A 57,671-nucleotide genomic window follows, 5' to 3' on the forward strand; every position below is an offset into this window, starting at 1 on the left:
TCGTGATGGCCTTTGATGTCGATGAGCGGAAAGTCGGGACGACAGTCGGCGGGGTGCCGGTCTATCATCTCGATGAGTTGGAGGAGCGGCTTCACGAAAACATCCCGGTCGCTATTTTAACCGTGCCGGCCGCTGCGGCTCAGGCGCTGACCGACCGCCTTGTCGCGCAAGGAATTAAAGGCATTTTAAACTTTACTCCGGCGCGGTTGAACGTGCCGAACCATATTCGCGTTCATCATATCGATTTGGCCATTGAGCTGCAGTCGCTCGTCTATTTTTTGAAAAACTATCCAGCGACGTCGGAAAAAGGAGAGAACAACACATGAAATATTTGTTGCTCGTTCTTGTTGTTTTGCTGCTGTTTGGCACGAAAAAGCTGCCGGAATTGGGGCGGTCGTTCGGCCAGTCGCTTCGCGAGTTTAAAGACGCCACAAAAGGGCTCGCTGATGACGAAGAAACGAAAACCGACCGATGACAAGGCAGGATGGGGAAACGATGAATGACAAAGAAATGTCGGTGTATGAGCATCTGGGCGAACTGCGGAAACGGCTCATCGTCGTGCTCGTCTTTTTTGCTGCGGCGCTTGTCGTGAGTTTCTTTTTTGTCGATGATGTCATTTTGTATTTGCAGCACACGGCTGAGGCGAAGCGTTTGACCATGAACGCCTTCCGCCTCACCGATCCGATTAAAGTGTATTTTCAGTTTGCCTTTGTCATCGCAGCTGTGCTGTCGGCTCCGGTGCTGTTGTATCAAATTTGGGCGTTTGTCAGCCCCGGTCTGTATGAAAAAGAGAGGAAAGTGACGTTAAGCTATATCCCGGCGTCGATTGTTCTTTTTTTAGCAGGCGTCAGCTTCGCTTATTTCGTCTTGTTTCCGTTTGTCGTTCGTTTTATGATCCAGCTGGCTGACCAACTAGGGGTCCAACAAATGATCGGCATTAATGAATATTTTCAGTTTTTGCTTCAACTCGTGCTGCCGTTTGGCATCGTATTTCAGCTTCCGATTGTGGTGCTGTTTTTCACCCGCTTAGGGTTGATTACGCCGCAGCTTCTTGTTCGCATCCGCAAGTATGCATATTTAGCACTGCTTATTTTAGCGGCGGTCATTACGCCGCCGGATGTGCTGTCGCAAGTGATCGTCATGATTCCGCTCACCATTTTGTATGAAGGAAGCATTTGGGTGGCGCGCATCGGCTATCGGAAAGCGCAGCGAGCAGCCGAGCAGGAAGGCAATGAGTGAGGCGGGACGAAAAACATGGAGAGGAAAGCGAGCAAGGCCGGGCCAAACGAAGGGGCTGTCTCAAAAGCCGCAAAACATGGCTTTGAGGCCGGCCTTTTGTTTTTTGTTTCCATTTTCACGATATGATCGCCGTCATGAGATTGATGTTCTAGTCCCTTCCCGTGCGAGCCGCGGGAAGGGGGTCAGCGTTTTGAGGCGAAAAGAAGGCGAAGGGCGGTGCCGAAATCAAAGGCAGCGAGCGCCGCTAAAGCGATGGTGGAGACGTTCCAAACCGTTTCATGAGCACTTTCGATGGCCAAATACGTAAACATTGAGCCTAAGACGAAATACAGAAGCGAAAATAGCCAAGGGTTTCGCATCATAGCCAAACCCTCCAAACGGCGAGCGGCAGCTCGGACTGGCGCATCATTTTCTCAAGCTCGTCGGCCAACAGCGTCTGCATGGCGACGACAAACGTATTCATGGCGACATGCGCAAAAATCGGCACGAAAATGCGCCCGGTTTTTGCATATAAAAAAGCAAATACCATCCCCATGGATGTGTACAAAAGCAAATGTTCCGGCTCCATATGGACAACGGCAAACAAAAGCGAACTGACAAGCGCCGCAGGCCAAAAGTTGTATTTTTCATACAACGAGCCGAAAATGATTTTTCGGAAGATGAGCTCTTCCAAAATCGGGCCGATGACGGAGGTGACGACGATCAGCAGCGGCGTTAGGCGGATGATATCGATGATTTGCCTTGTATTTTCCGACCCTGGTTTGATGCCGAGCAGCCGCCATTCGATGTTGGCGGCGATGCTTTGGGCCGCGAGCGCCAAAAAGACGCCCAAGACCGCCCACATCCACGAGGAAGCAAGCGGCAGCCGCCGCATCATTCGTTCGTTGCGGTCACCGCGGAGCAGCCATAGGATTATGACAAAAGCGAGCAGGAAACTAATGATCGCCCAATATCCGGAAGCCAGCTTGGCGGCTTCGAGGCGGTTTTCCGTTCCTTGGCCGACGCCGAGGGCGCGAAGAAGCGGCACGCCGACAAAGGCGGACAGCTGCATGACGATATACGTGATGATGACGTACCAGTGGTTGCGTTTCAAATCCTCTACCCCTTTTATTTCAAAATTATATTCGTATTGTAGCACATGTATGGCGAAAATAGTAAGAAAACTGCGTCCTCGCATCCCATCTCACCGCCGTAAAAAAATGAACCGGAGCCGTTTATTAGTCCGAGGAATGTGAAATAATGAAAACGAGCTCCGCGCGGATGGGGAGTATAGGCAAAACAGCCGGCTCCTTTTGCTCTTTCTTCTTTAGGAGAGAAAAACAGTTATTTTTTTTGCATTTCCTACTTGCAAAATGGAAAGAAGTTCATTAATATTATAAGTGTGTTAGCACTCAATATCGATGAGTGCTAATAAGAACGGTGAAAACTATCGTTAAGGAGGTTGTTCCCCGTGTTGAAGCCATTAGGCGATCGTATTGTCATTGAAGTCGTGGAAACAGAAGAAAAAACGGCTAGCGGCATCGTTCTGCCGGATACGGCGAAAGAAAAACCACAAGAAGGCCGCGTTGTTGCTGTCGGTGCAGGCCGCGTGCTCGATAACGGCCAACGCATTGCGCCGGAAGTCGAAGTCGGCGACCGCATCATCTTCTCAAAATATGCGGGCACAGAAGTGAAATATGACGGCAAAGAATACTTAATTTTGCGCGAAAGTGATATTTTGGCTGTCATCCGCTAATATATGCGTTCATCACATAAACATTCCGAAAACATACTAGGTACTTAATCGGTACTTAACTTGTGGCACGCAGTCCAACAATTTCATAAGGAGGTAACGGGGTATGGCAAAACAAATCAAGTTCAGCGAAGAAGCGCGCCGTGCGATGTTGCGCGGGGTGGACAAACTTGCAGACGCAGTGAAAGTCACATTAGGTCCGAAAGGCCGCAACGTCGTATTGGAGAAAAAATTCGGTTCGCCGCTCATCACGAATGACGGGGTAACAATCGCGAAAGAAATCGAACTCGAAGATCCGTTTGAAAACATGGGCGCGAAACTTGTCGCTGAAGTCGCCAGCAAAACGAACGACATCGCTGGGGACGGTACAACAACCGCTACGGTATTGGCTCAAGCGATGATCCGCGAAGGTTTGAAAAACGTAGCTGCTGGTGCCAACCCGATGGGCATCCGTCGCGGGATTGAAAAAGCGGTTGCGGTTGCGGTTGAAGAATTAAAAGCCATCTCCAAACCGATCAAAGGGAAAGAGTCGATCGCCCAAGTAGCTGCGATTTCGGCTGCTGATGAAGAAGTCGGTCAATTGATCGCTGAAGCGATGGAACGCGTCGGCAATGACGGCGTCATCACGCTTGAAGAATCGAAAGGCTTCACGACGGAACTCGATGTTGTCGAAGGGATGCAATTCGACCGCGGTTACGTTTCGCCGTACATGATTACGGATACGGAAAAAATGGAAGCTGTTCTGGAAAATCCGTACATTTTGATTACGGACAAAAAAGTATCGAGCATCCAAGAGCTGTTGCCTGTTCTTGAGCAAGTAGTGCAACAAGGCCGTCCGCTCTTGATCATTGCTGAAGATGTCGAAGGCGAAGCACTCGCGACGCTTGTTGTTAACAAACTGCGCGGCACGTTCAATGCAGTTGCTGTCAAAGCGCCGGGCTTCGGTGATCGCCGCAAAGCGATGCTCGAAGACATCGCGATTTTAACAGGCGGCGAGGTGATCTCGGAAGAGCTTGGCCGTGAATTGAAATCGACAACGATCGCTTCGCTCGGCCGTGCGTCGAAAGTTGTCGTTACGAAAGAAACGACGACGATCGTCGAAGGCGCTGGCGATTCGGATCGCATCAAAGCGCGCATCAACCAAATCCGTGCGCAGCTTGAAGAAACGACGTCCGAATTCGACCGCGAAAAACTGCAAGAACGCTTGGCGAAATTGGCTGGCGGCGTAGCGGTCATCAAAGTTGGTGCGGCAACAGAAACAGAATTGAAAGAACGCAAACTGCGCATCGAAGACGCGCTCAACTCGACTCGTGCGGCTGTTGAAGAAGGCATTGTCGCCGGCGGTGGTACGGCATTGATGAACATCTACAACAAAGTCGCTGCCATCGAAGCGGAAGGCGATGAAGCAACCGGCGTGAAAATCGTATTGCGCGCGATCGAAGAACCGGTTCGTCAAATCGCGCAAAACGCTGGTCTGGAAGGCTCGATCATCGTTGAGCGCCTGAAAAACGAAAAACCGGGCATTGGTTTCAACGCGGCAACGGGTGAATGGGTCGACATGATCGAAGCTGGCATCGTTGACCCGACGAAAGTCACTCGTTCGGCGCTGCAAAACGCTGCATCTGTCGCCGCAATGGTCTTGACGACAGAAGCGGTCGTTGCCGACAAACCGGAAGAAAACAAAGGCAACAACAACATGCCGGATATGGGCGGCATGATGTAATCTCACTGCCATAGCCTTGGAACACTGGGGTTTTCCCCGGTGTTCTTTTTGTTTTAACTCACATTTCGCACCCTCTCAACGAAAATCGGGAGGATTTTTTCGTTCCGATGTCGAATGAATCCTTGATACACAAGGAACGTAAAGGAATTTTTCTCTCATGGATGTGCAAGTCAAAGGGGTCTATCGCAATTCTTATTTGAATATCATAAGTGCTGTAGTCAAGGAACTGGGCCTTCCCCCATTGATTGACCATCTCGTTCCCGCCCACCCGCAGTGCCAGACTCGAGCCAGCGATGCCGTTCAGGCCATCCTCTACAATATGTTTGACGGCCGGCAAGCCCTCGTTCACCTGGAACGATGGGCTCAGGAGATCGATCTGGAGAAACTCATCCGTTCCGGGCTCCATCCTTCCTGGTTGAATGACGATGCGCTGGCTCGTCACCTCGACCGTCTGTACGAGGCTGGCATTCACAACGTCATCAGCGCTTGCTTGATTCAGATTTACCGGAAAGAAGGCCTTCCTCTCCGAGCCTTTCACGCCGATGCGACGGACAAGACCGTTTACGGCGCCTATGAATCGGCCTCGTTAGAAGCCTTACAGATCACACATGGTTACAACCGCCATCATCGTTGGCAAAAACAGATCGGTTTCGGACTGGTCGGCAACGAGGACGGCATCCCGTTTTACGGCGATGTGCACGACGGCAACCTGCCTGACAAAACGTGGAATCCAGAGGTGCTGTCGCGAGTCCATGAACAGCTCAAACAAGCCAAGATCGAGGACGAATGGATTTATGTGGCGGATTCCGCTGCGATGACGAAAGAGACCTTGGCGCAAACGAAAGCCGCCAACGCCTTTTTGATCACGAGAGGCCCTTCGTCGCTCCGGATCGTGAAACGAGCATTGGCCGAGGCCGATTCGGCCCACATCCCGTGGAGCGATCCCTTTGCGCTGGCGGAGAGAAACGGCGCCAAGTACCGGGTATGGGAAACGACATCAACGTATGAAGGCCATCCGGTTCGGCTGATCGTCGTCGAATCGAGCGCGCTTGACCAGCGAAAAGGAAAGACGCTTGAAAAAGAACGAGCCAAAGAAGCGGAGCTTCTTCGCGAGGAACAAATCCGTTGGGAGCGTCACCCATTCTCCTGCCGCGAAGACGCTGAACAAGCCTTAGCATCCCTGAAGGCCTCCCTCCGTCCCCGGTTCCATCGGGTCGAGGCCGTCGTCGAAGAGATCGTGCGTCCGAAAAAACGGCGCGGACGGCCGAAAAAAGAGGCGGAACCCGAGATGGAGACGCTACATCTCCTGCGCCTTGACGTCGAATTCGACCAAGACGCGTGGGAACAGGCGAAACGGAAAGCGTCTCGGTTTGTCCTCGTCACGACCGTTCCGAAGGAATGGAAGGGCCAACAAATGGATGCCCAAGAGATCTTGAAGCTATATAAAGGGCAGATCTCCGTGGAAATGAACTTCGCTTTTTTGAAAGACCCTTTTTTCACGGATGAGATTGATGTCAAAAAGCCAGAGCGGGTTGCGGTATTGGGTGATTTGTTTCTCTTGGCCTTGGCCATTTACCGCGTTTTTCAGCGCCGAGTGCGTCCGTTCATCACACCGGAACACCCGTTAAAAGGGGCTGGAGGCCGCAAGCTGACCCGTCCAACGGGACAGGCGATTTTTCAGCTGTTTCAATATGTGAACGTCATCTTGTTCCAGCTGCCGGATGGACGCATCCAACGCGCACTGGATCGCTCCCTTACCCCGGATCAGCGAAGGATTCTGCAGGGGTTGGGGCTGAATGAGAGCATTTACGTGTAACGTGATACGGAACGACCAGCGACGGTAAAAAAAGGATTGCCATCGCTCGTCGTGTTGGTCGGAAAGTTATTCTAAAAAACGAAATAAAAAATCCTTTGTTTTGACTTTGTTAGGGTGCGAAATGTGAGACGAAAAGCAAAATCGATGCATATTGCTTTTGAAGTTTGACACGATCTGTTGTAAAATGAAAGTGCTCTTGCATGGGAACTTCTCCTTTTGATGTTTGGTTGCACTAATTCCGTCGTTTTCACATAGGCAATTCCCCCCCCTTTTTTTAGTTTAGGCGTCTTTTCTGCAGATTTGTTGCGTTTATCCGCACGGAAAAGGGAATAAAAACATAATGGAGACGTCTAAACAAAGGAGGACAACACGATGAATGAACGGATTGAACGCGACTCGCTCGGCGAGGTGCGGGTGCCGGCCGATAAATACTGGGGGGCGCAGACGGAGCGAAGCCGGAAAAACTTCCGGATCGGTACGGAAAAAATGCCCTTGGAATTGATTTATGAGTATGCTGAGCTGAAAAAGGCGGCGGCCATCGTCAACCATCGAGCCGGGAAACTGAGCGAAGCGAAGCAGCGGTCGATTGTGGCCGCGTGCGAGGAAATTTTGGCAGGCCAATGGGATGACCATTTTCCGCTCGTCGTCTGGCAGACGGGAAGCGGAACGCAGACGAACATGAACGTCAATGAAGTCGTAGCGAGACGGGCGAGCGAGCTGCTGGATGAGGGGGAAGGGCGCATTCACCCGAACGATGATGTCAACATGTCGCAAAGCTCGAACGACACATTCCCAACTGTGATGCATATCGCTATATACACGAAAATCCAAACGCACCTCCTGCCAGCTCTTGATGGCTTGATCGGGACATTCGCGGCCAAAGAACGCCAATATGGGAAGACGATCAAAATCGGGCGCACCCACTTGCAAGATGCGACGCCGCTCACATTTGGACAAGAGATTTCCGGCTGGCGGGCGATGCTTGACAAAAGCAAGGCGATGATCATGGAGGCGAGTGAGAAGCTGCTTGATTTGGCAATCGGCGGCACGGCGGTCGGCACGGGGTTGAATGCGCCGCCGGCGTTTGGCGAACAAGTCGCCAAACAGCTGCAAGCGCAAACGGGCTACCCGTTCCGCTCAGCGGCAAACAAATTCCACGCGCTGACCAGCCATGACGAGATTGTTTACGTCCACGGAGCGTTGAAAGCGCTGTCAGCCGATTTGATGAAAATCGCCAACGATGTGCGCTGGCTGGCGAGCGGGCCGCGCTCCGGGCTCGGGGAAATCGTAATTCCGGCCAATGAGCCGGGCAGCTCGATCATGCCGGGCAAAGTGAATCCGACGCAAAGCGAAGCGATGACGATGGTTGCGGTGCAAGTGTTCGGCAATGACGCCACGATTGGCTTTGCGGCGAGCCAAGGTAACTTTCAGTTGAACGTGTTCAAGCCGGTCATCGCCTATAACGCCATTCAGTCGGTGCAACTGCTCGGCGATGCCATCCGCTCGTTTGATGAACGGTGCGCCCAAGGGATGGAAGTGAATGAAGCGAAGATGAAAGAATATGTGGAGCGGTCGCTCATGCTCGTGACGGCGTTGAGCCCACATATCGGCTACGACCGGGCGGCGGAAATCGCCAAGCTCGCCCATCGCGAAGGGTTGACGCTCAAGGAAGCGGCGTTAAAAACTGGATATGTCACCGCCGAGCAGTACGAGGAATGGGTAAGGCCGGAGAAGATGATTTAAATGGGAAAGCGCCCGTCCGAAGGCAGGACGAGCGCTTTTTCTTAAACAAACAAATGTCGCAGTTCGTTGACTGCCAATATGGCAAACTCGTTTTTCCGCTTAACAGATGCCAACGACCGCCCCCTTCGTTCAATACAAATTTAAACACGGCTCCAACGATGATCGTCCACATGAACACAAGGCAGTAGTTCGTTCCAGCGACAAGAGCGGCGACCAAGTCCCCGGCGCCGGCCCCGGTGGCAGCGACGATTAGCCTAGGGACGATCATTGTCCATTTTGACTTCCCCATTTTTCTCCTCCCCCTTGTTGCAAATCCATTCCAAAAGTTGTGTATATTCGATATTATATTAATAGTATAAACTAGATAGTGCCTGCTCCTAAAAATCCTATTGATCACTATAAAAGGAGTTTGATGTCATGACGATCAACGAACCGTTGCTTTCCCCGCTTGAGCAAGTCGTCCGCAATATTGAACAAGTCATTGTCGGAAAACGCAATGTCATTGTGCTCAGTTTGACGGCGCTGCTGGCGAAAGGCCACGTGCTGCTTGAAGATGTGCCGGGCGTCGGCAAGACGATGCTTGTGCGCGCGCTGGCGAAATCGTTCAGCGCCGAGCTGAAACGGATTCAATTTACGCCGGATTTGCTGCCAAGCGATGTGATCGGCGTTTCCGTCTATAACCCAAAAGAGCGGCAGTTTGAGTACAAGCCCGGTCCGATTGTCGCCCATATTGTGTTGGCTGATGAGATTAACCGGACGTCGCCGAAAACGCAGTCGGCGCTGCTTGAGGCGATGGAAGAAGGAAGTGTGACGGTGGATGGTGTCACGCGGGCGCTGCCGCAGCCGTTTTTTGTGATGGCGACGCAAAACCCGATTGAATATGAAGGAACCTACCCTCTCCCTGAGGCACAGTTGGATCGGTTTTTACTGAAGCTGAGAATGGGCTATCCTTCCGCCGAGGAAGAAGTCGATATGCTTTCCCGCTTGGAACACTCCTCTCCCCTTGAAGACATCGCCCCAGTCATGACCGTTGAGGAGCTGCGTTCGTTGCAGCGGAAAGCGGGGGATGTGCATGTGAGCGATACGGTGAAGCGGTATATCGTCGAGCTTGTCCAGCAAAGCCGTCAGCACGAAGCGGTCTATTTAGGCGTCAGCCCGCGCGGATCAGTCGCATTGATGAAAGCGGCGCAGGCGTACGCGTTCATCCATGGCCGCGATTTTGTCATCCCCGATGATGTGCAGCAGCTCGCCCCCTATGTGCTCGCCCACCGTCTGCTCGTCCGGCCGGAGGCGAAATGGGACAAGTTTGATGCGGAAACCATTATCGGACAGCTCATTGCCCGCACGCCGGTGCCGGTGCCAGGACGGCGATGAGTATGAGAGGAAAATGGAATGGCCGACGATGGCCCGCTTTTCTTCGCCTGTTGCTTTTGGCGGCTGTTTTGTTTTCGTACGCCATGTTTCAAGGTGGATTTGTCAGCTGGTTTTTGTTTTACAGCTTTTTGCCGTTCGGTTTGTATGCGTTCTTGGTCGCAATGTACCCGCTTCGACGCGCTGTGGTGAGCCGAACGGTGCCGGCGCGGCGTTATCATGCAGGTGAACCGATTCCGGTGACGACACGCATCGAGTTGCCGTGGCCGATTCCGCTCGCCGCGCTCGTTGTTTCTGGGGAAGAACCGCGGCAAGGAGGCGCGATGTTCGCTTGGCCGTTTCGCCGCTGCCTTTCTTGTACATGGCCGCTTTCCTTGCCGCGCGGCCGTCATCAATTGGAAGCTGTTCGCTTGGAAGCGCGCGATGTCTTTGGCTGGGTGAACAAAACGGCATCGTTTTATGCCCCGTGCACGGTCATCGTCTATCCCCGTTATATCGAATGGCCGTCCGAGATGGTGCGCGAATGGTTTGCCCAAGGAAAAGCTGCGCGCACGCTTGCCTATCGCCGCGATATGGCGGTGGCGGCCGGCGCCCGCGAGTACGTGCCTGGGGACAAAATGTCGTGGGTGCATTGGAAGGTGTCAGCGCGCAGACAGGAACTGATGACTAAAGAGTTTGATGAGCAGCGCAATGACGATTGGATCGTTATGCTCGATGGCGCCGCGTCCCCGTGGTTTGAGGAACTTGTCACGCTAGCGGCTTCCGTATCGAAGGCATTGATCGATGAGGAGGTGCCGGTAGGGCTGCTCTTTGCTGGGAAAGAGCGTTCTTTCTTAACGCCGCGCCGCCATGATGAACAGTGGCAGTCGCTTCTTCTCCGCTTGGCGGAAGTGAATGCTGGCGGCGAGGAGCTGCTCGCTCGTGTTCTCGCCGAGGAAACGAACTGGAGAACGGCTGCCGGGTGCATTGTTGTCACATCTATATTGTCTATGCCGCTTGTAGAGCAGCTGCGCGCGATGGCATCTAAACGTCATATTGTGTTGTACGTCGTCAGCGGCGAATGGGGAGACGAACAGAGGAATTGGGCCGACAGGCTTCGCCGCAGCGGGGTGTACGTATCGCGCATTGACCCGCAGGCGTTGCACATCGTCCGGCAAGGAGGAGGAGATGGATGAGGCCGTTAGGGGCAAACTTGTTATCCACCGTGCTGCCTAACGCCCTAGCCGCTTGGCTGCTCACCGAGTGGCTTTGGCCGTTGGAAGATGTCACCGATACCGCGCATATCGGGGTGTTTGTGTCATTTGTTGCCCTTTGTTTCGTACTGTATTTGTTCCGCCTTCCTGTATGGCTTTCCGCGTTGGGGAAAATCGTTTATATATGTTGGGCGCTCTTTCGGCTGTTTCCGTTCGATTCGATCATCGCTTTGCCTCAAGATCTTTGGCGGGACAGCCTCGTCTGGCTGTTGGGCGATCGATCTTCGATGCCGAGCGATGCGCTGCGCACCTTTGTCTTTTTTCTGCTGTTATGGGCCGTTTCGTTCCTGTTGCATTGGCTTATTGTACGGCGGAATCGATGGTTTGTCCCATACGCGTTGACAGTTGGGTATATTGCTGTGCTTGATACGTTTCTTCCATATAGCGGCAACGGGGCGATCCTTCGTCTTGTTGCGCTCGGCTTTTTTGCCTTCGTTTGGCTGCATGGCGAGCGGCTGCGGTCGAACGTGCCGTCTTTTCGCATCAGAAAGTGGCGGGCGGCCGCCCTATTCATTCCCGCCGTCGCTCTTGCGGCTGGGTATGCTGGTCCGAAGCTGCCGCCGCAATGGCCGGATCCGGTGGCGTTTATCCGCAGCTATCATGCCCAGCCGGAAGAAACGAACGATGACGCACCTCCTTCTGGTGTGGCAAAAGTGGGATATGGGCAAAATGATTCCCGACTTGGCGGGCCGTTTATCGCTGATGATACCGTCGTTTTCGTTGCCAAAGACCAAGGTCGTCATTATTGGCGCGTCGAAACGAAAGATATTTACACGGGAAAAGGGTGGGAAGCGTTCCAAAGCGAACAAGTTCAGTCGTTTGGAAACGGTGAGCTGATTAGGTATGAATGGTGGAGCGACAAAGTTAAGACGGTCGAGCAGACGGCAGAAATCAACCGCCAAGACCGGGCGTTTCATCTCATCTATCCGCTTGGTTTGCGGCAGGTGCAAATGTCTGAACCGATCGTTTACCGCATGCATATGGCAACGGAAAAAATTTACACGACCGACAAGGAGGCCAATGCGCTCCCCATCCGCCGGTACACGTTGACGTACTTGGAGCCGGACTTTCCGATTGCGGCGTTGCGCGCCGCGCCTTCTGTCCAAGACCTACCCTTTTTGAAACGTTATACGCAATTGCCAGAGACGCTGCCGCAGCGGGTTCGCGAGTTGGCGAAGCGAATTACCGATGGAAAAGAAACCGTGTACGACAAGGTAAAAGCGATCGAGCAATACTTCCATCTGAACGGATACACGTACGAAACGACGGACGTCGCTGTTCCCGGGCCTGATCAAGATTACGTTGATCAGTTTTTATTTGAGACGAAGCAAGGATATTGCGACAATTTTTCCACCTCAATGGCGGTGCTCGTCCGCACACTGGGCATTCCAGCGCGCTGGGTGAAAGGGTACACATCCGGACGGTTGGTTGGGGAACAAGACGGGCAATCGGTTTATGAAGTGCACAACAACGACGCCCATTCATGGGTCGAAGTGTATTTTGAAGGCGTCGGCTGGGTGCCATTTGAACCGACGCAAGGGTTTGTCAATCCATATGCGTTCTCGCTTGCCGCTTCGAATCCAGAGGAGCCAGAGCCACAGCTGCAACCGGAAGAACGGGAAACGCCGCGTGTGCCGCTCGATCAATTGCTTGAGCAACCTTCGACGGCACAGGGGGAGCATTGGTGGGAGAAGCTGGCGGATGTTTGGTCGTGGAAAATGGGGCTGACCACGCTGGTCGTGTTGGCTATGTTGGGCGGTGCGGCCTATGCGACAAGGCGGAAATGGTGGCCGCGCCTTACGCTCCTTCGATTCCGCCGCCGGAAACTCGATGAGGCCGACTGGCTCGTTTTGGCGTACGGGGCGCTTCTTCGCCATTTGCAAGATTATGGACTGAAGCGTCGGCCGCATGAAACGCTGCGTCAATACGCCGCCGAGGTGGATCGTTTGTTTGAAACAGATGAAATGAATCGGTTGACGAAACTATACGAATGCGCCGTGTACGGAACAGGAGTCAAGGAGGGCAATGTCCGCGAAGCGGTGCAATTGTGGGAAAATTTAATAAAAAGGACGATCTCTTGACCGTCTGCTGGCAAGTTGATAGAATGAACTCAAATTTGCATACGGATAGACGAAAGCCCTTCATATATGCGCGGGGATATGGCCTGCGTGTCTCTACCGGGCCGCCGTAAACGGCCTGACTATGAAGGCAGAAGACGCTGCTATTCTGCCTTCATCAACGTTTTGGGCAATGGCAGCGTTATTTTTTTGACGGGGTGGAGAACATGAATCAAGAAATGATCGTCGTCTTGGACTTTGGGAGTCAATACAACCAGCTGATCACCCGCCGCATTCGCGAATTCGGCGTTTACAGCGAGCTACACCCGCACACAATCCGCGCGGAGGAAATTCACGCATTGAACGCGAAGGGAATCATTTTCTCGGGCGGTCCGAACAGCGTGTATGATGAACAAGCGTTTACGTGCGATCCAGCGATTTTTGAGCTTGGGTTGCCGATTTTAGGGATTTGCTACGGGATGCAGCTCATGGCGCATCATTTAGGAGGAAAAGTGGAAAAAGCGACGCACCGTGAATACGGCAAAGCGCTCATTCAAGTCAAAAACGACTCATTGCTCTTTCATGGGTTGCCGGACGAGCAAGTCGTTTGGATGAGCCACGGTGACTTAGTGACTGCCCCGCCATCCGGCTTTACCGTTGATGCGACGAGTCCTTCCTGCCCGATCGCCGCGATGAGCGACGAACGCCGGAAATGGTACGGGGTGCAATTCCATCCAGAAGTGCGCCATTCGGTATACGGCAATGATCTATTGAAGAAATTTGTCTTTGAGGTATGCGGCTGTCGGGGCGACTGGACGATGGAAAACTTTATTGATGAGCAGGTGCGCCGCATCCGCGAACAAGTGGGCGGAAAAAAAGTGCTGTGCGCTTTAAGCGGCGGAGTCGATTCGTCGGTCGCTGCCGTTTTGGTGCACCGCGCCATTGGCGACCAACTTACTTGTATTTTCGTCGACCATGGCCTTTTGCGCAAAGGTGAAGCCGAAAGTGTCATGAAGACGTTCCGTGAGCAGTTCCAAATGAATGTCATCAAAGTTGATGCGAAAGACCGTTTTTTGGCGAAACTCAAAGGGGTTACGGACCCGGAACAAAAGCGGAAAATCATCGGCAACGAGTTTATTTACGTATTTGACGACGAGGCGGCCAAGCTTGAAGGCATCGAATTTTTAGTGCAAGGCACTCTCTATACCGACATTATCGAAAGCGGCACAGCGACGGCGCAAACGATCAAATCGCATCATAATGTCGGCGGTTTGCCGGAAGATATGAAATTCGAACTGATCGAACCGCTCAATACGCTGTTTAAAGACGAAGTGCGTGCACTCGGCACGCAGCTGGGAATCCCAGACGAAATCGTCTGGCGTCAGCCGTTCCCGGGGCCAGGGCTTGGCATCCGTGTTCTTGGAGAAGTGACGGAAGAAAAATTGGAAATCGTTCGCGAATCAGACGCCATTTTGCGCGAAGAAGTGAAAAAAGCTGGATTGGACCGCGAAATTTGGCAATACTTTACCGTCCTTCCCGACATTCGCAGCGTTGGGGTGATGGGAGATGCCCGCACGTACGATTATACAGTTGCCATTCGTGCAGTGACCTCGATCGATGGGATGACCGCCGATTGGGCGCGCATCCCGTGGGATGTGCTCGAGCGGATTTCAACGCGCATCGTCAATGAGGTGCCGCACGTCAACCGCGTCGTTTACGATATTACGAGCAAACCGCCGGCAACGATCGAGTGGGAATAAAAACGAACAAACCACGAACATTTCCAAAGAAATGTTCGTCTTTTTTCTTGACAAGTCATCTTCAGGCTGATACAATAGCCGTGGAATCATGAATATTGTCGAATTCCGTCGTATAATCCCGGGAATATGGCTCGGGAGTTTCTACCAAGCTACCGTAAATAGCTTGACTACGAGGGATGCGGGATAGGAGAGTGCTTATTTGTCCTCTCTCTCTGTTCGTCATTCCTTCCTAGTCAACGCTTCTGGTAGCTGCTAGAAGCGTTTTTTATTTTATGTATAGGAGGGGGCAGACGTGAGAAAGTACTTCCAGTTTGATGAGCTCGGCACGAACTATCGGACGGAGATGATCGCCGGGCTGACGACGTTTTTGTCGATGGCGTACATTTTGTTCGTCAACCCATTTACCTTGTCGTTAGGGGCTGTGAAAGATTTTCCTGATGAACTGCGCATTGACCAAGGCGCCGTGTTTGTCGCCACGGCTTTGGCAGCGGCGTACGGATCGATTTTGATGGGAGTGTTGGCCCGCTATCCAATCGCCTTGGCGCCGGGGATGGGGCTGAACGCCTTTTTCGCCTTTACGGTTGTGCTGCACATGGGTATTCCGTGGCAAACAGCGCTGGCAGGAGTGTTTGTTTCCGGCATCATTTTTACGATTTTATCGCTCACCGGCATTCGGGAAAAAATTATCGATGCCATCCCGGTTGAACTGAAATATGCAGTCAGCGCCGGAATTGGGCTGTTCATCACGTTCATCGGCTTGCAAAACGCTGGAATTATTGTCGATAACAAAGCAACGCTTGTCGGATTAAGTTCGTTGAAAGACGGCAATACACTGTTGGCCATTTTTGGATTGTTCATTACTGTTGTTTTGATGGTAAGAAAAGTAAACGGCGGCGTCTTTTACGGCATGGTCATTACCGCGATTGTCGGCATGATTTTCGGTTTGATCAAAGTCCCGCATCAAATTGTCGGTGCGATTCCGGACATTTCGCCGACGTTCGGCGTCGCGATCAAACATTTGCCGGACATTTTCTCGTGGAAAATGCTCGGTGTTGTCTTAACGTTCTTTATTGTCGACTTTTTCGATGCGACCGGGACGCTCTTGGCTGTCGCCAACCAAGCTGGGTTGTTGAAAAACAATAAACTGCCGCGCGCCGGCAAAGCGTTGCTCGTTGACGCAACGGCGGTCATGGTTGGGGCGGTGTTTGGAACATCGACGACGACGTCGTATATCGAATCGTCGGCCGGCGTCGCTGCTGGGGGGCGCTCCGGATTTTCCGCGGTCGTGACAGGGATTTTGTTCTTGCTGGCGTTGTTCTTCTCGCCGCTGTTAAGCGTCATTACCGCACCGGTCACCGCGCCAGCGCTGATCATCGTTGGGGTATTAATGGCCTCGTCGATCGGCGAAATTGACTGGAAGAAGTTCGAAGTCGCTGTACCGGCGTTCTTCACGCTCATCACGATGCCGCTTTCCTACAGCATCGCCACTGGGATTGCCGTCGGCTTCATCTTCTACCCGATCACGATGATTTTAAAAGGCCGCGGCAAAGATGTGCATCCGTTGTTGTATGTGCTGTTTGTCGTCTTTATCTGTTACTTCGTCTTTTTGCGAGAATAGGGAGGATAAGAGGACTGTTCCTAAGGCGGGTTTGCCGGTCTTGGGAACAGTCTTTTTTTTATGTCCGTCAAGAAAATTTTTGCGAACGAGAGACACGTTTGGCTTGATGTGCTATAAGTTGAAGGGAGGAGGCGGTTTTGATTTGAAAGAAAAAATCTTGAATGAACAGTTGACACATCAAAACAGAGGTGCTATATTAGTAAAGCCGCTTTGGTGCGGCGAAAAAAAGCAAAAAAAAATGTGTTGACAAAAACAAAAAAGGGTGATATATTGTAAGGGTCGCTTTAGAGGGGGTAAATTCCTCGGGCGAAGAAAGGATAGATCGTTCCTTGAAAACTGAACGAAACGAAGTGCAATAGAAAAGCGGAGGCGAGCGTTTCGCCGCGACGGGCAAATGTTCTTCGCCTGCAGGGATTTCTAATCCCGAAGGCGAAGGTTATTTGACCCCGAGCGGCGGCGAGCCGAAGCTGGATCATGCAGGAAGTAATCCACTTTCTTTGGAGAGTTTGATCCTGGCTCAGGACGAACGCTGGCGGCGTGCCTAATACATGCAAGTCGAGCGGACCGGACTGGAGCTTGCTCTAGTTTGGTCAGCGGCGGACGGGTGAGTAACACGTGGGCAACCTGCCCGCAAGACCGGGATAACTCCGGGAAACCGGAGCTAATACCGGATAACACCGAAGACCGCATGGTCTTCGGTTGAAAGGCGGCGAAAGCTGTCACTTGCGGATGGGCCCGCGGCGCATTAGCTAGTTGGTGAGGTAACGGCTCACCAAGGCGACGATGCGTAGCCGGCCTGAGAGGGTGACCGGCCACACTGGGACTGAGACACGGCCCAGACTCCTACGGGAGGCAGCAGTAGGGAATCTTCCGCAATGGGCGAAAGCCTGACGGAGCGACGCCGCGTGAGCGAAGAAGGCCTTCGGGTCGTAAAGCTCTGTTGTGAGGGACGAAGGAGCGCCGTTCGAAGAGGGCGGCGCGGTGACGGTACCTCACGAGGAAGCCCCGGCTAACTACGTGCCAGCAGCCGCGGTAATACGTAGGGGGCGAGCGTTGTCCGGAATTATTGGGCGTAAAGCGCGCGCAGGCGGTCCCTTAAGTCTGATGTGAAAGCCCACGGCTCAACCGTGGAGGGTCATTGGAAACTGGGGGACTTGAGTGCAGGAGAGGGGAGCGGAATTCCACGTGTAGCGGTGAAATGCGTAGAGATGTGGAGGAACACCAGTGGCGAAGGCGGCTCTCTGGCCTGCAACTGACGCTGAGGCGCGAAAGCGTGGGGAGCAAACAGGATTAGATACCCTGGTAGTCCACGCCGTAAACGATGAGTGCTAAGTGTTAGAGGGGTCACACCCTTTAGTGCTGCAGCTAACGCGATAAGCACTCCGCCTGGGGAGTACGGCCGCAAGGCTGAAACTCAAAGGAATTGACGGGGGCCCGCACAAGCGGTGGAGCATGTGGTTTAATTCGAAGCAACGCGAAGAACCTTACCAGGTCTTGACATCCCCTGACAACCCAAGAGATTGGGCGTTCCCCCTTCGGGGGACAGGGTGACAGGTGGTGCATGGTTGTCGTCAGCTCGTGTCGTGAGATGTTGGGTTAAGTCCCGCAACGAGCGCAACCCTCGCCTCTAGTTGCCAGCATTCGGTTGGGCACTCTAGAGGGACTGCCGGCGACAAGTCGGAGGAAGGTGGGGATGACGTCAAATCATCATGCCCCTTATGACCTGGGCTACACACGTGCTACAATGGGCGGTACAAAGGGCTGCGAACCCGCGAGGGGGAGCGAATCCCAAAAAGCCGCTCTCAGTTCGGATTGCAGGCTGCAACTCGCCTGCATGAAGCCGGAATCGCTAGTAATCGCGGATCAGCATGCCGCGGTGAATACGTTCCCGGGCCTTGTACACACCGCCCGTCACACCACGAGAGCTTGCAACACCCGAAGTCGGTGAGGTAACCCGTTTCGGGAGCCAGCCGCCGAAGGTGGGGCAAGTGATTGGGGTGAAGTCGTAACAAGGTAGCCGTACCGGAAGGTGCGGCTGGATCACCTCCTTTCTAAGGAGAAAAGCGGAGGCTGTTAATAGCCGACTTTACCAATTCATTGCGCTTTCGTTTCGTTCAGTTTTGAGGGAACGAGTCATGTTCTCTCAAATGTTTTGCGTCTGCGTCTACAAGCGGATTCAGAGAAGCCGAATTCCTCGACGCAAACCAGCGGAGAAGCGAATTCAAAGAAGCTACTTCGTTCCTTGAAAACTAGATAACCGATTGACACAAGGAAGAAGCCGAGACGCTTTAGGTTAAGCTAGAAAGGGCGCACGGTGGATGCCTTGGCACTAGGAGCCGATGAAGGACGGGGCAAACGCCGAAACGCTCCGGGGAGCTGTAAGCAAGCGTAGATCCGGAGATGTCCGAATGGGGGAACCCACTGTCCGTAATGGGGCAGTATCCATGCCTGAATCCATAGGGTATGGAGGGCACACCCGGGGAACTGAAACATCTTAGTACCCGGAGGAGAAGAAAGCAAACGCGATTCCCTGAGTAGCGGCGAGCGAAACGGGAACAGCCCAAACCAAGAGGCTTGTCCTCTTGGGGTTGTAGGACCGCTCACGATGGGAGTGAGAAAGGAACGGGGTAGACGAACCGGTCTGGAACGGCCGGCCGGAGAAGGTGAGAGCCCTGTAGTCGAAACTTCGTTCCCTCCCGAGCGGATCCTGAGTACGGCGGGACACGAGGAATCCCGTCGGAAGCAGGGAGGACCATCTCCCAAGGCTAAATACTCCCTAGTGACCGATAGTGCACCAGTACCGTGAGGGAAAGGTGAAAAGCACCCCGGGAGGGGAGTGAAAGAGAACCTGAAACCGTGTGCCTACAAGTAGTCAGAGCCCGTTGATGGGTGATGGCGTGCCTTTTGTAGAATGAACCGGCGAGTGACGATGGCGTGCGAGGTTAAGCCGAAGAGGCGGAGCCGCAGCGAAAGCGAGTCTGAAGAGGGCGTTTAGTACGTCGTCGTCGACCCGAAACCAGGTGATCTACCCATGTCCAGGGTGAAGGCCGGGTAACACCGGCTGGAGGCCCGAACCCACGCACGTTGAAAAGTGCGGGGATGAGGTGTGGGTAGGGGTGAAATGCCAATCGAACTTGGAGATAGCTGGTTCTCCCCGAAATAGCTTTAGGGCTAGCCTCGGGTTTAAGAGTGTTGGAGGTAGAGCACTGATTGGGCTAGGGGCCCAAACCGGGTTACCGAACCCAGTCAAACTCCGAATGCCAACGACTTATGCCCGGGAGTCAGACTGCGAGTGATAAGATCCGTGGTCGAGAGGGGAACAGCCCAGACCGCCAGCTAAGGCCCCGAAGTGCACGTTCAGTGGAAAAGGATGTGGAGTTGCAAAGACAACCAGGATGTTGGCTTAGAAGCAGCCACCATTTAAAGAGTGCGTAATAGCTCACTGGTCGAGTGGCTCTGCGCCGAAAATGTACCGGGGCTAAACGTGCCGCCGAAGCTGCGGGATGACCGTTGGTCATCGGTAGGGGAGCGTTCTAAGGGCAGAGAAGCCAGACCGGAAGGACTGGTGGAGCGCTTAGAAGTGAGAATGCCGGTATGAGTAGCGAAAACAGAGGTGAGAATCCTCTGCGCCGAAAGCCTAAGGGTTCCTGAGGAAGGTTCGTCCGCTCAGGGTTAGTCGGGACCTAAGCCGAGGCCGAAAGGCGTAGGTGATGGACAACAGGTGGAGATTCCTGTACCACCTTCTTCCCGTTTGAGCGATGGGGGGACGCAGGAGGATAGGGCGAGCAGGCGGCTGGAAGAGCCTGTCCAAGCCGTGAGGCTGATCCGCAGGCAAATCCGCGGGTCGCTAAGGCCAAGCGGTGACGGCGACGGAGCATTCCGGAAGTCCCTGATTCCACACTGCCAAGAAAAGCCTCTAGCGAGGGAAGAGGTGCCCGTACCGCAAACCGACACAGGTAGGCGAGGAGAGAATCCTAAGGCGCGCGGGAGAACTCTCGTTAAGGAACTCGGCAAAATGACCCCGTAACTTCGGGAGAAGGGGTGCTCTTTCGGGTGAAGAGCCTGGAAGAGCCGCAGTGAAAAGGCCCAAGCGACTGTTTATCAAAAACACAGGTCTCTGCGAAGCCGAAAGGCGACGTATAGGGGCTGACACCTGCCCGGTGCTGGAAGGTTAAGGGGAGCGCTTAGCGGAAGCGAAGGTGCGAACCGAAGCCCCAGTAAACGGCGGCCGTAACTATAACGGTCCTAAGGTAGCGAAATTCCTTGTCGGGTAAGTTCCGACCCGCACGAAAGGTGTAACGACTTGGGCGCTGTCTCAACGAGAGACCCGGTGAAATTATACTACCTGTGAAGATGCAGGTTACCCGCGACAGGACGGAAAGACCCCGTGGAGCTTTACTGCAGCCTGATATGGAATTTTGGTATCGCTTGTACAGGATAGGTGGGAGCCTGGGAAGCCGGAGCGCCAGCTTCGGTGAAGGCGGCGGTGGGATACCACCCTGGCGGTATTGAAATTCTAACCCGCACCCCTTAGCGGGGTGGGAGACAGTGTCAGGCGGGCAGTTTGACTGGGGCGGTCGCCTCCCAAAAGGTAACGGAGGCGCCCAAAGGTTCCCTCAGAATGGTTGGAAATCATTCGGAGAGTGCAAAGGCACAAGGGAGCTTGACTGCGAGACGGACAGGTCGAGCAGGGACGAAAGTCGGGCTTAGTGATCCGGTGGTTCCGCATGGAAGGGCCATCGCTCAACGGATAAAAGCTACCCCGGGGATAACAGGCTGATCTCCCCCAAGAGTCCACATCGACGGGGAGGTTTGGCACCTCGATGTCGGCTCATCGCATCCTGGGGCTGTAGTCGGTCCCAAGGGTTGGGCTGTTCGCCCATTAAAGCGGTACGCGAGCTGGGTTCAGAACGTCGTGAGACAGTTCGGTCCCTATCCGTCGCGGGCGGAGGAAATTTGAGAGGAGCTGTCCTTAGTACGAGAGGACCGGGATGGACGCACCGCTGGTGTACCAGTTGTCCCGCCAGGGGCACCGCTGGGTAGCTATGTGCGGACGGGATAAGCGCTGAAAGCATCTAAGCGTGAAGCCCCCCTCAAGATGAGATTTCCCACCGCGTGAAGCGGGTAAGATCCCTCGAAGATGACGAGGTCGATAGGTCCGAGGTGGAAGCGTGGCGACACGTGGAGCTGACGGATACTAATCGATCGAGGGCTTGACCTAACGAGAAAAGTGGAAGCGCCGCGGTCAGCTCTCGATGCCAAATGTTCTTCACCCGCAGGGGTGCTTGCACCCCGAGGGGAAGGTTATTTGGCAGAAGAGAGCTAGGCGCTGGAACTGGACAACAAGAAAAGCGGCGGCGAGCCGGAGCTGGACAACGAAAAGCGCAGGCTTGCGGCTTCTTCCGACGGTTATCTAGTTTTGAAGGAATGAATTTCCTTCTTGACATTGTTTATTTTTCAAGTATAATAAATGATGTCAAAATCAAAATGCTTGCCTAGTGGCTATGGCGGAGGGGAAACACCCGTTCCCATCCCGAACACGGAAGTTAAGCCCTCCAGCGCCGATGGTAGTTGGGGCCAGCGCCCCTGCAAGAGTAGGTCGCTGCTAGGCAGGCAAAAATGAGGGAGCTGCATAGGTCTCTCATTTTTTTGCCTATTTCCAATGAGTCATTTTGAATGACGCCATTTTTAATCCTCTCCCCCAAAATGTAAAGCGTGATCATCGTTTCCTAGACCCCCTTTTTCATAAAAGCGATAGGAAACGGAAATTCGCGTAAGGGTGTCCTGTACGGCATGGGACACCCTCTTTTTTTATTTTTTCGGAAAGGCAGGTATCTCCTTTTTTGCACTCGTGGGGAGATTATTCACTTTTTTTGATGACAATTTTCTTTTTCGGCTCGTCAGGGATAAGTCGATGCAGATGGATGAACAACAGGCCGTTATGGTATGTTGCTTCGATGCGGTCCTCTTTGACGGCGAACGGCAGTGGGATTGTTTTTTGGAATGGGCCTTGGAAAATGCCTTCTTCCATTAGCTCAAACCCCTTGAAGTTTAGATTAATGGTTGCTTTCACTTCCAACGTTTTGTATGATACATACACTTCTGCATCTTCGATTTTTTCGAGCCCTGGGAGGCTGATGACAACGAGCAGTTCGTTGTCTTTTTTGTAGATGTTCATACCGGATGATGGCTTGTTCGATGACGGCAGCAACGGCTGGATGCTTCCCCAAAAATCATTTTGGAAAAATTGCTGCCAATGTTTTGTCCAATCGGAAAACGGCGTAAACGGGTTTTCTTTGGCCATCGTGTCTCTCCTCCTCCACTTATTCATCATATGCCGCCTTCTTCGTTTGGTGATTCAAAAAACACGAACATTTAATTTTATGAAATACTAAATGTTCGATTTTTTCCTTGACATACCGAAAAAAAACCTGCTACTATAAAGGTAACTTCATAGTGTATGAGAAAATCCCTCATATAATTTTGGGAATATGGCCCAAAAGTTTCTACCCAATAACCGTAAATTATTGGACTATGAGGGAAAGGATCGGTTTTGGCTTTTTTTTGATCAGCAACTGTCAAAGCCCAGAACGATGCTTTCCCTCGTTTACGGACGGGAATGCATGTTCTGGGTTTTGTTGTGCTAGCAAAAGGAGTGAAACGGTATGAGCCCGCTCGTTGGGGTGATCATGGGAAGCCATTCGGATTGGGAAACGATGAAACATGCTTGCGCCATTTTGGAGGAATTGGGCGTTCCGTTTGAGAAAAAAGTCGTATCGGCGCACCGGACGCCGGATGAGATGTTTCGGTATGCGGAAACGGCTGAAGAGCGCGGCATTCGGGTGATCATTGCCGGAGCTGGCGGGGCGGCTCACTTGCCGGGAATGATCGCGGCGAAAACGACGCTGCCGGTGATTGGAGTGCCGGTGCAGTCAAAAGCATTGAATGGACTTGACTCGTTATTGTCGATTGTGCAAATGCCAGGCGGGGTGCCGGTAGCGACGGTGGCGATCGGCAAGGCGGGGGCGACCAACGCTGGACTGCTCGCCGCATCGATTCTTGGGTTGCTTGAGCCGCGCTATATGGAGGCGCTCAAAGCGCGGCGGGAAGCCATTCGAAAACAAATCGTAGAAAGCAGTGATCAACTTGACTAAGCGGCGGATCGTTCCTGGGCAGACGATCGGCATCATCGGCGGCGGGCAGCTTGGGCGGATGATGGCTTTGGCGGCGCGTGAGATGGGCTTTCGCATTGCCGTGCTCGACCCGACGCCTGATTCCCCGTGCGGGCAAGTGGCTGATATCGAAATGACGGCGGCGTATCATGATTTGGACGCTATGGCGGAACTTTCGCGCGTGAGCGATGTCATTACGTACGAATTTGAAAATATCGATGCACGAGCGCTTAAGTGGCTGGAGGCAAACGCCTATGTCCCGCAAGGAAGCCGCCTGCTTGCGGTGACGCAAGACCGGGCGCTGGAGAAAGCGGCGATCGTTGATGCCGGCTTGCCAGTGGCGCCCTATGTCGAAGTGAATAGAGCGGAGGAGCTTGAACAGGTCGTTCAGACGATCGGGTTCCCGTGCGTCTTGAAAACGCGGCGCGGCGGCTATGATGGCAAAGGGCAATATGTGCTGCGCGGCGAAGGCGATCTAGCCAAAGCGGCTGATTTGCTTCGGCTTGGCCCATGCATTTTGGAAGGCTGGGTGCCGTTTGTGAAGGAAATGTCGGTCATTGTCGCCCGCAACCTCGATGGTGAGACGGCTGTTTTTCCAGTGGCGGAAAATATTCATATCGAGAATATTTTGCATCAAACGATCGTTCCGGCCCGAATTCCGGAAAGCGTGCAAGAGCGGGCCATTCGCTACGCGGAAGTGTTGGCCGCATCGTTTTCGCTCGTTGGGACGCTGGCGGTGGAAATGTTTTTGACTGCGGACGGGGATATTTATATTAATGAGCTGGCCCCTAGACCGCACAACTCCGGACATTATACAATCAATGCATGCGCGACGTCGCAGTTTGCCCAGCACATCCGCGCCGTCTGCAACTGGCCGCTCGGATCGACCGAATTGTTGAAGCCGGCGGTGATGGTCAATATTTTAGGCGAGCACGTCGAGCCGGTCATTCGGCATATCGGTTCGTTCGACCGGGCGGTTTACGTCCATCTATACGGCAAACACGAAGCGAAGCCGAAGCGGAAAATGGGGCATGTGACGGTGCTGGCAGACGATGTCGAGGGGGCGCTGGCGCGAATCGAATCGTGGCAAATTTGGCATGATCGGAGGCTGGAACGAGGATGATTGAACGTTACACAAGACCGGAAATGGGAGCGATTTGGACCGAGGAAAACCGCTTTAAGGCATGGCTTGAGGTGGAATTGCTCGCGTGCGAGGCGTGGGCCGAGCTTGGCGTCATCCCAAAAGAAGATGTCCGCCGCCTGCGTGAAAACGCGTCGTTTGACGTCAACCGCATTAAAGAAATTGAAGAAGAAACGCGCCATGATGTCGTCGCCTTCACCCGCGCCGTTTCTGAGACGCTTGGGGAAGAACGAAAATGGGTGCATTATGGTCTCACCTCGACCGATGTCGTCGATACGGCGTTAGGTTACCTGTTGAAACAGGCGAACGCGATTTTGCGGCGCGATTTGGAAAACTTCATTCAAGTGCTGAAAGAGAAAGCGCGTGAACATAAATACACGGTCATGATGGGGCGTACGCACGGCGTTCATGCCGAACCGACGACGTTCGGGCTGAAGCTGGCGCTTTGGTATGCGGAGATGGTGCGGAATTTGGAGCGGTTTGAACAAGCAGCCAAGATGGTGGAAGTGGGGAAAATTTCCGGCGCAGTCGGCACGTATGCCAACGTGGATCCGTTTGTGGAGCAGTATGTGTGTGAAAAGCTCGGCTTGACGCCGGCGCCGATTTCGACGCAGACGCTGCAGCGCGACCGCCACGCCTACTATATGGCGACATTGGCCTTAATTGCGACATCGATCGAAAAGTTCGCCGTCGAGATTCGCGGCTTGCAAAAAAGTGAAGTGCGTGAAGTCGAAGAGTTTTTCGCCAAAGGGCAAAAAGGCTCATCAGCGATGCCGCATAAGCGCAATCCGATCGGTTCGGAAAACATGACCGGCATGGCGCGCGTCATTCGCGGCTATATGGTGACGGCGTACGAAAACGTGCCGCTTTGGCATGAACGCGACATTTCCCATTCGTCGGCGGAACGCATCATTTTGCCGGATGCGACGATTGCGTTGAACTATATGTTGAACCGATTCGCTACGATCGTGAAACATTTGCTTGTGTACCCGGAAAACATGAAAAAAAATATGGAGCGCACGTTCGGGCTCATTTATTCGCAGCGCGTCTTGCTCGCCTTGATCGACAAGGGGATGACGCGCGAGGAGGCGTACGATTTGGTGCAGCCGAAAGCGATGGAAGCGTGGGAGAGACAAGTGCCGTTCCGCTCGCTTCTTGAAGCAGATGAGCGGATCATGAGCCGGCTGACGAAAGAGGAGCTCGATGATTGCTTTGATTATCGCCATCATTTGAAACATGTCGATACAATTTTTACCCGCTTAGGGTTGGAGTGAGCGGCTGCCGGCTGGTCGAAGCCGGCCGGCTATACAAAAGATTTTCAATCTTCTGGATAAATGGAGGCGTTGATCGTGCCGACGAAACAACAGCTGTTATATGAAGGGAAAGCAAAAAAAATTTACGCGACTGACGAGCCAGATGTGCTTTGGGTCGAGTACAAAGACAGCGCAACGGCGTTTAACGGCGAAAAAAAGGCGACGATCGCCGGCAAGGGGCGGCTCAATAACGAGATTTCCAGCTTGTTGTTTTTGAAGCTGCGCGAAGCAGGCATTGCCAATCATTTTATTGAAAAGCTGTCGCCAACGGAACAATTGGTTCGGCGCGTGACGATCATCCCGCTTGAAGTCGTTGTCCGCAATGTGGTGGCGGGAAGTTTAGCCAAGCGGATCGGTCTAGAGGAAGGGACATCGCTTGAGGCGCCGCTTGTTGAGTTTTATTACAAAAATGACGACCTTGGCGACCCGTTGCTGTTGGAAGATCATATCTTCATTTTAAAACTTGCTGGCCGCGAGGAAGTCGCCGCGCTGAAGCAGGCCGCGCTTGCGGTGAATGACGTGTTGCGCCTCCATTTTGCCGAGCGGAACGTGAGATTGATTGATTTTAAGCTTGAGTTCGGCCGTACGACAGACGGAGCCATCCTCTTGGCGGATGAGATTTCACCGGACACGTGCCGGCTATGGGACGCAAAGACGAACGAAAAGCTCGACAAAGACGTGTTCCGCCGCGACTTGGGCAGTTTGACGGATGCGTACGAAGTCATTTTACAACGGTTAGGGGGAGAATCGGCATGTACAAAGTAAAAGTGTATGTCACGTTGCGCGAGAGTGTGTTGGATCCGCAAGGGACCGCTGTAAAAGGGGCGCTGCACAGCTTATCGTATACGGAAGTGAAAGATGTACGAATCGGGAAGTTTATGGAGCTCGTTATTGAAGAGAGCGGCCGCGACATCAACGAGCTCGTCCGCGAGATGTGCGAAAAACTGCTTGCCAACCCGGTGATTGAAGATTACCGCTATGAAATCGAGGAGGCCGTCGCCCGATGAAGTTTGCCGTCGTTGTGTTTCCGGGGTCGAATTGCGATGTCGATATGTATCATGCGATCGCCGATGAACTTGGCGAAGAGGTCGAATACGTTTGGCATGATGAGGACAATCTAGACCGTTTTGACGCCATTTTGCTTCCAGGCGGGTTTTCATACGGCGATTACTTGCGTTCCGGAGCCATTGCCCGTTTCTCCAAGGTGATGACGGCCGTAAAAAAAGCTGCCGAAGCGGGGAAACCAGTGCTTGGGGTGTGCAACGGGTTTCAAATTTTGCTCGAAGCCGGCTTGCTTCCTGGGGCGATGCGCCGCAACCAAGGGCTGAAATTCATCTGCCGTCCGGTGCGGCTGACGGTGGAAAACAATGAGACAATGTTTACGTCTGCCTACGAAAAAGGCGAAGTCGTTACGATCCCGATCGCCCATGGTGAAGGGAATTATTATTGCGATGAACAGACGCTTGAGCGCCTTGTCGAGAACCGGCAAATCGTGTTCCGTTACCATGGAGAAAATCCGAACGGCAGCTTGGCGGATATTGCCGGCATCGTCAATGAACGGGGCAATGTGCTCGGCATGATGCCGCATCCGGAGCGGGCGGTCGACGCCTTGCTCGGCAGCGCGGATGGATTGAAACTATTCCGATCGATCGTCAACTATTGGAGGGAGACGCATGTCGTTACTGCTTGAGCCGAGCGCGGCGATGATCAAAGAACAAAAGTTGTACCGTGAGATGGGATTAACAGATGAAGAGTTTGCGCGCATTGAAGCGATTTTAGGGAGACTGCCGAACTACACGGAAACCGGCATTTTTGCCGTCATGTGGTCGGAGCATTGCAGCTACAAAAACTCGAAGCCGGTGTTAAAAACATTCCCAACGGATGGCCCGCACGTGCTGCAAGGGCCCGGCGAGGGCGCGGGCATTGTCGATATCGGCGACGGGCTGGCGGTGGCGTTTAAAATCGAAAGCCATAATCACCCGTCAGCGATCGAGCCGTACCAAGGAGCGGCGACTGGGGTCGGCGGCATCATCCGCGACGTCTTTTCAATGGGGGCGCGGCCGATCGCGCTGCTGAACTCGCTTCGATTTGGCGAATTGACGTCGCCGCGCGTCAAATATTTGTTTGAGCATGTCGTCGCCGGCATTGCCGGGTACGGCAACTGCGTCGGTATCCCGACCGTCGGCGGCGAGGTGCAGTTCGACCCGGCGTATGAAGGCAACCCATTGGTCAACGCCATGTGCGTCGGGATCATTCGCCATGAGGACATTCAGCGTGGCGTGGCGACCGGGGTCGGCAACACGGTCATGTACGTCGGGGCGAAAACGGGCCGCGACGGCATCCACGGGGCGACGTTTGCTTCGGAAGAGTTGAGCGAACAGTCGGAAGCAAAGCGTCCGGCCGTGCAAGTCGGCGACCCGTTTATGGAGAAATTGCTGCTGGAAGCGTGTCTTGAGGCGGTCAAGTCCGATGCGTTAGTCGGCATTCAAGATATGGGAGCGGCAGGACTCACAAGTTCATCCGCCGAGATGGCGAGCAAAGGCGGATTTGGTATCGAAATGAATTTGGATCTCGTCCCGCAGCGTGAGGCAGGCATGACGCCGTACGAAATGATGCTGTCCGAATCGCAGGAACGGATGCTGCTTGTCGTCAAGCAAGGTTGTGAAGACGAAATCGCCGCGATTTTTGCCAAATACGGTCTCGAAGCGAAAGCGATCGGCAAAGTGACCGCTGACAAAATGCTTCGCTTGTACTTCCGCGGCGAGGTGGCGGCGGAAATTCCGGTGGACGCCTTGGCGAAAGACGCGCCGGTGTATCATAAACCGTCGAAAGAGCCTGCCTATTACCGCAAGTTTCAAGCGATGCCGCCGTATATTCCGCACATCGAAGACTACAATCAAACATTGCTCGGGCTGCTCGCCCAGCCGACGATTGCCAGCAAAGAGTGGGTGTACGACCAGTACGACTACATGGTTCGGACGAACACGGTCGTCGCTCCGGGGTCGGACGCGGCGGTCGTGCGCATCCGCGGCACGAACAAGGCGCTTGCGCTGACGACGGATTGCAACTCGCGCTACTTGTATTTGGATCCGGAAACGGGCGGGAAAATCGCGGTCGCCGAGGCGGCGCGCAATGTCGTCTGCTCCGGAGCGAAGCCGCTCGCCATTACTGACTGCCTCAACTTTGGCAGCCCGGAAAAGCCGGAGATCTTCTGGCAACTCGAAAAAGCGGTCAACGGAATGAGCGAAGCGTGCCGGGCGCTCGAGACGCCGGTCGTGAGCGGCAACGTCTCGCTGTATAATGAAACGAACGGCGAGGCGGTGTATCCGACGCCGGTCGTCGGCATGGTCGGCCTCATTGACGATCTTTCCCATATTACGACTCAGTCGTTTAAGCAAGCGGGCGACCTCATTTACGTGATCGGCGAGGCGAAGCCGGAGTTTGGCGGCAGCGAGCTGCAAAAATGGCTGGAAGGCCGCATTTTCGGAAAAGCACCGGAGATCGACTTAGAGGTGGAAGCAAGCCGCCAGCGCCAGCTGCTTGCGGCGATCCGCGCGGGGGTGGTGGCGTCAGCGCATGATGTCGCTGAAGGCGGGCTGGCGGTGGCTTTGGCGGAGTGCCTGATGGGCGCCGACGGGCTTGGCGCGAACGTAACGATCAGCGGCGACGCGACGAGCGAACTGTTCAGCGAAACGCAATCACGCTTTGTTGTCTCGGTGAAAAAAGAGCAAAAAGAGGCGTTTGAGCAACTGGTTGAAGCGAAACAAATCGGCAAAGTGACAGACGACGGCGCATTGGTAGTGAACGGGGAGCACGGTGAGACGCTCATTCACCTTTCCGTTGCCAAGATGCGAAACGTCTGGAAAGGGGCTATTCCATGCTTGCTGAAATCAAAGGATTGAACGAGGAGTGCGGCATTTTCGGCATTTGGGGGCATGAAGACGCCGCCCGGCTCACATACTACGGGCTTCACAGCCTACAGCACCGTGGGCAGGAAGGGGCCGGCATCGTTGTCGCGCAAAGTGGGAAGTTGCACGGCCATAAAGGGCTTGGGCTGGTGACGGATGTGTTTCAAAGCGGCACGCTCGAGGTGCTCCGAGGGTCGGCGGCCATCGGCCATGTCCGCTATTCGACGGCGGGCGGGGGCGGCTATGAAAACGTTCAGCCGCTCTTGTTTCGCTCGCAAACCGGCGCGATGGCGTTGGCCCATAACGGCAACTTGACAAACGCCATCGAGTTGAAGCTCGCGCTTGAAGGGCAAGGAAGCATTTTTCAGACGACATCGGATACGGAAGTGTTCGCCCATCTCATCCGCCGCAGCCAAGCGCCGACATTTGTCGGGCAAGTGACAGAAGCACTTCGCCAAATTGAAGGGGCGTTTGCGTTTTTGCTGCTGACGGAAGAGGCGCTCTATGCGGCGCTTGATCCGCACGGGTTTCGGCCGCTGTCGGTCGGCCGGCTCGGTTCGGCGTATGTCGTGGCGTCGGAAACGTGCGCGTTTGACGTCATCGGCGCCACGTACGAGCGGGAAGTGGCGCCTGGGGAATTGCTCATCATCAGCGGGGAAGGGGTGCGCTCGGAACGGTTTGCTCCCGAGCAACCTCGGTCCATTTGCAGCATGGAATATATTTATTTCGCTCGTCCAGACAGCCATGTCGATGGCATCAACGTCCATACCGCTCGAAAAAACCTAGGGAAACGCCTAGCGCTCGAGGCGCCGGCGGAGGCCGACATCGTCACCGGCGTTCCCGACTCGAGCATTTCCGTCGCCATTGGCTATGCGGAAGCGAGCGGCATTCCGTACGAATTAGGGCTCATTAAAAACCGCTATGTCGGCCGGACATTCATCCAGCCGTCGCAGGCGTTGCGTGAGCAAGGAGTGAAAATGAAGCTGTCGCCGGTGCGCGGGGTTGTGGCCGGCAAACGGGTTGTGATGGTGGATGATTCGATCGTGCGCGGGACGACGAGCCGGCGCATCGTCTCGATGCTCCGCGAAGCAGGCGCGGTTGAGGTGCACGTGCGCATCAGCGCGCCGCCGATCACCCATCCTTGCTTTTACGGCATTGATACCTCGTCAAAGGAAGAATTGATCGCGGCGAATCACACTGTTGAAGAGATGCGGCGCTTGATTGGCGCTGACTCCCTTGCCTTTATCAGCCAGGAAGGGATGCTTGAGGCTATCGGGCGCCCGGACGTCTCGCCGCAGCGTGGGCAATGTTTGGCGTGCTTCACTGGCCAATATCCAACCCGCCTCGACCAAGCGGCTCGTCCTTGCCTGACAGCGAAATGAACGATGCGCTGAAAGTGGGCGGCTGCCGCCGGCCAGGACGGTGAGCGCATTTCTAGGAAAGAAGCGTCGCCCGGCCAGAGCGTCGCCTAGAATGATGGTGAAATCGACATAGCGAGTCCTTAAGTTCGGTGATGTTGCCATTTCTCATTCAATCACCAACCTTCTAGAGCGCGATGGGTGACGAAAAGGAGGAAGCTGACGTGGCAAAGGCATACAAACAAGCAGGGGTTGACATCGAGGCCGGTTATCAGGCTGTCGCCCTCATGAAAGAGCACGTGCAAAAAACGATGCGTCCCGAAGTGCTGGGCGGGCTTGGCGGGTTTGGCGGCCTGTTTGATCTATCGGCGCTCAACTACCGCCAGCCGGTGCTTGTGTCCGGCACGGATGGCGTTGGGACGAAGCTGAAACTCGCGTTTTTGCTGGACCGGCATGATACGATCGGCATCGACTGCGTGGCGATGTGCGTCAACGACATCACGGTGCAAGGGGCGGATCCGCTCTTTTTCCTTGATTATATCGCTTGCGGCAAGGCGGTGCCGGAGAAAATCGCCGCCATTGTCAAAGGGGTGGCTGACGGCTGCGTCGAGGCCGGCTGCGCTCTGATCGGTGGGGAGACGGCGGAAATGCCGGGAATGTATGATGAAAATGAGTATGATTTGGCTGGGTTTGCCGTCGGCATTGCCGAAAAAGAGCAGCTTGTGACCGGAGAGACGATTCAAGCGGGCGATGCGCTTGTCGGGTTGCCATCAAGCGGCCTTCACAGCAACGGCTATTCGCTTGTGCGCCGCATCGTGTTTGAACAGGCGAAATTGTCGCTTGATAAGATTTACGAGCCGCTTGATGTTCCGCTCGGCGAGGAGTTATTGAAGCCGACGCGCATTTATGCGAAACTGTTGCGCTCCGTGCGCGAGCGGTTTACGATCAAAGGGATGGCGCATATTACCGGCGGCGGATTTATCGAAAACATTCCGCGCATGCTGCCGCCAAGAATTGGCGCGCGCATTCAGCTCGGTTCATGGCCGATTTTGCCGATTTTTGACTTTTTGCGTGAAAAGGGCAGCCTTCAGGAAGAAGAGATGTTTTCCGTCTTTAATATGGGCATCGGTCTTGTGCTCGCTGTCAGTCCGGACACGGCGGCGCCTCTTGTTGAGTGGCTTTCGGAACGAGGCGAACCGGCGTACATCATCGGCGAAGTCATCGAAGGAGCGGGCGTGTCGTTTGCTGGAGGGGGCCGGGCATGAAGCGGCTGGCGGTCTTTGCGTCTGGGGGCGGCACGAACTTTCAAGCGATCGTCGACGCGGCGAAGCGCGGCGATTTGCCGGCGGAGATCGCTCTCCTTGTTTGCGACCGCCCGGAGGCGAAAGTGATCGAACGAGCGGCGCGCGAAAACGTGCCGACCTTTGTGTTTTCGCCGAAAGATTACCCGTCGAAAGCAGCGTTTGAAGGCGAGATTTTGCGCGAGCTGAAGGAGCGCCGCATCGACTGGATTGCGCTCGCCGGCTATATGCGGTTGATCGGGCCGACGTTGCTTTCGGCTTATGAGGGGAAAATCGTCAACATCCATCCGTCGCTGTTGCCGGCGTTTCCGGGAAAAGATGCGATCGGCCAGGCGTATCGGGCTGGCGTCCGTGAAACGGGCGTCACCGTTCATTACGTCGATGAGGGGATGGATACCGGGCCAGTCATTGCCCAGCGCGTTGTTCCGGTCGTGCCGGGAGAGCCGATCGAGGCGCTGGAGGATCGCATCCATCAAGTCGAACATGAGCTGTACCCGGTGGTGTTGCGCATGTTGCTGTCGGAAAAGGAACAACAAGAAGAAAGGATCGAGAATGATGGCAGTAAAACGAGCATTGATCAGCGTGTCCAATAAGGAAGGCATCATTCCGTTTGCGAAGCAGCTGGCTGAACTTGGCGTCGAAATCATTTCGACCGGTGGGACGAAACGAGCGCTTGAAGAAGCCGGTGTTCCGGTCATTTCGATTTCCGATGTCACCGGCTTTCCAGAAATTTTGGATGGGCGCGTCAAAACGCTGCATCCGGCCATTCACGGCGGCATTTTGGCAGTGCGCAACGATGAGCGCCACCAAGCAGCGCTCGCAGAGCATGGCATTCGCCCGATCGATTTGGTCGTCGCCAACTTGTATCCGTTCCAACAAACGATCGCCAAACCGGACGTGACGCTCGCGGAGGCGATTGAAAACATCGATATCGGCGGCCCGACGATGGTGCGGGCGGCGGCGAAAAACTACGCTGACGTTGCGATTGTCGTCGATCCGGCCGACTATCCGATGGTGATCGAAGAGCTGAAAACCACCGGTTCGATCCAAGCAAAGACGCGGCAAAAGCTTGCGGCGAAAGCGTTCCGCCATACGGCGGCGTATGATGCGATGATTGCCGAGTATTTGACCAACCTCACCGGGGAGGACTATCCGGAAACGCTCACCGTTACGTATACGAAAAAACAATCGTTGCGCTATGGCGAAAATCCGCATCAATCGGCGGCGTTTTACGCCAAACCGCTCGGCGCGGCGTTCTCGATTGCCAAAGCGGCGCAGCTGCACGGCAAAGAGCTGTCGTACAACAACATTAACGACGCCAACGCGGCGATCAACTTGATTCGCGAATTTCAAGAGCCGGCTGTGGCGGCGATCAAACATATGAACCCGTGCGGCGTCGGCGTCGGCGCGACGTTGCTTGAGGCGTTTACGAAAGCGTACGAGGCGGACCCAGTGTCGATTTTCGGCGGCATTATTGCGGTTAACCGTGAAGTGGACAAAGAAACAGCCGAACGGATGCACGATATCTTTTTGGAAATCGTCATCGCCCCGTCATTCAGCGATGAGGCGCTTGCCATTTTGACGAAAAAGAAAAACATCCGTCTGTTGACGCTTGACTTCACCGCGCCGAGCGTCCAAGAAAAAACGCTTGTGTCCGTCAACGGCGGCTTGCTCGTTCAAGACGCCGATACGTACCCTCTCGAGGACGCTGAGTGGAACGTCGTCACGAAGCGCGAGCCGACTGAGGCCGAGCGCGAACAGCTTCGGTTTGCTTGGAAAGTGGTGAAACACGTCAAATCGAACGCCATCGTGCTGGCGAAAAACGGCATGACCGTTGGCGTTGGAGCCGGGCAAATGAACCGGGTCGGCGCGGCCAAAATTGCGATTGAACAAGCCGGAGAACAGTCGGTTGGCGCCGTGTTGGCGTCCGATGCGTTCTTCCCGATGGACGATACGGTCGAGGCGGCGGCGAAAGCCGGCATTACGGCCATCATTCAGCCGGGCGGATCGATTCGCGACGCGGAATCGATCCGCAAGGCGGATGAATACGGCATCGCCATGGTCTTCACCGGCGTGCGCCACTTTAAACATTAAGCGTGGCAAAGGAGAGGGAGACGATGAATGTACTGGTCATCGGACGAGGCGGGCGCGAGCACGCCATCGCTTGGAAAGCGGCGCAAAGCCCGCTTGTTGGCAAGCTGTATGCGGCGCCAGGCAACCCGGGCATGGCGGACGTGGCGGAGTTGGTCGATATCGATGAGCTCGACATGGAGGCATTGGTGCAGTTTGCGAAACAACAGGCGATCGATTTGACGATCGTCGGGCCGGAAGCGCCGCTTGCTGCCGGCATCGTCGATCGCTTTACGGCGGAAGGGCTTCGCGTTTTCGGCCCGAGCCAAGCCGCGGCGCTCATTGAAGGAAGCAAGGCGTTCGCCAAAGAACTAATGAAGAAATACAGTATCCCAACGGCGGACCATGCGACCTTTACGTCGTATGAAGAGGCGAAAGCCTACATTGAACAAAAAGGCGCGCCGATCGTCATAAAAGCGGACGGGTTGGCCGCTGGCAAAGGCGTCACTGTCGCCCAAACGGTGGAAGAAGCGCTTGCCGCGGCGAAAGCGGCGCTTGTCGACGGCCAATTTGGCGCGGCCGGGAGCCAAGTCGTCATTGAGGAGTACTTGGAAGGAGAAGAATTTTCGTTTATGGCGTTTGTCAACGGCGAGAAAGTCTATCCGCTCGCCATCGCCCAAGACCATAAGCGGGCGCATGACGGAGACGAAGGGCCGAACACCGGCGGCATGGGAGCGTACTCACCGGTGCCGCAAATCCCAGTGGAGACGGTGGAAGCGGCGCTGGAGACGATTTTGCAGCCGGCGGCGAAAGCCTTGGCGGCGGAAGGACGGCCGTTTCTTGGCGTGCTGTACGCTGGATTGATGGCCACGGCAAATGGGCCGAAAGTGATCGAATTTAACGCCCGCTTCGGCGATCCTGAGGCGCAAGTGGTGTTGCCGCGCTTGAAAACTGATTTGATTGAGGCGATCTTGGCGGTGATGGAAGGAAAAGAGCTGGCGCTCGAGTGGACGGATGAGGCGGTGCTCGGTGTCGTGCTGGCGGCTAAAGGCTATCCCGGAGCTTACGTGCGCGGGGCCGAAATCCGCGGGTTGGACCGAATCTCCCCTGACGCGCTGTTGTTCCATGCTGGCACGAAACGGGAAGATGGCGCATGGTATACGAATGGCGGGCGCGTTCTTCTGTTGGCGGCCAAAGGGGAGACGCTCGCAAAAGCGAAGGAAAAAGCGTACGAGCAGTTGGCGGCGATCGACTGCGACGGCTTATTTTACCGGCGCGACATCGGCCGGCGCGCTATCGAACGCGCCTCCGCCGTATATACACGTACGAAAGGGCGATAATGCCGCCGATTAACGCGGCCAACACAAACGACATATCGGTCATATACTCGAGCAGCATGGTGGTTCACTCCTTTGCAGTGGAAGGTGTCCCCGCACGGCGGGACACCTTTTTTGATGATGTTTGGCTAGTCCATCATGCTAAACCGCGGATCATGTTGCTTTCTTCTCTTTCGTTGACAGTTGGCACTCTTCATCGGCCGCTTCGATACGTAGCAGCACGTATTGCTTATGATGTGAAACATTTTACCGAATGACGGTGGAATGGAAGACATCGGCAAAAGCAGTGCGAAACGTCGGACGGATGTCCTCCCTCATGTCGGATTGACGACCGCTTCCTTTTCCTCTTCAAGTAGCTGCCGACGCTGCATATTGTCAAACAGGGCGGTCATCGGACAAAAACGGGTGATCCCTTCTCCGACTTTCATCGCCCCAAGCAAAGCGGCCCATAAATAGGATGTGCACCATGGCCGGCGCGCGAGGCGGGCGGTGGCCCAAGCGATGACAGTCAGTCCAACCGTGATGCGAATGAATGCGTTCAAAATTCCAATATTCGCCATCGGTCTGTCCCCTCCTGATTATTTTTTATTGTGAAAGTCGCTTTTGTGCGTTAAAATGGTTGTATGGAACGATTAGGAAACAAGGGGCGGGATGGCTATGGGCGAACAACGTTACCGATGGAAAGGCAGTGAGCTGCGGGAACAAGCAGCCATCATCGATGGCAAGCAATCGCCGACGAAAGTATTAGTGAACGCAACGTATTTGCATTCGTATTTTCGTGAATGGGTAAAGGGAAATATATGGATACATGGCGATCGCATCGTGTATGCCGGCGAGCGGTTCCCCGATCGTGTCGACGAGGCATGTGAGATCGTCGACTGCCGTGGGTACGTGCTCGTTCCAGGATACATTGAGCCGCATGTGCATCCATTTCAATTATATAATCCCCATTCGTTTGCCCGTTATGCAGCGGCGCACGGGACAACCACGCTCCTCAATGACAACTTGTTTTTGCTTTTGCAGCTCGATGATGAAGAGGCGTTTTTCTTTTTGCAAGGAATGAATGCGCTTCCAACATCGATGTATTGGTGGTGCCGGTTTGATGGGCAAACGGAGCTTGAGCGCGAAGAGGAGCAAGTGTCCAATGCCCGGATCAAGCGCTGGCTTGACCAAGAGGTGGTGCTTCAAGGCGGTGAGTTGACCTCATGGCCGAAAGTGGCGAGCGGCGACGACATCATTTTGTATTGGATGCAAGAAGCGCATCGGCGCCGCCGCAAAATTGAAGGGCATTTTCCCGGTGCGTCGGAAAAAACGCTTGTCAAAATGGCGCTCTTTGGTGCGGATGGCGATCATGAGGCGATGACGGGAAAGGAAGTGTATATGCGCCTTTCTCACGGCTATACCGTTACGCTCCGCCATTCATCGATCCGCCCGGATTTGCCGGTGCTGCTTGAGGAAATGAAAGCGCTCGGCGTCCGGCATTATGACAAATGTTTGTTCACAACGGACGGATCGCCGCCATCATTTTATGAAGATGGAGTGATTGACCGGCTCATCCGCATCGCGATGGAGCACGGCGTGCCGGTGATCGATGCTTATGCGATGGCGACGATCAACGCCGCCCGCCACTACGGCATCGAGCATCTTCACGGCAGCATCACCACCGGCCGCATCGCTCATATCAACTTTTTGCGCTCGGCTCATGACCCGATGCCGGCGCAAGTGCTGGCCAAGGGCGAATGGGTGAAGCGCGATGGAGAAGCGCCGTCTCTATGGCCGGAGCCGGAATGGAGTCATTTTGGCATTCGGCCTCTGTCGTTGTCATGGGGGCTTGACTGGGATGATTTACAATTTTCGATGCCGATGGGGTTGCGCATGGAAAACGCCGTCATTTTAAAGCCGTATTCCGTATCGATCGATACGTCGCGCGATCGTTTAAGTCATGACCATGATGAATGCTTTTTGGCTTTGTTTGACCGAAACGGCCGCTGGCGTGTCAATACGATGTTGAAAGGGTTTGCATCATCGCTTGGCGGGTTGGCGAGTTCCTACTCAAACACCGGAGATTTGATTTTGATCGGCAAACATAAGGAAGATATGCTGCTCGCCTTCCAGCGGATGAACGAGATCGGCGGCGGCATTGTCCTTGCCGAGGAGGGGGAGATTTTGTTTGAACTTCCGCTTCCTTTGGGAGGCATGATGTCCCCTGTGGAGATGAACGAACTGATGAACGAAGAAAAAACGTTCGTCCGTTTGTTGCGCGAGCGCGGGTATCGTTTCGAAGACCCGGTGTATTCGTTGCTTTTTTTGCAGTCCACCCATCTGCCGTATGTGCGCGTCACACAGCGCGGGATTTATGATGTGATGCACAAAATGGTACTCTTTCCTTCAATAATGCGGTAAAATAAAAAAGAAAAAGGTTGTGTGTCCATTGAAACGTTGGCTGTTTTTCATCAGCTGCGCGGCCTTGTTGTTAGGCGGCTGCACGGCCAAAAGCGAGCCGAAACAGGCCGAGCCGGCCAAACCGACTCCTCGGCAGGAGCAGCCGTCCAGGCCTTCAGTGGAGGAAAAACAAACGTTTCCGCTGACGGGGCTGCCGGCGAAAGGAAATATCGACCAACGGGTTGTCGGGGTCATGATCAACAACCATCCGAAGGCGCGGCCGCAATCAGGGCTCGGTGCGGCGGACATCGTGTATGAGGTGCTCGCCGAGGGCGATATCACCCGTTTTTTGGCGTTGTACCAAAGCGAATTGCCGGAGCGGGTCGGACCGGTGAGAAGCGCGCGAGATTACTATATCGATTTGAGCGAAGGCTACCATGCCCTGTATGTATGCCACGGCTGGAGTCCAGAGGCGAAAGCGCGGCTTGAGGGGGGCGGAATCGACTATTTGAACGGATTGTTTTACGACGGCACGCTGTTTCAGCGCGTCTCGTTCCGCAAGGCGCCGCACAACTCGTACATTACGTTTGCCAACATTGAAAAAGGGGCGGAACAAAACGGATATGCCTGGACGGATGAAGTCGCGCCTCTATCGTTTCGCGCCGACGAACCAAGCGGCGAGAAAGTAGAGACAGTGCGCATCGCCTATTCGCACCGAGTTTATGCCCATGTCGAATACAAATATGTTCCTGAACAAAAAGGGTATTACCGGTACAGCGGCGGTGAGCAAACAATCGATGACGATACGCGTAAGCCCGTTGTTGTGCAAAACGTCATGATCATCGCCGCCCGCCATCAAGTGATCGACAGCCATGGGCGGCGCGACATCGACCTTGCTTCTGGCGGCAAGGGGTACTTGCTGCAGGGCGGTGTCATGCAGCCGATCGAATGGAAAAATGTCGACGGCCGGCTGTTGCCGTACCATAACGGGGCTCCGATCGGATTCGTGCCGGGAAAAACGTGGATCAATATCGTGCCAGAATTGGCGATCGTTCAATGGAAATAGCGAACCGCCTGCTTTGTCTGCTGCAAGGCAGGAGGAGCCGTGGATCGACACATCGGCCGGCAGTTGGAAAACGGCTGCCGACTACCACATTTTTGGCGTCAAAAGCAAGGAGGAAACAGCTATGCAAATCGACAAACTGCGCGGCAGAGAGTTGGATCAACTGTTTAAAGCGATTTTGTCGCTGCGCGATTTAGAAGAGTGTTACCGTTTTTTCGATGATTTATGCACCGTGAATGAAATCCAGGCGCTCGCCCAGCGGCTTGAGGTCGCCCGCATGCTTCGCGAAGGATATACGTACCATAAAATCGAAACGGAAACTGGGGCGAGCACGGCGACAATTTCGCGCGTCAAGCGCTGCCTCAACTACGGCAATGACGCTTACGCCATGGCGCTCGATCGCATTAAAGAGGAGCAACAGCAAGAAGAGAAAGAAGCCAACGAAACGGTCACAGACTGACGCGGCAAGGAGATTCCTTCCATTTGCAAAGGAACTCCTTTTCTTTTTGCGGATTTGTTATAATGGAACAATGGAGAAATGAGTGGAGGGTTACCGCTATGGAGGAGATTCGCGCTTGGCGCCATGTGTTTAAACTCGACCCGAATAAACCGATTGATGACGAGCGTCTTGAGCGCCTTTGCGAATCGGGAACGGATGCCGTCATCGTCGGCGGGACCGACGGGGTGACGATCGACAACGTGCTTGATTTATTGGCTCGCATCCGCCGTTTTTCCGTGCCATGCGCGCTCGAAGTCACCGACGTTGAAGCGTTGACGCCGGGGTTTGACGTGTATTTCATTCCAATCGTGTTAAACAGCGGGCGGACGGAGTGGATCGTCGGCCGCCATCACGAGGCCGTGACACAATATGGTGATGTGATGAACTGGGACGAGATTGTCGCAGAAGGTTACTGCATTTTAAATCCAGAATGCAAAGCCGCCAAGCTGACGGAAGCCGACACGGAGCTCGGTGTTGACGATGTTGTAGCCTACGCTCGTTTGGCTGAGCATTTGTACAGGCTGCCGATTTTTTATCTTGAGTATAGCGGCGCTTATGGCGATCCGTCTTTAGTGAAAAAAGTGAAACAAGTGCTGGATCGGACGCAACTGTTTTATGGCGGCGGCATCACAACGTTCGAGCAGGCAGAGCATATGGCGCGTTATGCCGATACGGTGGTCGTCGGCAACGCGATTTACGACGCGTTCGAACAGGCATTGGCGACGGTGGCGGCGGTGAAGCAGATGGCTGGTCAACGCAGCAGCAATGACGGAAAATAGAACATATGTTTTATTGGTGGTGGACATGATGAATTTTTTATCGGAAAAGCTGCTTGTGCATTTAAACAAAGAGCAGCAAGAAGCTGTGAAGACGACGGAAGGCCCTTTGCTTATTATGGCGGGAGCAGGCAGCGGAAAAACGCGCGTGCTGACGCACCGGATCGCCTATTTGATGGCGGAAAAACAGGTGGCACCGTGGAATATTTTAGCCATTACGTTTACGAATAAAGCGGCGCGCGAGATGAAAGAGCGGGTGCAGGCGCTCTTAGGCGGGGCGGCAGAAGAGGTGTGGATTTCGACGTTCCATTCGATGTGCGTCCGCATGTTGCGCCGCGATATTGACCGCATCGGCATCAATCGCAATTTTTCCATCCTTGACCCGACGGATCAACTTTCGGTTATCAAAGCGATTTTGAAAGACAAAAATATCGATCCAAAAAAAGTTGAGCCGCGGACGATTTTAGCGACGATCAGCGGTGCAAAAAACGATTTGATCACGCCGGAGCAATTTGCGAAGCGGGCATCGACGTACTACGAAAAGATCGTCGCCGACGTGTATCAAGAGTATCAACAGCGCCTTCTCCGCAACCACTCGCTCGATTTCGACGATTTGATCATGACGACGATCCACTTGTTTGACCGCGTGCCGGATGTGCTTCAATATTACCAGTATAAGTTTCAGTACATTCATATCGACGAGTACCAAGATACGAACCGCGCTCAATATACGCTGGTGAAAAAGCTCGCGGAGCGGTTTCAAAATATTTGCGCCGTCGGCGATGCCGACCAGTCGATTTACCGGTGGCGCGGGGCGGACATTCGCAACATATTGTCGTTTGAGCGCGACTACCCGAACGCGAAAGTCATTTTGCTTGAACAAAACTACCGCTCGACGAAACGCATTTTGCAGGCAGCAAATGAAGTCATTGCGCATAACGTCAATCGAAAGCCAAAGCGGTTGTGGACGGAAAACCCGGAAGGGAAGCCCATCATTTATTATGAAGCGATGAACGAAGCGGATGAAGCCCAATTTGTCGCCCGCCGCATTCAAGAGGCGGTTGAGCGTGGGGAGCGCCGCTACCGCGATTTTGCCGTGCTTTACCGGACGAACGCCCAGTCGCGCGTCATCGAGGAAATGTTTTTAAAAGCGAACATTCCGTACCAAATCGTCGGCGGTTTAAAGTTCTATGACCGGAAAGAAATTAAAGACATTCTCGCTTACTTGCGCGTCATCGCCAACCCCGATGACGATTTGAGCTTGCTTCGCATCATCAACGTGCCAAAGCGCGGCATCGGTGCCTCTACGATCGACAAATTGGTCCGCTATGCGGCCGAGCATGAGCTGTCCTTGTTTGAAGCGCTCGGCGAGCTGGAGATGATCGGCTTCAGCGCGAAGACGGCCGGGGCGCTTGCGGCGTTCCGCGGACAGCTTGAGCAATGGACGCAGCTGCAAGAATACGTTTCGGTGACGGAACTTGTGGAAGAGGTGCTCGACAAATCGGGCTACCGCGAGATGCTCAAGGCGGAGCGGACGATTGAAGCGCAAAGCCGACTTGAGAACTTGGACGAGTTTTTGTCAGTGACGAAGCATTTCGAAAACGTAAGCGATGATAAATCGCTCGTCGCCTTTTTAACCGACTTGGCGCTCATTTCTGATTTGGACGAGCTGAATGGGACGGATCAGGCGGCCGAGGGCGATGCCGTCGTCTTGATGACGCTGCACGCCGCCAAAGGGCTTGAGTTTCCGGTCGTATTTTTGATTGGCATGGAAGAAGGGATTTTTCCGCATCTTCGTTCACTGGAGAATGAGGATGAAATGGAAGAAGAGCGGCGGCTGGCGTATGTCGGCATCACCCGAGCTGAGGAAGAGCTCGTGTTAACGAACGCACAAATGCGGACGCTGTTTGGCAACATCCAAATGAACCGGCCGTCGCGCTTTTTAGATGAGATTCCCGCGCATTTGCTGGAGACGGTTTCGCGCGGAAAACCGTCTGTTTCCCGCCTAGCGCCCGCTCGCTTGCGGGCAGGCAGCGCCGTCGGGGCGTGGAAAGTCGGCGACCGGGCGAACCACCGGAAATGGGGAGTGGGCACGGTTGTCAGCGTTCGCGGCGAAGGCGACGATCAAGAACTCGATATCGCCTTCCCGAGCCCCATCGGCATTAAACGTCTGCTCGCTAAATTTGCGCCGATTGAGAAAGTATAGAAAGGAGAACGGGTGAACGTATGGACTGCCAACAAGCTGAACGGCGCGCGGCCGAGCTGCGCGAACTATTGAACCGCTATGGCTACGAATATTACGTGCTCGACCGGCCGTCCGTCCCGGACGCCGAGTATGACCGGCTCATGCAAGAGTTGATGGCCATCGAGGAACAGTATCCGGAATTGAAAACGAGCGACTCGCCGACCCAGCGCATCGGCGGCCCTCCGCTTGAGGCGTTTCGCAAAGTGACGCATGTTGTTCCCATGATGAGTCTCGCAAACGCGTTTGACGAAGGGGATTTGCGCGATTTTGACCGCCGCGTCCGCCAAGAAGTCGGCCAAGCGGCGTACGTGTGCGAATTGAAAATTGACGGACTTGCCGTTTCTGTCCGCTATGAAGACGGCTATTTCGTTCAAGGAGCGACGCGCGGCGACGGAACGACCGGCGAGGACATTACGGAAAATTTAAAAACGATCCGCTCGCTGCCGCTTCGTCTGAAAGAGCCGGTGTCGCTCGAGGCGCGCGGCGAGGCGTTTATGCCGAAAGCATCGTTTTTGCGCTTGAATGAGGAGCGAAAAGCCCGGGGCGAAGAGCTGTTTGCCAATCCGCGCAACGCCGCGGCCGGCTCGCTTCGCCAGCTCGATCCGAAAGTGGCGGCGTCGCGCCAGCTCGATTTGTTCGTCTACGGCTTGGCCAATGCCGAAGAGCTTGGCATTGAGTCGCACAGCGAGGCGCTCGACTACTTACAGGCGCTCGGGTTTAAAGTGAATCCAGAGCGGCGGCGCTGCGCCAACATTGATGAGGTGATCGCCTTCATCAACGAGTGGCACGAAAAACGGCCGCAGCTGCCGTACGAGATCGACGGCATTGTCATTAAAGTCGATTCGTTTGTCCAACAGCGGCAGCTTGGCGTCACGGCAAAAAGTCCGCGCTGGGCGATCGCCTACAAATTCCCGGCTGAAGAAGTGGTGACGACGCTCATCGGCATTGAGGTCAACGTCGGGCGCACCGGCGTCGTCACTCCGACGGCGATTCTCGAGCCGGTCCGCGTCGCCGGCACGACCGTGCAGCGCGCCACCCTTCACAACGAAGACTTTATCCGCGAGAAAGACATTCGCATCGGCGATGCGGTCATTATCAAAAAAGCGGGCGACATCATCCCGGAAGTCGTCGGCGTCGTCGTCGACCGGCGCAACGGGGACGAAACGCCGTTTGCGATGCCGACGCACTGCCCGGAATGCGAAAGCGAACTCGTCCGCTTGGATGGAGAAGTGGCGCTTCGCTGCCTGAATCCGAAATGCCCGGCCCAGCTGCGCGAACGGCTCATCCACTTCGCGTCGCGGGCGGCGATGAACATTGAAGGGTTGGGTGAAAAAGTCATCACCCAACTGTTTAACGCCGGCCTCGTCCACGATGTCGCCGATTTGTACCGATTGACGAAAGAACAGCTCATCAGTTTGGAACGGATGGGCGAAAAGTCAGCAGCCAACTTGCTTGCAGCGATTGAGGCATCGAAGCAAAACTCGCTCGAGCGGTTGCTGTTCGGTCTTGGCATCCGCTACGTGGGAGCGAAAGCTGCCCAACTTTTGGCTGAGCATTTTGAAACGATGGAGCGGCTCGAGAAAGCGACGAAAGAGGAATTGATGGCCGTGCCGGAAATTGGCGAGAAAATGGCGGACTCGATCATCGCCTTCTTTTCCCAGCCAGAAGCGGCCGAGCTGTTGAATGAGCTGCGGCTTTACGGCGTCAACATGACATACAAAGGGCCGAAACGGGCGGCTGAAGCGCCTGTTGACTCCGCCTTCGCCGGCAAAGCGGTCGTCTTGACCGGCAAACTCGCGTCGATGTCGCGCAATGAGGCAAAAGAAGAGATTGAACGGCTCGGCGGGCGCGTCACCGGCAGCGTCAGCCGCAGCACGGACATCGTCATCGCCGGCGAAGATGCCGGGTCGAAGTTGGAAAAAGCCCAACAGCTTGGCATTGAGATTTGGGATGAATCACGATTTTTGCAAGAGATCAGCAGGGGGAAACGATGAAACGAATCTCAACACTTCGCAGTTTGGTTGCTTGCCGTTGGACGAATCGGGCCCGAAAGCGGTTGGTTGCTGTCGGCCTCGCTTCGATCTGTTTGTTGTCTGCGTGTGCGCCGAAGTTTGACAAAAGCGAGGAAGTCGTGCAAGACAAAGGCAGCAAACAGCAACAAGCCGTCATCCCGAAATACAACATTGCCGACTCGTATTACCGCGTTATCCTTCCGTTCAAACCGTCCGGGGCCCGTGGGGAGGTCGTCAACGATTTAAATACGCGCCTTGATGTCGACGAATTTGAGACGGGGCTTATGCGCCTCGCCACCGAGCAGTTTCCAGCAGATGAGTACTTGTTCCAAGAGGGGCAATATTTAGACAGCGAGACAGTCGGAAAATGGCTCGCTCGCAAGAAGACGACTCGCCAGCTGAAGGAAGAGAAAGTGAAGCCGGAAGACAATCTCGGCTTAAACCCACCGATCAGCGACACAGGAACAAATGAACAAAAAAACAAACAAAGCCCGATGTATTTGGCAAGCATTTTGGAGCAGGATTATTTGGTCAAAGTTGACAACGACAAAGTAAAGCTCGGTGGCATCGCTATCGGCCTGGCGTTAAACTCCGTCCACTATTATTCAACCGAACAAGGCTATCCGCGCGAGATCAAAATCAAAGACGATGTCATCGAACGGGAAGGAAAGCGGATTGCCACCGAGGTGCTGAAACGGATGCGGAGCATGAAAGGGCTTGGGAACGTGCCGATCACGATCGCCCTGTACAAACAAGCGCCCCGCTCATCTGTTGTTCCAGGCCACTTTTTCGCCGTCGCCCATGTCGATGGGGGGGACAGCACGATCGATGATTGGGAGGCGGTGAACGAGGAATATTATTTATTCCCATCCAATGAGGCGGAAGAGAACCATCGTGATGACTGGCTCAAATTCAATAATTTTAAATCAGACGTTGAAGACTTTTTCCCGAACTACACCGGCATCGTCGGCAGAGGGTTGTACGTCAACGACCAGCTTCAAAAGTTAACGATCAACATTACGATGCCGTTTTACGGCAAAGCGGAAGTGATCGGCTTTACCCAATACGTGACCGGCTTGGTGATGGAAAAATTCCCGGACTACATCACCGTCAATGTCTACATCGCCTCGGCCGGCCAGCCGGAAAGCCTCATCGTGCGCCAGGCGAAAGCAGATGAGCCGTTTGTGCATATTTATCAATGACAACGCGTCGCATCCTCTCTGGACGAGCCGGAGGGGATGTTTTTCGTTGACGCATTTGTTTCGATATGGAAAAGCAGGCCAAAAGGCCGCATAGCGTAACACGGTTGAGCCCCTCTTTTTAGAGGAAAGGGCTGAATGGGGATGGAAGCAGGATTTCCATCTGTCTCTCATCAGCTCGGACAAACATGGGGCGAGCAACTTGAAACCGTGATTTGTCGGATGGGAGGCAGATTGGTAAAATGATAACCTAGAGACGTGGGTGGCTATGGCCGCCTTTGTTCGAAATGCCGGATTATCCTGCCTGTTTTCAAACTGCACAAGTAAAGGTGTGTCACGATCATGAAAGCCATCTGTGTGTTTTGCGGATCAAGTTATGGACAAAGCCAGAAATATAAAGAAGCAGCCCAAGAGCTCGGAACGTTTTTCGCCCGAAGCGGCATTACGCTCATTTACGGCGGCGGGACGCGGGGCTTGATGGGAGAGGTTGCTGAGGCGGCGTTGCGTCATCAAGGGCGCGTAGTTGGGATCATTCCGCAATTTTTGAAGGACCGGGAAGTGGCGCATGATCGGTTGACCAAACTGTTGGTCGTCGATACGATGCATACGCGCAAGGCGAAAATGTACGAGGCGGCCGACGGGTTTATCGCCATGCCCGGGGGCTATGGAACGTACGAAGAGCTGTTTGAAGTGCTCTCGTGGTCGCGCGTCGGCCTCCATCAAAAGCCGATCGGCCTGCTCAATGTGGACGGGTTTTTCAACCCGCTCCTTGACTTGCTTCGGCATACCGTCGAAAACGGATTTGCCGCGCCGGAAGATCTTGATCTCATCGTTAGCGCCGAGGATATTTTGACGTTGTATGAGCGGATGAAGACGTTCCGCCATCATCGCTGCTCTAGAGCGTGTGAGAGAGATTGAACCGGCTAAGCTGGCAAATTGTTCACTTCATACGCGGCGCGGATGCCGGATTCAATGGCGCCTTGAATCCATCCGTGGTGGGTGGAAGCGTGTTCCCCGGCAAAATGCACCCGTCCCTCGGGAGTCGCAACGTACGGCGACAGCTCCGTCACTTGATTCGGCTTCATCATCGTAAAGGCGCCGCCGGAATACGGATAGCGCACCCAGCTATGGCTCGTTCCCGTTTCAAATTCACGGTACACTTGTTCCCCATGGAGGACGGCTAAATTTTTCAACGTATATTCAAGACGTTCTTCATCGCCTAAGCCGTCCCATGGGATCGTGTCATCTTCCCACGTATAGCTTGCCAGTACGACGCCTGGCCCCGTCGTGCCAATGCCTTGGCTTGGATATTGTGTATACGTAATTGGCAGATCGGAAACGGTTTTGCCCCCGAACATGCCTTCCTTTTCCCAAAACCGTGTTTTAAACTGGATGCCGGTTTTCGTTGAACCGGCGTAATGAAGCTCGCGAATGGCTTTCCATTTGTTTTCGGAAAAGGAATGGCGCGGTTCGATCTCGACAAACTGCAAAATCGAAAACGGGATGGTGACGATCACGTGATCGGCAGTGATTTGAAACGGTTGAAGAATTTTGATGTGCGTGGCGTGGACGGTGACGCCATTTTCGTGCTGGACGATTTTTTGCACTTTGTGGCTGAAAAGGATGTCATCCTTCAGTTGCGGCAAAAAGGCTTTCGGAAGCCGGTCGTTTCCTCCCACAATCTCATAAAAACGAATGTTCGGAGTAAACAGCACCATGAGCTCACGCAACATTTCCAGAAACGACAGTTCTGGCAATCCTCCGAGCGAAAGAACGGCTTTGATCATATCGATGGCTCCCACAGACAACTGTAGGCCGAACGGGTTGTAGCGCAAATAGGCGTCCAGCGAGTAGCGGTCCAGTTGTTCAATGACAATCGGCCAATGGTGTTCCGGATGTTGTTCAATGAATTGAATAACCGGACGAATGGCCATCTGCAATAATTGAGAAGCAGTTTTGCCCCGTTCATGCGCGGCGACCGGAAAGCCAAAGAGGTCGGGATGTTGCTCATATTCGCCAAGACGCGCTTTCACGCCGCGAAAATAAAGAATGTCGCGGGGAGTGCTGTTGATAAACGGGTGGAGCGGCAAGTTGAATTTTTTGATATATTCCAATGTCAACTGATGGGTGTGCGGGATGCGCATGGCGCCGGCTTCAAGATACTGGTGGTCGCGAAAGTTGGAGCGGAGCGTGTAGATTCGGCCGCCGACCCGCTCGGACGCTTCAAGGATGGTGATGCGATGTCCGGCTTTTTTCAGCAATGACGCCGCGACAAGCCCCGCCATGCCGGCGCCGATGATGACGATGTTTTTCGGCGCCGATGCTTTCTTTAAGCCGTTTCGAATGATCGAGACCATCGTTTCCATCGAAAGTTTTGGAGAAACATACGGGTGGGACATGGTTGAATTCCCCCTTTGCCGTTTGCGTCTTGCGATGATGAAGATAATACGGTTATTCCATCTTATTCAGCGGCAAAGGGGAGTATGTGGGAATAGGCATGCCCATCACGGCCTGGAAACGATATACGTTCCGCCATCTATTTCAATGCGGTGCAGCTCCTGTATACCCACAAGCCGGCACAAAAACGGACGCGTCGATGGATGGCGGCGGTCAGCCTCATAGAACCGAAGCACAATGCCGCCGACAGCGAGCTCCGCATACATTCCAGCCTCATCGCGCCCCACATCGGGTTCGGGCAAGTCAAACAGCCGGAGGTAGCCGTTGACCGCCCGCTGGAGATCGAGGGTATAGACGTTTATCGACGACAGCGAAACAGGTCCAATCGGGTGTCGCATGAGCGGCGCCAGCTCGTTCATCCGTACGTCATCACCGTCGCCCCACTGAATGAAAAACGGATAGCGAAACGCGCCGTCTGTGTCGTCTTCGATAAACAGCATCGACCATGTGAGCGGCTTGCCGTCATCGCGTTCGCGGCTGCCGGGGAGCGGCCCAATCGGGGTGAACCCTTTGTTTTTGAGCTGTGCCGCCAACGTTTCGATATCGTTCGTTCGAAAGGCGAACTGGGAAAAGCCGTTTCCGTCTTCGCGGTCGGCGGCAAGCTGGGCGATGAGCGGATTTCCGCACGTTTTTGCCGTCTGCTCATCGGCAATGCCGATCCATTCGATGTAGCGCAAATGGTCGAAATAACACAAAGCATTATACGTTCCCCATGACGGATGGCGGCCGCCATGGATGGCCGCAAACCCCCATTGTTCAAATGCCGTTTTCACCTGCTCGGGCCGTTCGGTCAAGTGGACGAGATGGTCAAACGCGACATTCATAGCGTCCTCCTCCTAGATGGAATCGATCAGCGGAACAGCATTTCTTTCAGCTTGTAGATGATTCGTTCGTTATCGACGGTGCGGTGGGCGATGAAATTCAAGTCCAGTTTGATGTCTTCGATCTGGGCGGCCAATTGCTCGTAGCGGGAGTCCATTTTTTGTTCGAGGTGTTCCACCGCTTGCTTCAATGAAGCAAACTCCTGATGAAGATGGTGGACGTCAGCGGCGAGAGCTTCCAGCTTCGCGTCCGTTTCGTCTTGACGATGAAGAAGGGCGGTCACGATGCCGTTCAATTCCTTTTGTCCGGTGCGAAGCGAATCTTGTTCTTGGCGCAGACGCTGTTGTTCCAAACGGATTTCTTGCTGCTCTTTGCGAATCTCTTGTTGTTCTTTTCGAATCTCCTGTTGCTCTTTCCGGATTTCTTGTTGCTCTTTCCGGATTTCTTGCTGCTCCTGGCGAATGGCGATTTGTTCCCGCTCGAGCCGCTCTTGGCCTTCCACGAGCTTTTGCAGTGTCCCGTCCATCGCGTTCAAGCGGTCGAGCACTTGGGCAAGCAAGGCGTCACTCATCGTCATTATTCCCCCTTTTTCATCAGTTATGGCTATTATAGTACATATGTTCGTATATGTCAATGGGCAACAAAGCAAATGTTGGCTGGAATGTTGCTTTATTTCCTTAACGTTTGGTATCATCATAGTATTGTGGAAGGTCGACCATGCGGAGGTGAACAAAATGTCGCGAATTTCGATTGAACAAGTGAAACATGTCGCTGATTTGGCGCGGTTGGCGATTACGGATGAAGAGGCGGAGATGTTTACGAAACAGCTTGATGCGATCATTACGTTTGCCGAGCAGTTGAATGAATTGGATACGGAGAACGTTCCGCCGACTTCACACGTGCTCGATATGAGAAACGTCATGCGCGAGGATATTCCCGAACCGGGGCTGCCGCGTGAGGAAGTGTTGAAAAACGCACCAGACCAGCAAGACGGCCAGTTCCGCGTGCCGGCCATTTTAGAGTAAAGGAGGGGGATTTATGCCGCTTTTTGATCATACGGTGTCGGAATTACATACGTTGCTGCAGAAAAAGGAAGTATCGATTTCCGATTTAGTCGACGAATCGTTCCGCCGCATCGGCGAAGTGGAAGAGAAAGTGCAAGCGTTTTTAACGTTAAATGAAGAACAGGCGCGGGCGAAAGCGAAGGAGCTCGATGACCAGCTCGCCAAGGGCGAAGAAACGAACCCGCTGTTCGGCTTGCCGATCGGCATTAAAGACAACATCGTCACCAAAGGACTGCGCACGACATGCGCAAGCAAAATTTTATACAACTTTGACCCGATCTACGACGCCACCGTCATGGAACGGTTGCACGCTGCAGGGACGATCACGGTCGGGAAGCTGAACATGGACGAGTTCGCCATGGGCTCGTCGACGGAAAACTCTGGTTTTCAACTGACGCGCAACCCGTGGGACTTAGAGCGCGTTCCGGGCGGCTCGAGCGGCGGTTCGGCGGCGGCGGTGGCGGCCGGTGAAGTGCCGTTTTCGTTAGGCTCGGATACGGGGGGGTCGATCCGCCAGCCGGCGGCGTTTTGCGGTGTTGTCGGACTGAAGCCCACATACGGCCGCGTCTCGCGCTTTGGCCTCGTCGCGTTTGCGTCGTCGCTCGACCAAATCGGCCCGATTACGCGCACGGTCGAAGACAACGCCTATTTATTGCAAGCGATCGCTGGCGTCGACCCGATGGACTCCACGTCGGCGAACATTCCAGTGCCGAACTATGTCGAGGCGCTGACAGGAGATATTAAAGGTTTAAAAATTGCCGTGCCGAAAGAATATGTAGGCGAAGGCGTCGAAGAAGGCGTGCGCCAGTCGGTGTTTGAGGCGCTCAACGTGCTTGAGAAGCTCGGTGCGACGTGGGAAGAAGTGTCCCTGCCGCATTCGAAATATGCGCTCGCGACGTACTATTTGCTTGCTTCGTCGGAAGCATCGGCGAACCTCGCTCGCTTTGACGGCGTGCGCTACGGCTACCGGACGGACAACGCGAAAAACTTGATCGATATGTATAAACTGACACGAAGCGAAGGGTTTGGAGCGGAGGTCAAGCGCCGCATTATGCTCGGGACGTTCGCGTTAAGCTCGGGCTATTACGATGCGTACTACAAAAAAGCACAAAAAGTGCGGACGTTAATCAAACGAGATTTTGAGAACGTCTTTGAACGATATGACGTCATCATCGGTCCGACAACGCCGACGCCGGCGTTTAAAATCGGCGAGAAAACAAACGATCCGCTGACGATGTACATGAACGACATTTTAACGATTCCGGTCAACTTGGCAGGCGTGCCGGCCATTTCCGTGCCGTGCGGCTTTGTCGACGGCTTGCCAGTCGGCTTGCAAATCATTGGCAAGCACTTCGATGAAAGCACCGTCTACCGCGTCGCCCATGCGTTTGAGCAGGCGACGGACTACCATAAGCAAAAACCGGTGTTGTAAGGGGGGATAGGTGATGAACTTTGAAACGGTCATCGGACTTGAGGTGCACGTCGAGCTGAAAACGAAATCGAAAATTTTCTCAAGCAGCCCGAACGCGTTCGGCGCGCCCCCGAACACGCAAACGAACGTCATCGACTTAGGGTATCCGGGCGTACTGCCGGTCTTGAACCGCCAGGCGGTCGAATTTGCGATGAAAGCGGCGATGGCGTTAAACTGCGAAATCGCGACCGAAACGAAATTTGACCGCAAAAACTACTTTTATCCGGATAACCCGAAAGCGTACCAAATTTCGCAATACGATCAGCCGCTCGGCAAAAACGGCTGGATTGAAATTGAAGTGAACGGGAAAAAGAAAAAAATCGGCATCACCCGGATTCACTTAGAAGAGGACGCTGGCAAATTGACGCATACGGGCGACGGCTATTCGCTTGTCGATTTTAACCGCCAAGGGACACCGCTCATTGAGATCGTCTCGGAACCCGACATCCGTTCGCCGGAAGAGGCGTACGCCTACTTGGAAAAATTAAAAGCGATCATCCAATACACGGGCGTCTCCGACTGCAAAATGGAAGAAGGGTCGCTCCGCTGCGACGCCAACATTTCACTTCGCCCGATTGGTTCGGACAAGTTCGGCACGAAAACGGAATTGAAAAACTTAAACTCGTTCAACTTCGTCCGCATGGGGCTTGAGTACGAAGCGAAGCGGCAAGAGAAAATTTTGCTCTCCGGCGGCGTCATCCGCCAAGAAACGCGGCGCTTTGACGAAGCGACAAAAACGACGGTGCTGATGCGCGTCAAAGAAGGCTCGGAAGACTACCGCTACTTTCCAGAGCCGGACTTGGTGATGCTTTACATTGACGACGAATGGAAAGAGCGCGTCCGCGCCTCGATTCCAGAGCTGCCCGACGCCCGCCGGAAGCGGTATGTCAAAGAGCTCGGCTTGCCGGAATACGATGCCAAAGTGTTGACATTGACAAAAGAAATGGCGGACTTCTTCGAAGCGACCGTTGCGAACGGCGCCGATCCGAAACTGGCGTCGAACTGGCTGATGGTTGAGGTGTCTGGGTACTTAAACGCCGAGCAAAAAGAGCTCCATGACATCGCCTTGACGCCGGAAAGCTTGGCTGGGATGATCAAACTGATCCAAAACGGTACAATTTCGTCGAAAATCGCTAAAAAAGTGTTTAAAGAACTCGTCGAACACGGCGGCGACCCGGAGAAAATCGTCAAAGAAAAAGGGCTCGTGCAAATTTCCGACGAAGGAGCGTTGCGCAAAATCGTGCTCGAAGTGCTGGACGCCAACCCACAGTCGGTCGAAGACTATAAAAACGGCAAAGACCGCGCGCTCGGCTTCCTCGTCGGGCAAGTGATGAAAGCGACAAAAGGACAAGCGAACCCACCGCTTGTCAATAAGCTGCTCGTGGAAGAAATCAAGAAGCGCTAAATGACAAGAAAAGCCCGCCAATCAGCGGGCTTCTCCTATAAGGAGATTTTTTAGATTTTTTGAAAAATACAATTGACAGCCCTCAGCGGAAATGGTAGATTTTTATATAAAACCAACTGAATTAGTTGGATATAGACACCAGGATGAGCGGGAGAGGAAGAAACAAAAAAGAGGGGGATAAAAACGATGAGTGAAGAACGCGCTTTCCGCCCGGAGACGCTCGCCGTTCACGCCGGGCAAAAACCGGATGCGGAGACGGGCTCACGGGCGGTGCCGATTTACCAAACGAGTTCATATGTGTTCCGCGACAGTGAGCATGCAGCCAATTTATTTGGCTTGAAAGAGGAAGGATACATTTACACCCGCATTATGAACCCGACGAACGATGTGCTCGAAAAGCGGATCGCCGCACTCGAAGGCGGGATCGGGGCGCTCGCGCTGTCATCGGGGCAGGCGGCAGTGTTTTATTCGATCATCAACATCGCCTCGGCGGGCGATGAAATCGTCTCGTCTTCGTCCATTTACGGCGGCACGTACAACTTGTTCGCCCATACGATGCGCAAGTTCGGCATTACGGTGAAGTTTGTCGATTCGTCCGATCCGGAAAACTTTGAGCGGGCGATCACCGACAAAACGAAAGCGCTGTTTGCCGAAACGATCGGCAACCCGAAAAACGATGTGTTGGACATTGAAGCGGTGGCCGACATCGCCCATCGCCACGCCATCCCGCTGATTGTCGACAACACGGTAGCGAGCCCATACTTATTGCGGCCGATCGAGTTTGGCGCCGATATCGTCGTCCACTCGGCGACGAAGTTTATCGGCGGGCACGGCAATTCGATCGGCGGCGTTATTGTTGACAGCGGCAAGTTTGACTGGAAAGGAAGCGGCAAGTTCCCGGAGTTCACCGAACCGGACCCGAGCTATCACGGTTTGGTATATGTAGATGCCGTCGGTGAAGCGGCGTACATTACGAAAGCGCGCATCCAGCTGTTGCGCGATTTAGGAGCGGCGCTGTCGCCCTTTAATGCGTTTTTGCTTTTGCAAGGGCTGGAGACGCTCCATTTGCGGATGCAGCGCCATAGCGAAAACGCGCTTGCCGTCGCCAAGTTTTTAGAAGAGGAAGAGGCGGTCGAATCGGTCAGCTATCCAGGCCTTCCAAGCCATCCGTCGCATGAACTGGCGAAAAAGTATTTGCCGAATGGGCAAGGGGCGATCGTCACGTTTGAAATCAAAGGCGGCGTTGAAGCCGGCAAAAAACTGATCGACTCGGTCAAGCTGTTCTCTCATTTGGCCAACATCGGCGATTCGAAATCGCTCATCATCCACCCGGCCAGCACGACGCACGAGCAGCTGAGCCCGGAAGAACAGCTGTCCGCCGGCGTCACCCCAGGCCTTGTGCGCCTGTCCGTCGGCACGGAAGCGATCGACGACATTTTGGACGACTTGCGCCAAGCCATTCGCCAAAGCCAGACGGTGGGGGTGAAGTAGCGGACATCAGGAGATGCTTATTCAACGCCATATTACACGATGGTCAATATGCTCGATTCTTTAAGGCATTTCCTTTGGTGGAAATGCCTTATTAACATTGACTATATAAGTTGCAATAAGGAATTTCCGATTTTTCGTTTCTGCTTTCATCTCAATACGAGCTGATATGGTATAACGTGGAAGGCAGTCAGCTGGATGTAAAACAAAATTGCAACTTATAGATACAACGAAGAAGTTTAACATATCCTTGACGGAAAAGCGGTTTGTCCATTTTCGGCTGTCGAAGGCAAGCGACAGGCTTGCCTCCGTCACGCCAAGGCGTGACGGAAGACTGAACAATCATGCGCTTTACAGACCTAGGGATCTGGAAGCGCGTTCTTCGGTCGCTCGACAGTCGAGCAAACGTTCCGTAAAAGCGACAAATGTTAAAGCTTCAAGGTATCTGTGAATAATCGTTTATAATACCGCCATAAAACCATATTCCAAGCCCCCTCACGCTTCATCATTGTTCTGTTCAGTTCTATAAGCATGGATAAAATCTCCAGTTTTAAATTTTTGATATATAGACATTTGGTGTTAATTTTATTAAATTATTATTTTTTAGCGTTATAAATATCTCATAGGACCGGTCCTGCGTTTTCAAAAATTGATTAGGGGAGAGGGGATCGAATCATGAAGCAAAGACTTAAAAAAGTTGCTGCTTTGCTTGCTTTTATTTCGTTCATTGTGGTAGGGGGAGTCAGCGCCGCATCTTATGTTACGTATGCTGGGGTTCTCCCTCGCTTTCAAGGCGATACAGAATTAGCAAGCGCCAATAAAGCGACGAACAGTAAAAGCAAAGTGGAAAATTCGGTTGTTGGCGCCGAATATAAAGCCAATATGTGGATTCAGCAAGGTTCGACAAAAGTGTCGCCAACAGCAAAGGATGTGACCGACAATGACACGCGTTATTTCACGGTCGATCAAAGCGCTGTTGGTAAAAAAGTTTCATTAGTGGCGGAAAATGCATCCTTCACTTACGTTACGGTTGACATCGCAGGCAAATTTTATCCCGACAATTGATTGAGTTATAGATATGTTCGGTCAACTTGGATAAGAAAGCGGTTTGCTTCATCGGGTTCGTCTTCTTCCATTATCACGAAGAAGACGGACCTTAACAGAAGAATTAGGGGATGATATGATGTATGCGGAATTGCTCAAACTTTTGAAAAATAGAAACCTTTATATTAGCGCGGCTTGCCTGTTGTTGCTCGTCATTGGCGCGGTTGTGTTGGGGGTGAAAGATTATCGTGAAAACGTGCAGTTGCTTCAACGAATTTATCATCACGACCCAAATGTTTTCGCCTTGACTTCCCCCCACCTTGAATGGGTTGGTCTAGGAGGCTACCGCTTTAATGTACTTTCATCTCTATATTACTTTCTTTTTCCACTATTGTTGTCGATTCCATTGGTAGATTCGATTTATCGTGAACGAAAGAGCGGAAATGTTCATTATCAATTGACACGGATGGGAAGAAACGTTTATTACAGAAGGAAATTTCTGTTTGCTTACATTAGTGCTTTCCTCCTGTTCCTCCTTCCTCTCGTGCTGGGAGTTGTGCTGGTGAATCTTTTGACGAACCATTGGGATTATTCGAGCTTTTCACAGGCCTACCGGCAATTGGTCAATGGCACGTTGCCGTTGCCAGACAATTCATTTGAAGGGGAAAAGAAACGCCTGTTTTCTCCTTTATTGGAAATCTCCCCTTATTGGTATGTTCTTGCGTATTATGTCATGGGCGGGTTGTTTGCCGGCGGCTACGTTTGTCTTGGTTTGGGATTTTCGTTTTTATTGAAAAATCGATATTTGATTACTTTGATGCCGCAAATCATTTATATGGTTTGTTGGGCGGCGCTGACTATCACCAGCCAACTTGGCTGGGATCCGTTTAATTTCTTAATTCCTTCACAGCCAGTGGAAGGATTGTCCTATTGGAAAATCGTCATCGTGTTTGTCCTCCAATTGTTGATTGCGGTAGGGGTATTTTCATATGGAGTGAAGAAAAGTGAAGATGTTCTCTAGACAGAACGTTTTTTTTGTCTGGCAAGATTTGGTGTTACAGCGAGCCGTTCTCAAGATTATTTTGGGTGTTATGGCTTTGTTGATGGTGGCGGGCATCTTTCCGTTAGGAATGGTGATGGTTGGGAAGTGGCACAGTCTTAAAGATTTTATCTTGCTCTATCGATATGAATTTTTTCATCTGCCTGCGTTTTTGCTTCTTTTAGGCTCCGCCCTTCAAACTAATGCGTGGGTAGTCCTAAGAAGATATCGCACGCGAAGGCAAATCGGGCTGCATAAAGCGTTGTTGGTCATCGTTCTGGCAGGGGGCGTGTCTCTCTGGGTTGCCGCAGTAGGAGGATTATGTACAACGTTTGCGAAATACATCATCTATCCCAATATACAAAACGTCCATGCGGCTTTTTTGTACGTGCCGCATAGCGGAGATAAAAGCTCGTTTCCCTACTTTCTAGTTATGTATTTTTTTATTACAGTTATATACGGATTGTTGTTTATAGCGTTCATTGATTTTGGATGGAATCGCTTTTTCGCCTTCGTTGCCGTCATCATACTGGCTATATTGGATATGTTCACTGTGCACATCCTCCCTTATTTGTTTTACATAAGCGAACGGACGGCTCCCGTTTGGACAATTTTGCTTCTCATTATGATGATGGTGGTGTTGGTCTATATCATTTGTCTTTCGTCAAGCCAAAAAAACTACTATGTTCAGGATGATCTTTTATGAAACCGATGGATTTGGAGTTTACCCTGATCAAAATCGATGCTAAAAGAATTTTCATCACCTGCCTCCTGTTTCCGCTGTTGGGCATTA

At 53.6% G+C, this 57,671-nt stretch carries 49 protein-coding genes, 3 rRNA genes and 3 riboswitches (2 of these 55 cut by a window edge); of the genes, 43 read left to right on the forward strand and 9 right to left on the reverse strand.

Annotation, left to right across the window (positions count from 1 at the left end; genetic code table 11):
- The 3 genes in view from BJQ97_RS01705 to tatC are tightly spaced (at most 20 nt apart) and all read left to right on the forward strand, a layout consistent with a single transcriptional unit that may run on beyond the window.
- Positions 1-326, forward strand: partial view of a redox-sensing transcriptional repressor Rex gene (locus BJQ97_RS01705; protein WP_160155261.1) — the end only. Its footprint begins 337 nt before the window's first position; the window shows 326 of its 663 coding nt (coding positions 338-663); its start codon lies beyond the left edge, outside the window; it ends in the stop codon at positions 324-326.
- Entirely contained in the window at positions 323-475 is a 153-nt protein-coding gene (gene tatA, locus BJQ97_RS01710) for a twin-arginine translocase TatA/TatE family subunit (RefSeq protein ID WP_044732466.1), read from the forward strand. Before BJQ97_RS01705 ends, tatA begins: the two co-directional genes overlap by 4 nt.
- Positions 476-495: 20 nt before the next feature.
- On the forward strand, positions 496-1,239 hold the full coding sequence (gene tatC, locus BJQ97_RS01715; protein WP_160155262.1) for a twin-arginine translocase subunit TatC: 744 nt from the start codon (positions 496-498) through the stop codon (positions 1,237-1,239).
- Between the two features lie 182 nt (positions 1,240-1,421).
- Here the strand turns inward: tatC and BJQ97_RS01720 are convergent, their stop codons facing one another.
- Together BJQ97_RS01720 and BJQ97_RS01725 are read right to left on the reverse strand one after the other, a co-directional pair.
- Positions 1,422-1,601: a YdiK family protein gene (locus tag BJQ97_RS01720; RefSeq protein WP_160155263.1), complete on the reverse strand. Its 180-nt coding sequence runs from the start codon at positions 1,599-1,601 to the stop codon at positions 1,422-1,424.
- Positions 1,598-2,332: a CPBP family intramembrane glutamic endopeptidase gene (locus BJQ97_RS01725; protein WP_160155264.1), complete on the reverse strand. Its 735-nt coding sequence runs from the start codon at positions 2,330-2,332 to the stop codon at positions 1,598-1,600. The genes BJQ97_RS01720 and BJQ97_RS01725 overlap by 4 nt, the downstream gene beginning before the upstream one ends.
- A gap of 357 nt (positions 2,333-2,689) precedes the next feature.
- Here BJQ97_RS01725 and groES point away from each other — a divergent pair, with 357 nt between their 5' ends.
- The 4 genes from groES (at position 2,690) to fumC (ending at position 8,253) form a co-directional block, all read left to right on the forward strand.
- Entirely contained in the window at positions 2,690-2,974 is a 285-nt protein-coding gene (gene groES, locus BJQ97_RS01730) for a co-chaperone GroES (protein WP_013144057.1), read from the forward strand.
- 103 nt (positions 2,975-3,077) lie between these two features.
- Positions 3,078-4,694, forward strand: a complete 1,617-nt coding sequence (groL, locus tag BJQ97_RS01735; RefSeq protein WP_074044537.1) for a chaperonin GroEL — start codon at positions 3,078-3,080, stop codon at positions 4,692-4,694.
- Positions 4,695-4,851: 157 nt separating this feature from the next.
- On the forward strand, positions 4,852-6,510 hold the full coding sequence (locus tag BJQ97_RS01740; protein WP_160155265.1) for an IS1634 family transposase: 1,659 nt from the start codon (positions 4,852-4,854) through the stop codon (positions 6,508-6,510).
- A gap of 372 nt (positions 6,511-6,882) precedes the next feature.
- Positions 6,883-8,253: a class II fumarate hydratase gene (fumC, locus tag BJQ97_RS01745; RefSeq protein WP_160155266.1), complete on the forward strand. Its 1,371-nt coding sequence runs from the start codon at positions 6,883-6,885 to the stop codon at positions 8,251-8,253.
- On the opposite strand, the gene BJQ97_RS17550 is transcribed toward fumC, so the two are convergent.
- Positions 8,204-8,542 (reverse strand): hypothetical protein, encoded by a 339-nt coding sequence (locus BJQ97_RS17550; protein WP_236567084.1) that lies wholly within the window; start codon positions 8,540-8,542, stop codon positions 8,204-8,206. The two genes, fumC and BJQ97_RS17550, sit on opposite strands and share 50 nt — an antisense overlap.
- 128 nt (positions 8,543-8,670) lie before the next feature.
- Between BJQ97_RS17550 and BJQ97_RS01755 the strand changes: the two genes are divergently transcribed.
- From BJQ97_RS01755 to rrf, 8 genes are all read left to right on the forward strand, one after another.
- A complete protein-coding gene (locus BJQ97_RS01755; RefSeq protein ID WP_160155267.1) occupies positions 8,671-9,627 on the forward strand; it encodes an AAA family ATPase in 957 nt (318 codons plus the stop codon).
- A complete protein-coding gene (locus tag BJQ97_RS01760) occupies positions 9,624-10,799 on the forward strand; it encodes a DUF58 domain-containing protein (RefSeq protein WP_160155268.1) in 1,176 nt (391 codons plus the stop codon). The genes BJQ97_RS01755 and BJQ97_RS01760 overlap by 4 nt, the downstream gene beginning before the upstream one ends.
- Positions 10,796-12,958, forward strand: coding sequence for a transglutaminase TgpA family protein (locus BJQ97_RS01765; RefSeq protein WP_160155269.1), 2,163 nt, complete (start codon positions 10,796-10,798; stop codon positions 12,956-12,958). The genes BJQ97_RS01760 and BJQ97_RS01765 overlap by 4 nt, the downstream gene beginning before the upstream one ends.
- 40 nt (positions 12,959-12,998) lie before the next feature.
- Positions 12,999-13,100, forward strand: a riboswitch (purine riboswitch).
- Positions 13,101-13,161: 61 nt separating this feature from the next.
- A complete protein-coding gene (gene guaA, locus BJQ97_RS01770; protein WP_160155270.1) occupies positions 13,162-14,694 on the forward strand; it encodes a glutamine-hydrolyzing GMP synthase in 1,533 nt (510 codons plus the stop codon).
- 88 nt (positions 14,695-14,782) lie between these two features.
- A riboswitch (purine riboswitch) is annotated at positions 14,783-14,884 on the forward strand.
- Between the two features lie 102 nt (positions 14,885-14,986).
- Positions 14,987-16,312 carry an NCS2 family permease gene (locus BJQ97_RS01775; protein WP_013522807.1) on the forward strand — a complete coding sequence of 442 codons (1,326 nt, stop codon included), beginning with the start codon at positions 14,987-14,989 and terminating at the stop codon, positions 16,310-16,312.
- 494 nt (positions 16,313-16,806) lie between these two features.
- Positions 16,807-18,363 (forward strand): 16S ribosomal RNA (locus BJQ97_RS01780).
- A gap of 240 nt (positions 18,364-18,603) precedes the next feature.
- Positions 18,604-21,533, forward strand: a 23S ribosomal RNA gene (locus BJQ97_RS01785).
- Positions 21,534-21,806: 273 nt separating this feature from the next.
- Positions 21,807-21,923 (forward strand): 5S ribosomal RNA (gene rrf / locus BJQ97_RS01790).
- Together the 16S, 23S and 5S rRNA genes form the textbook arrangement of a ribosomal RNA operon.
- Positions 21,924-22,172: 249 nt before the next feature.
- Here the strand turns inward: rrf and BJQ97_RS01795 are convergent.
- The gene (locus tag BJQ97_RS01795; RefSeq protein WP_160155271.1) at positions 22,173-22,616 is read right to left on the reverse strand and encodes an Hsp20/alpha crystallin family protein; all 444 of its coding nucleotides are present in this window, start codon (positions 22,614-22,616) and stop codon (positions 22,173-22,175) included.
- A gap of 149 nt (positions 22,617-22,765) precedes the next feature.
- Positions 22,766-22,867: riboswitch (purine riboswitch) on the forward strand.
- Positions 22,868-22,977: 110 nt separating this feature from the next.
- Between BJQ97_RS01795 and purE the strand changes: the two genes are divergently transcribed.
- The 12 genes from purE (at position 22,978) to purD (ending at position 35,915) form a co-directional block, all read left to right on the forward strand.
- Positions 22,978-23,466, forward strand: coding sequence for a 5-(carboxyamino)imidazole ribonucleotide mutase (gene purE / locus BJQ97_RS01800; protein ID WP_044732454.1), 489 nt, complete (start codon positions 22,978-22,980; stop codon positions 23,464-23,466).
- The gene (gene purK / locus BJQ97_RS01805) at positions 23,459-24,607 is read left to right on the forward strand and encodes a 5-(carboxyamino)imidazole ribonucleotide synthase (RefSeq protein ID WP_160155272.1); all 1,149 of its coding nucleotides are present in this window, start codon (positions 23,459-23,461) and stop codon (positions 24,605-24,607) included. Before purE ends, purK begins: the two co-directional genes overlap by 8 nt.
- Entirely contained in the window at positions 24,604-25,899 is a 1,296-nt protein-coding gene (gene purB, locus BJQ97_RS01810; RefSeq protein WP_160155273.1) for an adenylosuccinate lyase, read from the forward strand. The genes purK and purB overlap by 4 nt, the downstream gene beginning before the upstream one ends.
- Before the next feature lie 60 nt (positions 25,900-25,959).
- Positions 25,960-26,703: a phosphoribosylaminoimidazolesuccinocarboxamide synthase gene (gene purC / locus BJQ97_RS01815; RefSeq protein WP_160155274.1), complete on the forward strand. Its 744-nt coding sequence runs from the start codon at positions 25,960-25,962 to the stop codon at positions 26,701-26,703.
- Entirely contained in the window at positions 26,691-26,945 is a 255-nt protein-coding gene (gene purS, locus BJQ97_RS01820) for a phosphoribosylformylglycinamidine synthase subunit PurS (protein WP_013144128.1), read from the forward strand. The genes purC and purS overlap by 13 nt, the downstream gene beginning before the upstream one ends.
- On the forward strand, positions 26,942-27,628 hold the full coding sequence (gene purQ, locus BJQ97_RS01825) for a phosphoribosylformylglycinamidine synthase subunit PurQ (RefSeq protein WP_160155275.1): 687 nt from the start codon (positions 26,942-26,944) through the stop codon (positions 27,626-27,628). The genes purS and purQ overlap by 4 nt, the downstream gene beginning before the upstream one ends.
- A complete protein-coding gene (gene purL / locus BJQ97_RS01830) occupies positions 27,612-29,840 on the forward strand; it encodes a phosphoribosylformylglycinamidine synthase subunit PurL (RefSeq protein ID WP_160155276.1) in 2,229 nt (742 codons plus the stop codon). The genes purQ and purL overlap by 17 nt, the downstream gene beginning before the upstream one ends.
- Complete coding sequence (gene purF / locus BJQ97_RS01835; RefSeq protein ID WP_160155277.1) at positions 29,816-31,228, forward strand: amidophosphoribosyltransferase; 1,413 nt, start codon at positions 29,816-29,818, stop codon at positions 31,226-31,228. The genes purL and purF overlap by 25 nt, the downstream gene beginning before the upstream one ends.
- A gap of 200 nt (positions 31,229-31,428) precedes the next feature.
- On the forward strand, positions 31,429-32,469 hold the full coding sequence (purM, locus tag BJQ97_RS01840; RefSeq protein WP_160155278.1) for a phosphoribosylformylglycinamidine cyclo-ligase: 1,041 nt from the start codon (positions 31,429-31,431) through the stop codon (positions 32,467-32,469).
- Positions 32,466-33,098, forward strand: a complete 633-nt coding sequence (gene purN / locus BJQ97_RS01845; protein ID WP_160155279.1) for a phosphoribosylglycinamide formyltransferase — start codon at positions 32,466-32,468, stop codon at positions 33,096-33,098. The genes purM and purN overlap by 4 nt, the downstream gene beginning before the upstream one ends.
- Positions 33,061-34,599 carry a bifunctional phosphoribosylaminoimidazolecarboxamide formyltransferase/IMP cyclohydrolase gene (gene purH, locus BJQ97_RS01850; protein ID WP_160155280.1) on the forward strand — a complete coding sequence of 513 codons (1,539 nt, stop codon included), beginning with the start codon at positions 33,061-33,063 and terminating at the stop codon, positions 34,597-34,599. The genes purN and purH overlap by 38 nt, the downstream gene beginning before the upstream one ends.
- Before the next feature lie 23 nt (positions 34,600-34,622).
- Positions 34,623-35,915, forward strand: a complete 1,293-nt coding sequence (purD, locus tag BJQ97_RS01855; RefSeq protein ID WP_160155281.1) for a phosphoribosylamine--glycine ligase — start codon at positions 34,623-34,625, stop codon at positions 35,913-35,915.
- Here purD and BJQ97_RS18015 read toward each other — a convergent pair.
- Positions 35,869-35,973 carry an EYxxD motif small membrane protein gene (locus BJQ97_RS18015; RefSeq protein WP_328717854.1) on the reverse strand — a complete coding sequence of 35 codons (105 nt, stop codon included), beginning with the start codon at positions 35,971-35,973 and terminating at the stop codon, positions 35,869-35,871. The two genes, purD and BJQ97_RS18015, sit on opposite strands and share 47 nt — an antisense overlap.
- A gap of 253 nt (positions 35,974-36,226) precedes the next feature.
- A complete protein-coding gene (locus tag BJQ97_RS01860; RefSeq protein ID WP_160155282.1) occupies positions 36,227-36,472 on the reverse strand; it encodes a YgaP family membrane protein in 246 nt (81 codons plus the stop codon).
- A 97-nt stretch (positions 36,473-36,569) separates the two neighbouring features.
- Here BJQ97_RS01860 and BJQ97_RS01865 point away from each other — a divergent pair, with 97 nt between their 5' ends.
- The 8 genes from BJQ97_RS01865 (at position 36,570) to BJQ97_RS01900 (ending at position 47,006) form a co-directional block, all read left to right on the forward strand.
- The gene (locus tag BJQ97_RS01865) at positions 36,570-38,315 is read left to right on the forward strand and encodes an adenine deaminase C-terminal domain-containing protein (protein ID WP_160155283.1); all 1,746 of its coding nucleotides are present in this window, start codon (positions 36,570-36,572) and stop codon (positions 38,313-38,315) included.
- A 28-nt stretch (positions 38,316-38,343) separates the two neighbouring features.
- Positions 38,344-39,360 carry a DUF3048 domain-containing protein gene (locus BJQ97_RS01870; protein ID WP_201451649.1) on the forward strand — a complete coding sequence of 339 codons (1,017 nt, stop codon included), beginning with the start codon at positions 38,344-38,346 and terminating at the stop codon, positions 39,358-39,360.
- Between the two features lie 121 nt (positions 39,361-39,481).
- Entirely contained in the window at positions 39,482-39,817 is a 336-nt protein-coding gene (locus tag BJQ97_RS01875) for a YerC/YecD family TrpR-related protein (RefSeq protein WP_160155285.1), read from the forward strand.
- Between the two features lie 98 nt (positions 39,818-39,915).
- Positions 39,916-40,635 (forward strand): heptaprenylglyceryl phosphate synthase, encoded by a 720-nt coding sequence (pcrB, locus tag BJQ97_RS01880; RefSeq protein ID WP_160155286.1) that lies wholly within the window; start codon positions 39,916-39,918, stop codon positions 40,633-40,635.
- 28 nt (positions 40,636-40,663) lie between these two features.
- On the forward strand, positions 40,664-42,838 hold the full coding sequence (gene pcrA, locus BJQ97_RS01885; RefSeq protein ID WP_160155287.1) for a DNA helicase PcrA: 2,175 nt from the start codon (positions 40,664-40,666) through the stop codon (positions 42,836-42,838).
- Positions 42,839-42,858: 20 nt separating this feature from the next.
- A complete protein-coding gene (gene ligA, locus BJQ97_RS01890) occupies positions 42,859-44,871 on the forward strand; it encodes an NAD-dependent DNA ligase LigA (protein ID WP_160155288.1) in 2,013 nt (670 codons plus the stop codon).
- A complete protein-coding gene (locus BJQ97_RS01895; protein ID WP_160155289.1) occupies positions 44,868-46,091 on the forward strand; it encodes a CamS family sex pheromone protein in 1,224 nt (407 codons plus the stop codon). The genes ligA and BJQ97_RS01895 overlap by 4 nt, the downstream gene beginning before the upstream one ends.
- A 339-nt stretch (positions 46,092-46,430) precedes the next feature.
- Positions 46,431-47,006, forward strand: a complete 576-nt coding sequence (locus BJQ97_RS01900) for an LOG family protein (RefSeq protein ID WP_160155290.1) — start codon at positions 46,431-46,433, stop codon at positions 47,004-47,006.
- Positions 47,007-47,011: 5 nt separating this feature from the next.
- Here BJQ97_RS01900 and BJQ97_RS01905 read toward each other — a convergent pair whose 3' ends face one another.
- The 3 genes from BJQ97_RS01905 to BJQ97_RS01915 all read right to left on the reverse strand — a co-directional run bounded on the left by BJQ97_RS01905 (position 47,012) and on the right by BJQ97_RS01915 (position 49,944).
- On the reverse strand, positions 47,012-48,487 hold the full coding sequence (locus BJQ97_RS01905) for a flavin monoamine oxidase family protein (protein WP_160155291.1): 1,476 nt from the start codon (positions 48,485-48,487) through the stop codon (positions 47,012-47,014).
- Between the two features lie 105 nt (positions 48,488-48,592).
- Positions 48,593-49,369, reverse strand: a complete 777-nt coding sequence (locus tag BJQ97_RS01910; protein WP_160155292.1) for a VOC family protein — start codon at positions 49,367-49,369, stop codon at positions 48,593-48,595.
- 26 nt (positions 49,370-49,395) lie between these two features.
- Entirely contained in the window at positions 49,396-49,944 is a 549-nt protein-coding gene (locus BJQ97_RS01915; RefSeq protein ID WP_160155293.1) for a hypothetical protein, read from the reverse strand.
- A gap of 157 nt (positions 49,945-50,101) precedes the next feature.
- Between BJQ97_RS01915 and gatC the strand changes: the two genes are divergently transcribed.
- From gatC to BJQ97_RS01955, 8 genes are all read left to right on the forward strand, one after another.
- Positions 50,102-50,392 (forward strand): Asp-tRNA(Asn)/Glu-tRNA(Gln) amidotransferase subunit GatC, encoded by a 291-nt coding sequence (gatC, locus tag BJQ97_RS01920; protein WP_011229790.1) that lies wholly within the window; start codon positions 50,102-50,104, stop codon positions 50,390-50,392.
- 13 nt (positions 50,393-50,405) lie between these two features.
- On the forward strand, positions 50,406-51,863 hold the full coding sequence (gatA, locus tag BJQ97_RS01925) for an Asp-tRNA(Asn)/Glu-tRNA(Gln) amidotransferase subunit GatA (protein WP_160155294.1): 1,458 nt from the start codon (positions 50,406-50,408) through the stop codon (positions 51,861-51,863).
- A gap of 13 nt (positions 51,864-51,876) precedes the next feature.
- Entirely contained in the window at positions 51,877-53,307 is a 1,431-nt protein-coding gene (gene gatB / locus BJQ97_RS01930; protein WP_160155295.1) for an Asp-tRNA(Asn)/Glu-tRNA(Gln) amidotransferase subunit GatB, read from the forward strand.
- A 186-nt stretch (positions 53,308-53,493) separates the two neighbouring features.
- The gene (locus tag BJQ97_RS01935) at positions 53,494-54,798 is read left to right on the forward strand and encodes a homocysteine synthase (RefSeq protein WP_160155296.1); all 1,305 of its coding nucleotides are present in this window, start codon (positions 53,494-53,496) and stop codon (positions 54,796-54,798) included.
- A 672-nt stretch (positions 54,799-55,470) separates the two neighbouring features.
- Positions 55,471-55,860, forward strand: a complete 390-nt coding sequence (locus BJQ97_RS01940; protein WP_066227320.1) for a hypothetical protein — start codon at positions 55,471-55,473, stop codon at positions 55,858-55,860.
- A gap of 118 nt (positions 55,861-55,978) precedes the next feature.
- Positions 55,979-56,860: an NADH dehydrogenase FAD-containing subunit gene (locus tag BJQ97_RS01945; RefSeq protein WP_160155297.1), complete on the forward strand. Its 882-nt coding sequence runs from the start codon at positions 55,979-55,981 to the stop codon at positions 56,858-56,860.
- Positions 56,844-57,584 (forward strand): hypothetical protein, encoded by a 741-nt coding sequence (locus BJQ97_RS01950; RefSeq protein ID WP_160155298.1) that lies wholly within the window; start codon positions 56,844-56,846, stop codon positions 57,582-57,584. The genes BJQ97_RS01945 and BJQ97_RS01950 overlap by 17 nt, the downstream gene beginning before the upstream one ends.
- A protein-coding gene (locus BJQ97_RS01955; RefSeq protein ID WP_160155299.1) for a hypothetical protein crosses the window boundary here: on the forward strand, positions 57,581-57,671 show its 5' end (the start). It continues 611 nt past the right edge of the window; only the first 91 of its 702 coding nucleotides appear in the window; it begins with the start codon at positions 57,581-57,583; the stop codon falls past the right edge of the window. Before BJQ97_RS01950 ends, BJQ97_RS01955 begins: the two co-directional genes overlap by 4 nt.

The sequence above is a fragment of the Geobacillus sp. TFV-3 genome, assembly GCF_009901865.1.
Lineage (GTDB): Bacteria > Bacillota > Bacilli > Bacillales > Anoxybacillaceae > Geobacillus > Geobacillus thermoleovorans_A.

Coding starts and splice junctions, on each gene's coding strand:
- tatC (WP_160155262.1), top strand. CDS start 496: ATGAATGACAAAGAAATGTCGGTGTATGAGCATCTGGGCGAACTGCGG.
- BJQ97_RS01915 (WP_160155293.1), bottom strand. CDS start 49,944: ATGACGATGAGTGACGCCTTGCTTGCCCAAGTGCTCGACCGCTTGAAC.
- pcrB (WP_160155286.1), top strand. CDS start 39,916: ATGGAGGAGATTCGCGCTTGGCGCCATGTGTTTAAACTCGACCCGAAT.
- BJQ97_RS01910 (WP_160155292.1), bottom strand. CDS start 49,369: ATGAATGTCGCGTTTGACCATCTCGTCCACTTGACCGAACGGCCCGAG.
- BJQ97_RS01905 (WP_160155291.1), bottom strand. CDS start 48,487: ATGTCCCACCCGTATGTTTCTCCAAAACTTTCGATGGAAACGATGGTC.
- BJQ97_RS01865 (WP_160155283.1), top strand. CDS start 36,570: ATGGGCGAACAACGTTACCGATGGAAAGGCAGTGAGCTGCGGGAACAA.
- BJQ97_RS18015 (WP_328717854.1), bottom strand. CDS start 35,973: ATGCTGCTCGAGTATATGACCGATATGTCGTTTGTGTTGGCCGCGTTA.
- BJQ97_RS01945 (WP_160155297.1), top strand. CDS start 55,979: ATGTATGCGGAATTGCTCAAACTTTTGAAAAATAGAAACCTTTATATT.
- purS (WP_013144128.1), top strand. CDS start 26,691: ATGTACAAAGTAAAAGTGTATGTCACGTTGCGCGAGAGTGTGTTGGAT.
- BJQ97_RS01900 (WP_160155290.1), top strand. CDS start 46,431: ATGAAAGCCATCTGTGTGTTTTGCGGATCAAGTTATGGACAAAGCCAG.
- tatA (WP_044732466.1), top strand. CDS start 323: ATGAAATATTTGTTGCTCGTTCTTGTTGTTTTGCTGCTGTTTGGCACG.
- BJQ97_RS17550 (WP_236567084.1), bottom strand. CDS start 8,542: ATGGGGAAGTCAAAATGGACAATGATCGTCCCTAGGCTAATCGTCGCT.
- purB (WP_160155273.1), top strand. CDS start 24,604: ATGATTGAACGTTACACAAGACCGGAAATGGGAGCGATTTGGACCGAG.
- purC (WP_160155274.1), top strand. CDS start 25,960: ATGGAGGCGTTGATCGTGCCGACGAAACAACAGCTGTTATATGAAGGG.
- guaA (WP_160155270.1), top strand. CDS start 13,162: ATGAATCAAGAAATGATCGTCGTCTTGGACTTTGGGAGTCAATACAAC.
- BJQ97_RS01720 (WP_160155263.1), bottom strand. CDS start 1,601: ATGATGCGAAACCCTTGGCTATTTTCGCTTCTGTATTTCGTCTTAGGC.
- pcrA (WP_160155287.1), top strand. CDS start 40,664: ATGAATTTTTTATCGGAAAAGCTGCTTGTGCATTTAAACAAAGAGCAG.
- ligA (WP_160155288.1), top strand. CDS start 42,859: ATGGACTGCCAACAAGCTGAACGGCGCGCGGCCGAGCTGCGCGAACTA.
- groL (WP_074044537.1), top strand. CDS start 3,078: ATGGCAAAACAAATCAAGTTCAGCGAAGAAGCGCGCCGTGCGATGTTG.
- gatC (WP_011229790.1), top strand. CDS start 50,102: ATGTCGCGAATTTCGATTGAACAAGTGAAACATGTCGCTGATTTGGCG.
- BJQ97_RS01755 (WP_160155267.1), top strand. CDS start 8,671: ATGACGATCAACGAACCGTTGCTTTCCCCGCTTGAGCAAGTCGTCCGC.
- BJQ97_RS01765 (WP_160155269.1), top strand. CDS start 10,796: ATGAGGCCGTTAGGGGCAAACTTGTTATCCACCGTGCTGCCTAACGCC.
- gatB (WP_160155295.1), top strand. CDS start 51,877: ATGAACTTTGAAACGGTCATCGGACTTGAGGTGCACGTCGAGCTGAAA.
- purQ (WP_160155275.1), top strand. CDS start 26,942: ATGAAGTTTGCCGTCGTTGTGTTTCCGGGGTCGAATTGCGATGTCGAT.
- gatA (WP_160155294.1), top strand. CDS start 50,406: ATGCCGCTTTTTGATCATACGGTGTCGGAATTACATACGTTGCTGCAG.
- purH (WP_160155280.1), top strand. CDS start 33,061: ATGGCAGTAAAACGAGCATTGATCAGCGTGTCCAATAAGGAAGGCATC.
- purD (WP_160155281.1), top strand. CDS start 34,623: ATGAATGTACTGGTCATCGGACGAGGCGGGCGCGAGCACGCCATCGCT.
- BJQ97_RS01760 (WP_160155268.1), top strand. CDS start 9,624: ATGAGTATGAGAGGAAAATGGAATGGCCGACGATGGCCCGCTTTTCTT.
- purN (WP_160155279.1), top strand. CDS start 32,466: ATGAAGCGGCTGGCGGTCTTTGCGTCTGGGGGCGGCACGAACTTTCAA.
- purL (WP_160155276.1), top strand. CDS start 27,612: ATGTCGTTACTGCTTGAGCCGAGCGCGGCGATGATCAAAGAACAAAAG.
- BJQ97_RS01940 (WP_066227320.1), top strand. CDS start 55,471: ATGAAGCAAAGACTTAAAAAAGTTGCTGCTTTGCTTGCTTTTATTTCG.
- BJQ97_RS01740 (WP_160155265.1), top strand. CDS start 4,852: ATGGATGTGCAAGTCAAAGGGGTCTATCGCAATTCTTATTTGAATATC.
- BJQ97_RS01795 (WP_160155271.1), bottom strand. CDS start 22,616: ATGGCCAAAGAAAACCCGTTTACGCCGTTTTCCGATTGGACAAAACAT.
- BJQ97_RS01935 (WP_160155296.1), top strand. CDS start 53,494: ATGAGTGAAGAACGCGCTTTCCGCCCGGAGACGCTCGCCGTTCACGCC.
- purF (WP_160155277.1), top strand. CDS start 29,816: ATGCTTGCTGAAATCAAAGGATTGAACGAGGAGTGCGGCATTTTCGGC.
- BJQ97_RS01895 (WP_160155289.1), top strand. CDS start 44,868: ATGAAACGAATCTCAACACTTCGCAGTTTGGTTGCTTGCCGTTGGACG.
- BJQ97_RS01875 (WP_160155285.1), top strand. CDS start 39,482: ATGCAAATCGACAAACTGCGCGGCAGAGAGTTGGATCAACTGTTTAAA.
- purE (WP_044732454.1), top strand. CDS start 22,978: ATGAGCCCGCTCGTTGGGGTGATCATGGGAAGCCATTCGGATTGGGAA.
- BJQ97_RS01860 (WP_160155282.1), bottom strand. CDS start 36,472: ATGGCGAATATTGGAATTTTGAACGCATTCATTCGCATCACGGTTGGA.
- fumC (WP_160155266.1), top strand. CDS start 6,883: ATGAATGAACGGATTGAACGCGACTCGCTCGGCGAGGTGCGGGTGCCG.